The sequence below is a fragment of the Paraburkholderia sp. HC6.4b genome, assembly GCF_014200875.1.
GTDB classification, from domain to species: domain Bacteria; phylum Pseudomonadota; class Gammaproteobacteria; order Burkholderiales; family Burkholderiaceae; genus Paraburkholderia; species Paraburkholderia tuberum.
This window is the reverse complement of record NZ_JACHDC010000001.1, coordinates 460,027-517,278: the sequence shown is the minus strand read 5'-3', so window position 1 is coordinate 517,278 and position 57,252 is coordinate 460,027. Positions and strand designations below refer to the sequence as shown.

The following is a 57,252-nucleotide window of genomic DNA, read 5'->3' as shown; positions in this document are numbered from 1 at the left end:
ACCAGACGTACAAGTCGGAGTCGGGCGCGTTCGTGCGCGAACACTTCTTCAACACGCCGGAGCTGAAGGCGCTGGTCGCCGACTGGTCCGACGACGACATCTGGAATCTGAACCGCGGCGGCCATGATCCGCACAAGATCTACGCGGCGTTCACGGAAGCGACGAATTCGAAGGGCCAGCCGACCGTCATCCTCGCGAAGACGATCAAGGGCTACGGCATGGGCGAAGCCGGCCAGGCGATGAACATCACCCACCAGCAGAAGAAGATGCAGGTGGAGCAACTGAAGAAGTTCCGCGACCAGTTCCGTCTGCCGATCACGGACGAGCAGATCGTCGACGTGCCGTACCTGACGTTCGAGGAGGGCTCGAAGGAACTCGAGTACATGCGTCAGAAACGCATGGACCTGGGCGGCTATCTGCCGGCGCGTCGTCAGAAGGCCGAGTCGCTGCCGGTGCCGGAACTGTCGGCATTCGAGCCGCTGTTGAAGGGCACGGGCGAAGGCCGCGAGATCTCCACGACGATGGCGTTCGTGCGGATCCTGAACATCCTGCTGAAGGACAAGACGCTCGGCAAGCGCGTCGTGCCGATCGTGCCGGATGAATCGCGTACGTTCGGCATGGAAGGTCTGTTCCGTCAGATCGGTATCTGGAATCAGGACGGCCAGAAGTACGTGCCGGAAGATTCCGACCAGTTGATGTTCTACCGTGAGTCGGAGACCGGTCAGATCCTGCAGGAGGGCATCAACGAAGCCGGCGGCATGGCCGACTGGATCGCGGCCGCGACGTCGTACTCGACGCACGGCGAGATCATGATCCCGTTCTACATCTTCTACTCGATGTTCGGTTTCCAGCGCATCGGCGACCTCGCATGGGCCGCTGGCGACATGCGCTCGCGCGGCTTCCTGCTGGGCGGCACGGCGGGCCGCACGACGCTGAACGGCGAAGGCCTGCAACACGAAGACGGCCACTCGCTGATGTGGGCGGCTTCGGTGCCGAACTGCATCAGCTACGACCCGACGTTCGGCTACGAACTCGCGGTCATCGTGCAGGACGGTCTGCGCCGCATGGTCGCCGACCAGGAAGACGTCTACTACTACGTCACCGTGATGAACGAGAACTACGAGCACCCGGCGATCCCGCAGGGCGAGACCGTGGCGGCCGACATCATCAAGGGCATGTACTCGTTCAGCAAGACCGCAGCCGATAAAAAGGCGCCGCACGTGCAGCTGATGGGCGCGGGCACGATCTTCAACGAAGTGATCGCCGCGGCCGACCTGCTGAAAAACGACTGGGGCGTCAACGCCGACCTGTGGAGCGTGCCGAGCTTCACCGAGCTTGCGCGCGAAGGTCACGAAGTGCAGCGCTGGAACCTGTTGCACCCGACCGAAGAGAAGAAGCTGTCGCACGTCGAGAAGCTGTTGAAGGATGCGCCGGGTCCGGTCATCGCATCGACCGACTACGTGCGCGCGCTGACCGAGCAGATCCGCGCGTTCGTGCCGCAGAAGTTCGTCGTGCTGGGCACCGACGGCTACGGCCGTTCGGACACGCGCGAGAAGCTGCGTCACTTCTTCGAAGTCGATCGCTACTGGGTCACGGTCGCCGCTCTGAACGCGCTGGCGGACGAAGGCACGATCGAACGCAAGGTGGTCGCCGAGGCGCTCAAGAAGTACAACCTTGATCCCGCCAAACCCAACCCGATGACCGTCTAAGGCATCACCCGTGTGCCACGATGCACGCGCTTGCTCCTCATCGCGAGGGGCCGGCGGCGTGCGCGGCCCAGGAGACACTAACAATGAGTCAAGCGATCGAAGTCAAGGTGCCGGACATCGGCGATTACAAGGACATCCCTGTGATCGAGGTGCTGGTGAAGGCGGGTGACACCGTCGAAAAAGAGCAATCGCTCGTTACGCTGGAATCCGACAAGGCGACGATGGATGTGCCGAGCTCGGCCGACGGCGTCGTCAAGGAAGTGAAGGTCAAGGTCGGCGATGCGGTGTCCGAAGGCACGCTGATCATCGTGCTGGAAGGCGCCAACGCCGCTGCCGCTGCCGCGGCGCCCGCGCCGGCTGCCGCACCGGCTCCTGCTCCTGCGCCGGCGGCAGCTCCCGCTGCGGCGCCCGCACCCGCGGCAGCAGGCGGTGGCGTGCAGGAAATCAAGGTGCCGGATATCGGCGACTACAAAGACGTTCCCGTGATCGAGATCGCGGTGAAGGTCGGCGATCGTGTCGAGAAGGAACAGTCGCTCGTCACGCTCGAATCCGACAAGGCGACGATGGATGTGCCCAGCTCGGCCGCCGGCGTCGTCAAGGAAGTGAAGGTGAAGGTTGGCGATACCGTGTCGGAAGGCTCGGTCATCGTCGTGATCGAAGCGGAAGGCGGCGCTGCCCCGGCACCCGCGCCGGCACCGGCCGCGAAGGCGCCGACTGAAAAGCCGTTCGACGCGCCGGCCACGCCGACCCCGGCACCGGCCGCGCCGTCCGCGCTCGCGCAGGCGCCGCTGATCCCGGCTGGAGAAGGCGGCTCGCGTCATCCGAGCCATGCGTCGCCGTCGGTGCGCAAGTTCGCGCGCGAACTCGGGGTGGACGTCGGCCAGGTGAAGGGCACCGGTCCGAAGGGCCGCATTACGCAGGCCGACGTGACCGCGTTCGTGAAGGGCGTGATGACGGGCCAGCGCGCGGCGCCGGCTGGTGCGGCCGCGCCGGCCGCCGGCGGTGGCGAGCTGAATCTGCTGCCGTGGCCGAAGGTCGACTTCACGAAGTTCGGTCCGATCGATCCGAAGCCGTTGTCGCGTATCAAGAAGATCTCGGGCGCGAACCTGCATCGCAACTGGGTCATGATCCCGCACGTCACGAACAACGACGAAGCGGACATCACCGAGCTCGAAGCGCTGCGCGTCAAGCTGAACAAGGAACACGAGAAGGCGGGCGTCAAGTTCACGATGCTCGCGTTCGTGATCAAGGCCTGCGTGGCGGCCCTGAAGAAATTCCCGACCTTCAACGCGAGCCTCGACGGCGACAACCTGGTGTTCAAGCAGTACTACCACATCGGTTTTGCCGCCGACACGCCGAACGGCCTCATGGTGCCGGTGATTCGCGACGCGGACAAGAAGGGCCTCGTCGACATCGCGAAGGAAATGGCCGACCTGTCGAAGGCCGCGCGCGAGGGCAAGCTGAAGCCGGACCAGATGCAGGGCGGCTGCTTCTCGATCTCGTCGCTGGGCGGTATCGGCGGCACGCACTTCACGCCGATCATCAATGCGCCTGAAGTCGCGATTCTCGGCCTGTCGCGCAGCGCGATGAAGCCGGTGTGGGACGGCAAGCAGTTCGAGCCGCGCCTGACCATGCCGCTGTCGCTGTCGTACGACCATCGCGTGATCGACGGAGCGGAAGCCGCGCGCTTCAACGCATACCTCGGTTCGATTCTTGCCGATTTCCGGCGTGTGATTCTTTGACCGGCTGGTGAGGTCCGCCGGCGCGGGCGCGGATGGTTTCGACCGATCCGCGTCGCGCCGTCCGCGCGTTCGCGTGCGCTGTGCGCGTCGAAGGCGCCGCTCATCATCGATCAATAAGAGAAGGGGACACCATGAGTCTCGTCGAAGTAAAAGTGCCGGACATCGGTGACTTCAAGGACGTCGACGTCATCGAAGTCAACATCAAGCCGGGCGACACCATCGAAAAAGAGCAGTCGCTGCTGACGCTCGAATCCGACAAGGCGTCGATGGAAGTGCCGAGCGATACCGCCGGCACCGTCAAGGAAGTGCGTATCAAGCCGGGCGACAAGGTCTCGCAGGGCACGGTCATCGCGCTCGTCGAGGCAACGGCGGGCGGCGCGGCTGCGGCCGCTGCGGAGCCGAAAGCGCCCGAGAAGGCGGCTCCCGCGCCGGCGCCCGCCGCTGCGGCGCCGAAGGCCGCCGCACCGGCTGCGCAAGCCGGCAGCTATTCGGGCAGCGCCGACATCGAGTGCGACATGCTCGTGCTCGGTTCGGGCCCCGGCGGTTATTCGGCCGCGTTCCGCTCCGCCGACCTCGGCATGAAGACCGTGCTGGTCGAGCGTTATCCGACGCTCGGCGGCGTGTGTCTGAACGTCGGCTGCATCCCGTCGAAGGCGCTGCTGCACACCGCGCTCGTCATCGACGAAGCGGCTGATCTTGCCGCGCACGGCATCACGTTCGGCAAGCCGCAGATCGATCTCGACAAGCTGCGCGATTTCAAGTCCGGCGTGGTCAAGAAGCTGACCGGCGGTCTCGCCGGCATGGCGAAGGCGCGCAAGGTCGAAGTGGTGGTCGGTACGGGCGCGTTCGTCGATCCGAACCACATGGAAGTGCAGACCGAGGGCGGCAAGAAGGTCGTCAGGTTCAATCAGGCGATCATCGCAGCGGGCTCGGAAGCGGTGAAGCTGCCGTTCATTCCGGAAGATCCGCGGGTCGTCGATTCGACCGGCGCGCTCGAACTGCGCCAGATTCCGCAGCGCATGCTCGTGATCGGCGGCGGCATCATCGGTCTCGAAATGGCGACCGTGTACTCGACGCTCGGCGCGAACATCGACGTGGTCGAAATGCTCGACGTCCTGATGGCCGGCGCGGACCGCGATCTGGTCAAGGTCTGGGAGAAGTACAACAGCAAGCGTTTCGCGAACGTGATGCTGAAGACCAAGACCATCGCCGCCGAAGCGAAGGACGACGGCATCTACGTGTCGTTCGAGGGCGAGCAGGCGCCGGCCGAGCCGCAACGCTACGACCTCGTGCTGGTGGCCGTCGGCCGCTCGCCGAACGGCAAGCGGATCGGCGCGGAAAAGGCCGGCGTCGCGGCGACGGATCGCGGCTTCATCGAAGTCGACAGGCAACAGCGCACGAATGTGCCGCACATCTTCGCGATCGGCGACATCGTCGGTCAGCCGATGCTCGCGCACAAGGCCGTGCACGAAGGCCACGTGGCGGCGGAAGCCGCGCATGGCGAGAAGGCGTACTTCGACGCGCTGCAGATTCCGTCGGTGGCCTACACCGATCCGGAAGTGGCTTGGGCTGGCAAGACGGAAGACCAGTTGAAAGCCGAAGGCGTCAAGTTCGGCAAGGCGGTGTTTCCGTGGGCGGCATCGGGTCGCGCGATCGCCAACGGTCGCGACGAGGGCTTCACGAAGCTGCTGTTCGATGAGGAAACGCATCGCGTGATCGGCGGCGGTATCGTCGGTCTGAACGCGGGCGACCTGATCAGCGAAGTCTGTCTCGCGATCGAGATGGGCGCGGACGCAACGGATATCGGCAAGACGATCCATCCGCATCCGACGCTCGGCGAATCGATCGGCATGGCGGCCGAGTTGTATGAAGGCGTCTGTACCGATCTGCCGCCCGTCAAGAAGAAGTAACAAGTAACGCGGTGCGCCGCGCCTGCATGACGACATGCGGGCGCGGCAAAGCCGGTCGAGCCGTACGGCAAAGAAAAACGGCGCGCTCCATGGCGGAGCGCGCCGTTTCTGTTTTCGTGGCGGCCAGTGGCGGGCAAAAAAATCCCGGCTTGGCGGCCGGGCAAACGATACGTCATTGCAACGTATCGGAGCGTTCGGCTCATCAAACCGTATAAGCGGCAACGGCACGACGCTGTTGCTTGCGATAACGCCGGCGCAGCGCATAGGCTGGGCCGGCGTGAAAGACGACGCGAGGCATAAAGCCTTGCGTGTTGACGCGTGAAGCTTAGACGGCCTTCTTGGCGGCGGCGCGCGATGCTTGCGCAGCGGCTTGCGAAGCTGCCTTCGAAGCGGCCGTTGCAGCTGCGTTGAAGTTGCTTTCGGCGATTTCGACAGCCTGGCGGGTTGCCTTGTGGACCGTTTCGTACGTGGTGTTGGCGGCGGTGATAGCCGACTTCATCACGGCGACAGCGGTTTCCGAACCGGCCGGTGCGTTCTTGGCGACGTTTTCGACGAGCGCCTGAACCTTGCGGTTTTGCTCTTCGAATTGCGCTTCCGCGACGCGGGTGAATTCACCCTGCGTTGCCGAAACGATTTCGTACACATGGCGGCCATACGACAGCGCCTTTTCAGCCACCGGCTGCGCGAGGCTTGCTTGCAGTGCCAGCAGTTCCTGCGCGTCCTTCACGGACAGCGCGCGTTGGGCATTTTCCTGGCTTTCGGCGAGCGTCGACTTCACAACTTGCAGGTTCAGTTCGACCAGCTTTTCGACACCTTCAAATGCTTTGGTCGTCAGGCCGAACAGGGTTTCGAAGTTGGCTTTCTGGGCTGCGGCGAATTGCTCAGGGGTCAGCAGAGTCATGGTTTACGCTCCTGGATTGCGGCCGGTCTGTGCGGACCGCATTGGGTGGGTGGCGAGACGCAGATTCATCGTCTCCCCGGACCGCGATGTTTTGTGCATCGCAGCAATGGTTCCCATTTTAGGATGCCCACAAGGAATGTCAAGCGTTTTTTGTGCGTTGCACAATGTTAAGAAAATGCCGACAAAACAATAGGTTATACAGTAGGCATGTCATTAATATGACGCGGAACGATTGCTCGTTGCACCGTGCTGGTGCGACATAAACCAACCGTTCAGCAGGCCGTCGGGAGATTATTTTTCCGTGTGGCAGCGATTCGCCCCTGAAAGACCGATCATCATCAATTCGATGTAAACCACAAGATGACAAGGAACGTTAAAGAACGATGGCAGTCGAACGCGCGTTAGCGACTTTCGTCGGACACTTAAAAAAGTCCGTCGCACGCTCGCAACGCCTTCATGGCGCGGCGCGGTAGTTTCCGCCTGTGCTCTGACAGTATTTCCCCGAATCAAGGTTGTCTCAAAATTGCCGTTATCCTGCAATGATCTGCTCGATTGGGCCGGGCGGCGATGGCGAGGCTTGCTGGCGACGATCGTTTTTTTCGATCGAGGCGCGGCACTTATTCGTGTTTTCGCGATCGGAGCTGACAAGCCGGTTTAAGGAGCGCGTATAAGTGCTTCAAATTGCTAATTTTTCGTTGCTTTACTACACTTGCGGAAACCTCTCGCCGCTCCCTATCGAACACCCATGAAAACCGACATGTTTTCGTCGCTAAAAGTGCTCCACGGCGCGGCGCGCAGCACCGCTCTGTCGGTGGCCGTCTCGCTGGCCGTCGCAGCGGCGTTCGCTACGCCTGTCAGCACTTTTGCAGCTACGTCTGCTGCATCCGCAAAAATTTCCAAACACGCTAAAACTGCCAGGAAGCCGGCGCAGGCGGCCGCCACCGGAAAGGTGTCGAGCCATGCGGCGAAAGCCGGCAAGGGTGAGGCCGTGAAAGCCGCTGTGGCGGATGAAGATGCCCCGCACGCCGGCGTCAAACGCAAGCGCGTCACGTTCACGGCGAACGGCCGACACCGTTCGGTGGTGCGACGCGTCGCGTACGAGCCGCGCCAGCCGAGCGTCGGCCAGGCGTTTGGTCTGCACGAGACGCCGGACGCGCTGATGCTGCGCTCGAGCGTCGCCTATGTGATCGACCAGAACAGCGGCGAGACGCTGTTCGACAAGAACTCGCGCGCGGTGGTACCGATCGCATCGATCAGCAAGCTGATGACGGCGATGGTGGTGCTCGATTCGAAAGAGCCGATGACCGATCAGATCGAAGTCACCGACGAAGACCGCGACTACGAGAAGAACACCGGTTCGCGTCTGTCGGTGGGCTCGGTGCTGTCGCGCGAGGACATGCTGCACATCGCGCTGATGGCGTCGGAAAACCGCGCGGCGGCGGCGCTGTCGCGCTACTACCCGGGCGGCCGTCCGGCGTTCCTCGCGGCGATGAACGCGAAGGCCAGGCAGCTCGGCATGAACGACACGCACTTCGAGAACCCGACCGGTCTGACGAGCATGAACGTGTCGAGCGCGCGCGATCTCGTGAAGATGGTCAACGCGGCGTATCAGTACCCGTTGATCCGCAAGTTCTCGACCGATCACAGCTATGAGGTGTACACCGGCAAGCGCACGCTCGCGTACAACAGCACGAACGCGCTGGTGCGCAACCCGACGTGGGACATCGGTCTGCAGAAGACCGGCTTCATCAACGAAGCGGGCGAGTGTCTCGTGATGCAGGCGACCATCCACGGCCGGCCGATGATCCTGGTACTGCTCGATTCGTCGGGCAAGTACTCGCGTTTCGCGGACGCGACGCGTCTGCGTACGTGGCTCGACAACGGCGGCGACCAGCCGCGTATCACGAGCGCCGATGCCGGCGGTCCGGGTACCTGATGCAGCAACGCATACTCAGCCGGTGGTAGTCAGTCCGGCTGCAGCTGACGTGCAAAGAAAAAGCCTCGCGGATGCGAGGCTTTTTTCATGGCGCCGGCGGGAGGGCAAAGGGTGCACGGCGGTTGGGCGGCCGCCCCCTTTACTAATGCTGGCCGTGCGAGCCATGTGATCCGTGCCCGCCGTGCGCATGGTCCTGCTGCGGCTGCGGGCGGTAGCCGAGCGATTCCGAAATCATCAACGCGGTCTGGCTCAACTGCCCGAGCCATGAATCCTGCAAACGATCGGCCGGCGCCGACAGCGACAGTCCCGCGACCAGCTTGCCGGTATCGTCGTAGATGCCGGCGGCGATGCAGCGCACGCCCAACTCCAGTTCCTCGTTGTCGCGCGCGCAGGCCTGCTGGCGCACATGCGACAGCTCGCGCTCGAGTTTCGCGAGATCGGTGATGCTGTTCTGCGTGTGGCCCGACAGACCGGTGCGTGTTGCGTAGGCACGCACGCGGGTGGCTTCGTCGGCCGCGAGGAACAGCTTGCCGACCGAGGTCAGATGAAGCGGCGCGCGCCCGCCGATCGCCCGCACCACCTGCATGCCCGAGCGCTCCGAATACGCGCGTTCGATATAGACGATTTCGTCGCCCTGACGCACCGACAGGTTCACGGTCTGCCCGGTCTCGCGGTGCAGCTCGCGCATCGGCGTGAGCGCCGCATCGCGCACCGACAGGCGCGCCTTGACGAGATTGCCCAGTTCGAGCAGGCGCATGCCAAGACGGTAGGTGCCGGGGTCCGAACGGTCGACCAGCCGGCACATCACCATATCGTTCAGGATGCGGTGCGCGGTGGATGGATGCAGCTCCGTGCGGATGGCCAGTTCTTTCAGGCTGACCGGGTCGCTATGCGCCGCCAGTGCGTCGAGCAGGCGCATCATGCGTTCGATCACCTGGATCGAAGTTTTGGGATCCGGGTTCGTATCGCTCATATGAGAATCGGTGGATGCGTCAAACAGCGAAAACTGATTGTATCTCGTATTGTGAAAAAAGCGAACGCTTCGAGGCGCGCTTCCAATCCGGCGCGGCGTGCTTCCTATGCCTTCCGGCCGTTGGTATTGCACCGGCAAACAGCGGATAATCAGGGACGTTTCCCCGCAAGGAGGGCTCATGCGAGTCGGATTGTTCGTCACTTGCCTCGTTGACCTGATGCGTCCCGAGATCGGTTTCTCCGTCATCAAGCTGATCGAAGGCGCCGGTTTCGAGGTCGTAGTGCCGCCCGCGCAAACCTGTTGCGGGCAACCTGCATATAACTCGGGAGACCGCCGCCTCGCGCGCGACCTTGCCGAGAAAACGCTGCGCGAGTTCGAACAGTTCGACTATGTGGTGGTGCCGTCGGGCTCGTGCGGCGGCATGATCCGCGCGCACTACGGCGACCTGTTCCGCGACGATCCCGAACTGATGAACCGTTTCGGCCGCCTGCGCGGCAAGGTGTTCGAGCTGACGGATTTCCTCGTCAACGTCGCGAAGGTGCAGTTGCAACCGGGCGAGTTCGCGGGACAGGTGACTTATCACGACTCGTGTTCGGGCTTGCGCGAACTGGGCGTCAAGGAACAGCCGCGCGAACTGCTCGCGCAGGTCGGCGTCGCGGTCACCGAGATGAAAGGCTGCGAGCATTGCTGCGGCTTCGGCGGCACTTTCGCGGTCAAATACGGCGATATCTCGACCGCGATCGTCGACGAAAAGTGCGCGAACATCGCCGCGAGCGGCGCCGGTGCGGTGGTGCTCGGCGACCTCGGCTGCATGTTGAATATCGAAGGGCGGCTGCGCCGCAACGGTGACTCGACGACGCGCGTGCTGCATATCGCACAGGTGCTGGCCGGCGACGTGTAATCCCCGCGCGGCGAACACCTCCATTGTTCGCGTCACGTTTATCTTGTCTGTCACGCAATGCGTCGGGCGCGAATGCGCCGCGCCTTTCAATGCGATTTCATCAGGGCCGCCATGCAAGTCCAATCGATGCAGTTCAAGGCTCGCGCCGGTCAGAAACTCGCCGACCAGCGCCTGCAGCAGAACCTGACCAAGCTGTCCACGAAGTTCGTGTCGGCGCGCGCGAGCGCGATGACCGCGATCGATTTCCCCGCGACGCGGGCCGCGCTCAAGGAGCGCCGTGATCGCGCGCTCGAGAATCTCGACGTGTGGCTCGAAACCTTCGAGCGCGAGGCGACCCGGCGCGGCGTGACTGTGCTGTTCGCGGAGACCACGCAGGAGGCCGCGCGGCTCGTCGGCGACATTGCGCGCAAGCACGGCGTGAAGAAGGTGATCAAGACCAAGTCGATGGTCACCGAGGAAATGCGTCTGAACGAAGTGCTCGGGCAGATGGGCGTGCAGTCGATCGAAACCGACCTCGGCGAATACATCCTGCAGATCAACGACAACGAGCCGCCAAGCCACATCATCGCGCCGGTCGTTCACAAGGATAAGGACGAGATCGCCGATCTGTTCGCGAAGACGCACGGCCGGCCGCGGCTCACCGAGATTCCCGACTTGACGCGTGAGGCGCGCGAGATGCTGCGGCCGCATTTTCTGAGCGCGGACATGGGCGTGACGGGCGGCAATTTCATCATCGCGGAAACGGGCTCGGTCGCGCTCGTGACCAACGAGGGCAACGAAGGTATGTGCACGGTGATGCCGCGCGTGCATGTCGCTGTCACCGGCATCGAGAAGGTGCTGCCGACGCTCGAGGATCTCGCGACGGCTATGCGCCTGCTGCCGCGTTCGGCAACCGGCCAGGCCACCTCGAACTATTTTTCGATGCTGACCGGGCCGCGTGGCGCGGGCGATCAGGATGGGCCCGAGCATATGTACGTGGTGCTCGTCGACGGTGGCCGCACAGGGCTGATCGGCGGCGACTTCCAGGAGATGCTTCGCTGCATCCGCTGCGGCGCGTGCATGAACCATTGCCCGGTGTATCAGAAGGTCGGCGGGCACGCGTATGGCTGGGTCTATCCGGGGCCGATGGGGTCGGTGCTGACGCCGAGCTATGTCGGCATCGACAAGGCGCTCGACCTGCCGCAAGCGGCGACGTTATGCGGCGAATGCAATAGCGTGTGTCCGGTCGGTATCCCGCTGTCCGATCTGTTGCGCAAGCTGCGCGAAAAGCAGATGGAGCGACACCTGCGGCCGTGGAAGGAGCGCGCCGGGTTGGCGCTGTGGGGCTGGTTCGCGCTGCATCCCGATGCCTATGCGCTCTTTACCAAACTCGCCGTGCGCGTGCTGGAGCGCATGGGTGGGCGCAATCGGTCGATCGCCAAACTGCCGCTCGGCGGCGCGGGCTGGACCGATACGCGCGACATGCCGGCGCCGGTGGGTCGTACGTTCCGCGAGTTGTATGCCGCGCAGCGCAGCCATATTGGCTGAGCGGGCGGCATTGGGATTGGTTTGACGGCTGCGCGCTCGCGCAGCCGTCGAAATGGGCGAAGAAGCCGGCGGGATGCTTCAGCGCCGCTCCGTCTTCAATGTTCGGTCATCTGCCCCGGCTGACGCGCGGGCGCATTTCTCCCCGAATCGTTGCCTCGTCCACCGCCGTTGCCGGCTTGCGGGTGGCCCGGCGGCGGGCCGCCCGCGCCGGGGTGCGGGCCGCCATTGGCACCACCAGGGCCGTGCGGACCGCCCGCTGCGCCCTGCGGCGGCGGGCCGCCGTGCGGTTGTCCAGGACCGCCGCCATTGTTGCCATGACCGTTGCCGTGATCGCCGTGGTGCCAGTCGTTGTCGTTCGGATGACCGCGATCCGGATAGCCGCGATAGCCAGAGCCCGGCGCCGGGCCGTAGTAGCGTCCCGGACCGTAATCGCCGTAGCCGAGGTACACATTGGTTTGCGGCACGACCGCGGCACCCGGCGCGTATGCGGAATCGTCATAACCGTTGTAGCCGCTATAGGCGCCGTAGCCGTTGCCGTACATCGGCGTGCCGTCCGGATAGACCGCGCAGCCGCCGAGCAGCGCGGCGGCCACCAGGCCAGCGAGAGGTGCAATGCGTTTCATTTTGTGGGACCGATGCCAGTGCAAAGAAATGTAAGGGTAAGAATAAGACCGTGATTGTCGCCGTCCGTCGCGGCGGCTTTGTATGCATTTGTAAGCTTCACTTTTGTGTGCCAGCGATGCGCCACTCGTTCCCGAAAGAGGTGTCAATTGACTGTTTCGTATCAAGCAACGATCTATCTCGCGCGGGCCGCTTTTTCCCGATTGTGAATTCCTATAGCATTTCGTTAGGGCATAGTGCGTCATAAGCTCATGCGCCCCTAATTGAAAAACACATCATGAAAAAGACAATATCGGTGTACTGGCCCCTAGCCATCGTTGTACCGCTCGCGGTGCTCGCCTTTCTGCACGTCAACGGCCAAACCGCTTCGCGCGCTTCGCAGATGCCGCTCGACGCCAACCATCTGACCGCCGAACTCGCACGCGCGGTGTCGTACGGCATGATCGACACGGCGTGGGCATTGCCGGCCAAGCCGATGCGTGCAGCCACGGCGACGCCGCTCGCCGAGGCATCGTAAGCCGGCGCGGCGGACCGCGACGCTCCGAAGCCGCTGATCTTGCTGGCTGCGCCCCGCTCGGCGCGAATCTGTCGAGATTTGTATAATCGCGGCGCAGTCCGCTGACTGTCTGACGACCTCACGCGCGGCGCCTCGGGCGTCGAAAATCCCTGATGAAAACTGTGTCCATCTGTTTCGTTTGCCTCGGGAATATCTGCCGTTCACCGACGGCGGAGGGCGTGATGCGTCATCTGGTCGACGAGGCGAAGCTTGCGGACTGCATCCTGATCGATTCGGCCGGCACCGGCGATTGGCACATCGGCGCGGCGCCCGACGAACGCGCGCAACACGCGGCCCGCCAGCGCGGCTATGCGCTCGACGCGCTGCGCGGCCGCCAGATCACGGTCGCGGACTTCGAGCGCTTCGATCTGCTGATTGCCATGGACGACCGAAACGTCGCCGCGTTGCGTCAACTGTGCCCGCCCGCACAGCGCGACAAGATCCGTCTGCTGATGGAGTTCGTGCCTGAGTCGGATGGCCGCTGGAGCGGCGCGCGAGAGGTTGTCGATCCGTATTTCGGCGGCGCGGAAGGCTTCGAGTTGGTGCTCGATCAATGCGAAGCAGCCTGCCGCGGGCTGATCGCCGCGCTGCGCCCGCAGTTGCTCGCGTAGGCATCGGGCGAAGAACGCAGACGCACCACACGGGTGGGGGCGCGGCGTCGACGTATGGCGATCAATTAAGCGAATGACACAAAATTTACCGCCCATACTTGACTAAATTGCTCATGTATTTATACTTGACCGAACTTGTCGAGAATTGCGGTTCCCACATCATATGAGACTCACCACGAAAGGCCGTTTCGCCGTCACGGCGATGATCGACCTGGCGCTGCGCCAGGAGCAGGGCCCGGTGACGCTTGCGGGTATCAGCCAGCGCCAACACATCTCCCTGTCGTATCTCGAGCAGCTGTTTGGCAAGCTGCGCCGTCATGAAATCGTCGAATCCGTGCGCGGACCGGGCGGTGGCTACAATCTCGCGCGCCGTGCCGAAGAGGTGACGGTAGCCGACATCATCATCGCGGTCGACGAACCGCTCGACGCCACCCAGTGCGGCGGTAAGGGCACGTGCGAAGGCACCAAGCAGCACGACGGCCACTGCATGACGCATGAGCTGTGGTCGACGCTGAACCAGAAAATGGTCGAATACCTCGATTCGGTTTCGCTGAAGGATCTGGTCGATCAGCAGCGTTCGCGCGAAGGCACGCCGGCCGTGCTGCGCGACAGGCGCAACGACGCTCCGGCGGTCGAACCCGTCCGCGTGGCGCCCAAGGGTCCCAATTCCGTTTTCAACATGGCCGGTTCGTGAAGCGCGGCACGCAATAGAAAACCCTCGCCGCAGCCCCATATCGAACCCAGAAGCCAGAGCACATGACGTCCCCGGAGCAATTGATGAACAACGACTCTCTCCATCTGCCCATCTACATGGACTACAGCGCCACGACGCCGATCGATCCGCGTGTGGTGGAAAAGATGATCCCGTATCTGCGCGAGCAGTTCGGCAATCCCGCATCGCGTAGTCACGCTTATGGCTGGACCGCCGAGCGCGCAGTCGAGCAAGCGCGCGAGCAGGTGGCCGCGCTCGTGAACGCCGATCCACGCGAAATCATCTGGACCTCGGGTGCGACGGAGTCGGACAACCTCGCTCTGAAAGGTGCCGCGCACTTCTACAAGAGCAAGGGCAAACACATCATCACGGTGAAGACCGAGCACAAGGCGGTGCTGGACACCACCCGCGAGCTCGAGCGCGAAGGCTTCGAAGTCACCTATCTGGATGTCAAGGACGACGGTCTGATCGACCTCGACGCGTTCAAGGCGGCGCTGCGCCCGGACACGATTCTGGTGTCGGTGATGTCGGTCAACAACGAGATCGGCGTCATCCAGGACATCGAGGCGATTGGCGAGATCATGCGCGAGAAGGGCATCATTTTCCACGTCGACGCGGCGCAGGCCACCGGCAAGATCCAGATCGATCTGCAGAAGCTGAAGGTCGACCTGATGTCGTTCTCGGCGCACAAGACCTACGGCCCGAAGGGCATCGGCGCGCTTTACGTGCGTCGCAAGCCGCGTATCCGTATCGAGGCGCAGATGCACGGCGGCGGTCACGAGCGCGGCATGCGTTCGGGCACGCTCGCGACGCACCAGATCGTCGCCATGGGTGAAGCGTTCCGTATCGCGCGTGAAGAGATGGCGACCGAAAACGAGCGCATCCGCATGCTGCGTGACCGGCTGCTGAAAGGCCTGTCGCAAATCGAGGAAGTGTATGTGAACGGCGACATGGAAAAGCGTGTGCCGCACAACCTGAACATCAGCTTCAATTTCGTCGAAGGCGAATCGCTGATCATGGCGGTGAAGGACGTCGCGGTGTCGTCGGGCTCGGCGTGCACATCGGCGTCGCTGGAGCCGTCGTACGTGCTGCGCGCGCTTGGCCGCAACGACGAACTCGCGCACAGCTCGATCCGCTTCACGGTGGGACGCTTCACGACCGAGCAGGAAATCGACTACGTGATCAACCTGCTGAAGTCGAAGATTTCCAAGCTGCGCGATCTGTCGCCGCTGTGGGAAATGCACAAGGACGGGATCGATCTGTCGACCATCCAGTGGGCCGCGCACTGACGCGCCGGCTGGACGAAGCGGACATCGAACGTTCATCGCATTGCAGGTTGAAACGAATCAAGGAGTGTAATCATGGCTTATAGCGACAAGGTCCTCGACCACTACGAAAACCCGCGCAACGTCGGTTCCTTCGCGAAGGACGACGACACGGTCGGCACCGGCATGGTCGGTGCGCCGGCCTGCGGCGACGTGATGAAGCTGCAGATCCGCGTCGGCGCGGACGGCATCATCGAAGACGCGAAGTTCAAGACCTACGGCTGCGGCTCGGCCATCGCATCGAGCTCGCTCGTCACCGAATGGGTGAAGGGCAAGACGCTCGACCAGGCGATGTCGATCAAGAACACGCAGATCGCCGAAGAACTGGCACTGCCGCCGGTGAAGATCCACTGCTCGATCCTCGCGGAAGACGCGATCAAGGCAGCGGTCGCCGACTACAAGCAGCGCCACGGCGAAGCAGCGCTTGCCGAAGACGGCAAGGCCGCCTGAGCAACAGGGTAAGAACGGAGTAACCGGTGAGCGCGGCGCGGACACGCGCGCCGCGCGCTCTGGCAACTGAGAAACGTTATGGCAATTACGTTGACCGAAAAGGCAGCACAGCACGTCCAGAAGTATCTGACCCGCCGCGGTAAGGGCATCGGGTTGCGCGTCGGCGTGCGCACCACCGGTTGCTCGGGCCTCGCCTACAAGCTCGAGTACGTGGACGAAGTCGCGCCTGAAGATCAGGTGTTCGAGACGGGCGGCGTGAAGGTCGTCGTCGACCCGAAGAGTCTCGCGTATATCGACGGCACCGAGCTCGACTTCGCACGCGAAGGGCTGAACGAAGGCTTCAGGTTCAACAACCCGAACGTGAAAGACGAATGCGGCTGCGGCGAGTCGTTCCGCGTCTAGATTCGTTACCTTCCGCGTGCGGCGGATAAAAGGCGGCGCGGGCCGCCTTTTTAGTTTGATCCGCGCTCCACTGAACCGGTCACGCCTGACAAGGCCCGACTTCTCCATACCAGTTTTCATCAACGGACTTTAATCCGATGGCCTCGCTGAACGACAGCCACTTCGATCTGTTTGGTCTGCCGGCGCAATTCGCGCTCGACGCGAGCACGCTCGATCACGCGTACCGCACCGTGCAGGCGCAGGTGCATCCGGATCGCTTCGCGGCGGCCGGCGATGCGCAAAAGCGCATCGCGATGCAGTGGGCGACGCGCGCGAACGAGGCCTATCAGACGCTGCGCGATCCGCTCAAGCGCGCGACCTATCTGCTGTCGTTGCGCGGCATCAACGTCGGCGCGGAGAACAACACGGCGATGGAGCCCGCGTTCCTGATGCAGCAGATGGAGTGGCGCGAGAACATCGAGGACGCGGCCGCGGCGAAGAACGTCGACGCGCTCGACGCGCTGCTCATCGAGTTGCGCGACGAGGAGCGTCGGCGCTTCGACAAGCTCGGCGCATCGCTCGATCACGGCGCGAATCAGGCGGCGGGCGAGGCGGTGCGGCAGCTGATGTTCATCGAGCGCGTCGCGTCGGAAATCGATGCCCAGATCGAGCGGCTCGAAGGCTAGCGCGGTTTCGCGCGACGCGCGCAAAAGCGCGGCGCGGGCAAGCAGCAACAGTAGGCAGCGACGTAGTAAGCGACAAACAAAAAACCAGAGCGGCCGCGAGCCGCGGCATCACCCCAGCAACGCGAATATTCAGGACGGGGCACAACGTCCCCGAGAAGATCCAGATGGCCTTACTGCAAATCTCCGAACCCGGCATGGCGCCGGCGCCTCACCAGCGGCGTCTGGCGGTCGGTATCGATCTCGGCACCACCAACTCCCTCGTCGCCGCTGTGCGCAGCGGCGTGCCCGATGTGCTGCCCGACGAAGACGGGCACGTGCTGCTGCCGTCGGTGGTGCGTTACCTGGAGCAGGGCGGCCGTCGCATCGGCCGCCGGGCGAAGGCCGAAGCCGCGACCGACCCGCGCAACACGATCGTGTCGGTCAAGCGCTTCATGGGCCGCGGCAAGGCCGAGGTGGAGGGCGCCGAAAACGCGCCGTACGACTTCGTCGATGCACCCGGCATGGTGCAGATCCGCACCGTCGACGGCGTGAAGAGCCCGGTCGAGGTGTCGGCTGAAATTCTCGCGACGCTGCGCCAGCGCGCCGAAGACACGCTCGCCGACGAGCTCGTCGGCGCGGTAATCACGGTGCCCGCTTACTTCGACGAAGCGCAGCGCCAGGCGACCAAGGACGCCGCGCGCCTCGCGGGGCTGAACGTGCTGCGTCTGCTCAACGAACCGACCGCTGCGGCGATCGCCTACGGTCTCGACAACGGCGCGGAAGGTTTGTACGCGGTCTACGACCTCGGCGGCGGCACCTTCGACCTGTCGATCCTGAAGCTCACCAAGGGCGTTTTCGAAGTGCTCGCGGCGGGCGGCGATTCCGCGCTCGGCGGCGACGACTTCGACCATGCGCTATATCGCCATGTGCTCGAACAGGCCGGCATCGCGTCGCAGACGCTCGCGCCGCACGACGTGCGCCTGCTGCTCGATAGCGTGCGCGAGGCCAAGGAGGCGCTGTCGAGCGCGTCGCAAACCACCCTCAAGCTCACGCTTGCCAACGGCACCGCGCTCGATCTCACGATCGACGAAGCCACTTTCGAGACCATCACGGCCGCGCTGGTGCAACGCACGCTGGGCCCGACGAAAAAGGCGCTGCGCGACGCGAAGGTCACCACGAAGGAAATCAAGGGCGTCGTGCTGGTCGGCGGCGCGACGCGCATGCCGGTGATCCGCCGCGCGGTCGAGGCGTTCTTCGGCCAGCCGCCGCTCGTCAATCTCGATCCGGATCAGGTCGTCGCACTCGGCGCCGCGATCCAGGCCGATCTGCTCGCCGGCAACCGCGGGGCGGAAGGCGACGAATGGCTACTGCTCGACGTGATTCCGCTGTCGCTCGGCGTCGAGACGATGGGTGGCCTCACCGAAAAGATCATTCCGCGCAACTCGACGATTCCAGTCGCGCGCGCGCAGGATTTCACGACCTTCAAGGACGGCCAGACCGCGATGGCGATTCACGTCGTCCAAGGCGAGCGCGAGCTCGTCAGCGATTGCCGTTCGCTCGCGCGCTTCGAGCTGCGCGGCATTCCGCCGATGGCCGCCGGCGCCGCGCGCATTCGCGTGACCTATCAGGTCGACGCCGACGGCCTGCTGTCGGTGTTTGCGCGCGAGCTGGCGTCGGGCGTGGAGGCATCGGTCGTCGTGAAGCCTTCGTATGGCCTCGCCGACGACGACATCGCGCGCATGCTCGAAGACAGCTTTTCGACCGCTGAAATCGACATGCGCGCGCGCGCATTGCGCGAGGCGCAGGTCGAAGCGCAGCGTCTCGTCGAAGCGACCGACGCGGCGCTCGCCGCCGACGCCGAGCTGCTCGACGACAGCGAACGCGCCGAACTCGACGCGCTGCTCGCCGCGCTGCGCAACGTCGCGCCAGGCGAAGACGTCGGCGCGATCGAAGCCGCGACGAAGGCGCTCGCCGAAGGCACCGACGAATTCGCCGCGCGCCGCATGAACAAGGGAATTCGCCGCGCGCTGTCGGGCCGCAAGCTCGACGAGATCTGAACGGGCGAGCGTAGCGACAGCAACGTGCACGCGACGCGCGCTCAGGCCGCGCACGAATTGCGCCCCCCACGAACCACCGATCGCGCCCGCGCGGACTTAAAAAGTCCGCGCGGCGCCAGTAAAATGGCACGGAGCCTGCACCCGGCATTGCTGGCAGCCGCCGTGCCTCAGACCCAAACGGAAACTGTATGCCTCAAATCGTTGTGCTGCCTCACGTCGAACTGTGCCCGGAAGGCGCGGTGATCGACGCCGTTCCCGGCAAGAGCATCTGCGACAACCTGCTCGATAACGGTATCGAAATCGAGCATGCGTGCGAGAAGTCGTGCGCGTGCACGACCTGCCACGTAATCGTGCGTGAGGGTTTCGCCGCCTTGACGCCATCCGAGGAAGACGAGGACGATCTGTTGGACAAGGCATGGGGGCTGGAACCGGCTTCGCGCCTGTCGTGTCAGGCGGTCATGCCGGACGAGCAGGATCTGGTCGTCGAAATTCCGCGTTACTCGATCAATCACGCGAAGGAAAATCACTAACAGGAGGGTGCCGCCATGAAGTGGACCGATACGCAAGACATCGCGATGGCTCTGACGGACAAGCATCAGGACGTCGATCCACAGCAGGTGCGTTTCACCGACCTGCACCGCTGGGTGACCGAGCTCGAAGGCTTCGACGACGATCCGAACCGTTCGAGCGAAAAGATTCTCGAAGCGATTCAGGCGGCATGGATCGAAGACGCAGATTATTGAACGCGTGTTCGAACGGGTGCATTGAACTCCAAAGAAAAGGCGATTCCGATGGAATCGCCTTTTTTCATGGCGCGTCGACGAACGTTGGGCGCCGAGCTCAGCTCAGTCGGCGACGAGGCCGCCGTTCTGAACGCGCACGCGCTCGCCGTCGCGCAACGGCGGCGCCTCGCTATAGGTGAAGTAGCGCGTCTTGCCGTCTTCCATGTGCACGCGCACCGAATACGACGTCGTGCTGCGCAGATGTTTTTCGACCGAGTTGCCGGCGAACCCGCCGCCCAGCGCGCCGAGCAGCGTCATCGCGGTACGCCCGCCGCCGGCGCCGAATTGATTACCGACGACGCCCCCGGCCACCGCACCGCCGACCGCGCCAATGCCGGTGCCATGTCCTTCATGCCGAACCGCCGAGATCGCGACGACGGTGCCGCAGGTCGCGCAATAAGCGGCATGCGGCGCCGGCTGCTGCGCATACTGCGGCGCGGCCTGTGCCTGCTGTTGCTGCGCGTATTGCTGCAGGGTTGGAGCGGCGGCAGGGGCGGCCGGCACCGCTTGCTGAGCCTGATCTTGCCGCTGTTGCGCAGATGGCTTGACCGGCGCGGCCGAATCGACGACGCCCGGCGCTTGCGTGCTGACCTGCGCGGCCTGCGTCTGATCGTTCTGTGCGCCGTTACCCGACGCCTTCGGGAACACGCCGGTGATCGCCGCGGTAGCGACGAGACTCGCGACGAGCACCGCGCCGGCGGCCACCGCGATCAAGGGATGAAGACGACGTGGCTGCGTGGGTTGATGAGTAGGGGTGTCCATGTAGGGCCTCCGTTTCTGACAGAGCCGACTTCTTGTGAGACTGATTGTCGGGCAATTCGATCCGGGCAGCGTTTCTATTTGTAACCGCTCAGATGGCGCCCTCGGGCGTGGGTAGGCGCCCTTTACGCGGTGCGCTTTGGTGTCAACAAACTTCTAAGACCATCGAGTCCGCGGCGACTTGCGCGCGAACGAGCAGCTTTTACCGCTGGTTACAAACGATGAGAAGCAGAAAACGGTCCCGCAAAGTGAAAACGCGCGCATAAGAAAACGCCCGGCATCAACCGGGCGCTCTTCAAACCATCGCATTGCTCGCGAAGCACAACGCGCGCTCGCGCCCAGCGTCGCTCAGTCTTCGCGCCGCAGATGCGGGAACAGAATCACGTCGCGGATGCTCGGGCTATCGGTCAGCATCATGACCAGACGGTCGATGCCGATACCGCAGCCGCCCGCCGGCGGCATGCCGTACTCGAGCGCGCGGATGTAGTCGGCGTCGTAGAACATCGCTTCCTCGTCGCCGGCGTCTTTCTGGTCGACCTGCTTCTTGAAGCGCGCGGCCTGATCTTCCGGATCGTTGAGCTCCGAGAAGCCGTTGGCGATTTCGCGGCCGGTGATGAACAGCTCGAAACGCTCGGTGATGCCTGCCACCTTGTCCGACGCACGCGCGAGCGGCGACACCTCGATCGGATAGTCGATGATGTAGGTCGGCTCCCACAGTTGCGACTCGGCGGTCTCTTCGAACAGCGCCAGTTGCAGCGAGCCGATGCCCGCGTTGAGGAACTGCGGCTGCGACGCATCGACGCCGAACTTCTTCAGCTCGGCGCGCAGGAACGTGCCGTCGGCGAGCTGCTCGTTCGTGTATTGCGGCGCGTATTTCTGGATCGCCTGCGTGATCGTGAGCCGATGGAACGGCTTCGACAGATCGAGCTCGCGGCCCTGATAAGTGATGGTGGCCGTGCCGAGCGCATCGATCGCGGCCTGGCGAATCAGCTGCTCGGTGAAGTCCATCAGCCACTTGTAATCGGTGTAGGCCGCGTAGAACTCGATCATCGTGAATTCCGGGTTGTGGCGCACGGATACGCCCTCGTTGCGGAAATTACGATTGATCTCGAACACGCGCTCGAAGCCGCCCACCACCAGCCGCTTCAGGTACAGCTCCGGCGCGATGCGCAGGAACATCTGCATGTCGAGCGCATTGTGGTGCGTCGAGAACGGCTTGGCCGCCGCGCCGCCCGGAATCGGGTGCAGCATCGGTGTTTCGACTTCCATGAAGTTCGCGTCGGCCATGTACTTGCGGATCGACGAAATCGCCTTCGTGCGCGCGACGAACGTGCGGCGCGTTTCCGGCGTGACGATCAGATCGACATAGCGCTGGCGGTACTTCATTTCCTGGTCGGCGAGACCGTGGAACTTGTCCGGCAGCGGACGCAGCGACTTCGACAGCAGACGCAGCTCCGTGCAGCGCACCGATAGCTCGCCCTTGTTGGTGCGGAACAGCACGCCGCGCGCGGCGACGATGTCGCCCATGTCCCACTTCTTGAATGCGTCGTAGGTCTCCTGACCGACGTCGGCCGGTGTGATGAAGAACTGGATCTGACCCGAGCCGTCGCGCACGGTTGCGAAACTTGCCTTGCCCATCACGCGTTTCAGCATCATGCGGCCAGCGATCGCGACTTCGAGCGGATGCGCTTCGAGCGCTTCCTTGTCGGCGTGCTCGTACTGCGCCTGCAGATCTTCGGCGTGGTGCGTGGGACGGAAATCGTTCGGATAGGCGACGCCTCGCTCACGCAGTTCGCGCAGCTTTTCGCGGCGCTCGGCGATGATCTTGTTGTCGTCCGCTTCGGGCACGACAGTCGGCTGGGTCGGTTCAGTCATGATGATTTGGTATTCGGTGGCCCGCCGCGGAGTGCTCCGCTGGCGGGAAGCCAGTCAGTGTAAAAACCTCAGGCGGTACTGGAAAAACGGCGAATAAATAGCGTGGAAGCAACGCAAAAGCAGCAACGAAGAAGGTGCGGTCCCGATCGGTGAACGGGGCCGCGCCGTGCGCGCCTAGACGCCCTGTTTCAGGCTCGCGCTGATGAACGGATCGAGGTCACCGTCGAGCACGCTCTTCGTATTGCTGATTTCGACGTTGGTGCGCAGATCCTTGATGCGGCTGTTGTCGAGCACGTACGAGCGGATCTGATGGCCCCAACCCACATCGGTCTTGCCGGCTTCCAGCTTGTCCTGCTCGGCCTGACGCTTGCGGATTTCCGCTTCATACAGGCGCGATTTCAGCATCGCCATGGCTTCGGCGCGGTTGCGGTGCTGCGAGCGGTCGTTCTGGCACTGCACGACGATGCCCGACGGCATGTGCGTGATACGCACCGCGGAGTCGGTCTTGTTGATGTGCTGACCGCCCGCGCCCGAAGCACGGTACGTGTCGATGCGCAGGTCGGCCGGGTTGATGTCGACTTCGATCGAGTCGTCGATTTCCGGGTACACGAACACCGACGAGAACGACGTGTGACGACCGCCCGACGAGTCGAACGGCGACTTGCGCACGAGCCGGTGCACGCCGGTTTCGGTACGCAGGAAGCCGTACGCGTAGTCGCCTTCGATCTTGATCGTCGCGTTCTTGATGCCGGCGACGTCGCCTTCGGTCTGCTCGAGCACTTCGGTCTTGAAGCCCTTGCGCTCGCAATAACGCAGATACTGGCGCAGCAGCATCGACGCCCAGTCGCACGCCTCGGTGCCGCCGGCGCCGGCCTGGATGTCGAGAAAGGCGTTGTTGGGATCGGCCGGGTTCGCGAACATCCGGCGGAATTCCATGTCGGCGACGCGTGCCTCGATGGCCTGGGCGTCACCCTCGCAGGCGAGCAGCGTGTCGTCGTCGGCTTCTTCGCGTGCCATCTCGAACAGGTCTTGCGCGTCGCGCACGTCGTTCGCGATCGACGTGAGCTTGCCGACCGTGTCGTCGAGCAGCTTCTTTTCCTTACCGAGCGCCTGGGCGTGCTTCGAGTCGTTCCAGACGTCCGGGTCTTCGAGTTCCCGGTTGACTTCGATTAGACGCAGTGCTTTGTCGTCGTAGTCAAAGATACCCCCGTAGGTCGTCCGCGCGCTTGCGCAGGTCGGCCAGAGAGGCTTCGATCGCGTTGAGACGTTCCGCTTCCATGTCGATCTTCTATTCTGCGTAAAAAGCAGAAATTATAGCCGATCGGCACGCCGCGCCGGAGCCTCGCGGGCGATCTGGCGCGTGTTCGCGATTGATTTTGCGGAAGATTTCAGCTCACCGCGTGCTCGACGATCAGTTGCACGCGCGACACGCCGTTCCATGTATCGCTCGCGAGCCGATAGGCGACGGTGGTGCGCGCAGGCAGCGTCTCGGTGTGATTGAACCAGATCGCGTTGAAGCGCTGGCGGCCGCGCAGCAGTTGCAGCTTCAGGTGCTTGTCCTTCACCAACGCCTGCGAGGCGACCTCGAATTCGCCGGAGAACACTGGCGCCGGAAAACCCTGGCCCCAGACGGCCGCGTCGAGCATTTCGACGAATTGCGGCGTGAAGTACGCGTCTTCGAGCTCGCCGTCGGTTTCGATCGTGCGCGCGAGCGCCTGCGCGGACAGCCATTCGCGGCCGACCGCCTCGAACGCGGCGGTGAAGCGCGGCACGTCGGCGGCGGCGATCGTCAGGCCCGCGGCCATCGCGTGGCCGCCGAATTTGACGATCAGGTCCGGCTCGCGCTTCGAGATCAGATCGAGCGCGTCGCGCAGGTGGAAGCCCGCGATCGAGCGGCCCGAGCCCTTGACGAGCACGCCCGTATCGTCGGCCGGCGCGAACGTGAACGACGGGCGGTGGAACTTCTCTTTCAGCCGTCCCGCGACGATGCCGATCACGCCCTGATGCCAGCCCGGATTGAACAACGTGATCGTGGTCGCGCCGTCGGGATCGACCGTCGACAGGTCGTCCAGCGCCTGCTGCTGCATGCCCGCCTCGATTTCGCGGCGCTCGCGGTTCATCGTGTCGAGCTGCTGCGCGAGTTCCCATGCGCGGCCGACGTCGTCGGTGGTCAGGCATTCGATGCCGAGCGACATGTCCGACAGCCGTCCCGCCGCGTTCAGGCGCGGTCCCAGCGCGAAGCCGAGGTCGAAGCCGGAGGCGTTGCGCGCGTCGCGCGCGGCGGCGCGAAACAGCGCGGCGATGCCCGGCTGCATGCGGCCGCGGCGGATGCGCTGCAGACCTTGCGCGACCAGCACGCGGTTGTTGCCGTCGAGTTTGACGACATCGGCGACGGTGCCGAGTGCGACCAGATCGAGCAGGCCGTCGAGGCGCGGCTCGGGCAGCGCGTCGCCGAACGCCCCACGGCGGCGCAGTTCGGCGCGCAGCGCGAGCAGCACGTAGAACATCACGCCGACGCCGGCGAGGCACTTGCTCGGGAACGTGCAGCCCGGCTGATTCGGATTGACGATCGCCCGCGCGGCGGGCAGTTCGTCGCCGGGCAGGTGGTGGTCGGTGACGAGCACGTCGATGCCAAGGGCGTTGGCCGCTGCGACGCCGTCGACGCTCGCGATGCCGTTGTCGACGGTGATCAGCAGATCGGGCTTGCCGGCCGCGCTACGCACCGCCAGCTCGACGATGTCCGGCGTGAGCCCGTAGCCGTGCTCCATGCGGTTCGGCACCAGGTAGTCGATGCGCGCGCCGAACATGCGCAGCCCGCGCACCGCGACCGCGCAGGCGGTCGCGCCGTCGCAGTCGTAGTCCGCGACGACCAGCATGCGGCGCTGCTGCTGGAGCGCGTCGGCGAGCAGCGCGGCGGCCGCGTCGCAGCCCTTCAGTTCGGCTGGCGGCACGAGCCGCGCGAGGCCGGTTTCGACGTCCTCGGGCAGGCACACGCCGCGCGATGCGTACAGGCGCGCGAGCACCGGATGCAGGCCGCAGCGGGTCAACACTTCGGCGTCGACGGGGGAGCAGGGGCGCGTAACGATTCGGGTCATGCGGAAGGGCCGTGGATCATTCGATGAAAAGCGAGGCCAGCACGCGCCGCCGCCAGAATTTGCGCAGATCGCCGCGCGTGACCGTCAGCGTCACCGAGCCGGTGTCGCCGCACAGCGTGAGGCCGAGCTCGGCGAGTTCGCCCGACTGCAATGCCGCGAGCGCGGGCGCGAACCAGTCGGTCTGCAGCGCGGCGAATGCCTGGTTCCAGCGCGCCCAGTCCTGTTCGATGTAGGGCGCGGAGAAGGGGTCGAGTTCGACGAGCGTTGCGCCGCTGCCGTTGGCGGTACCGCGCAGCGCCGCGGCCAGTTCGCGATACGACGCCGGCGGCGCACCTGTCGCGACCCCCGCGCTGAGCGCGAGACCGCGCGTTGCGGCGGCATCGGACAGCACCTGCGCGAACGGACTGTGCACGCTCCGCGCGGCGCCTTGCGCGTGAAACCAGATCGAGTTGACGGCCGGCAGCCCGCGCGCCTCCCGCGCTTCGTTGACCGGATGCTCGAACCACGCCATCTGCACTTCGTTCTGCAGCTTCATCCACGCGCGAGAGCGTTCGCCGGAATGCGCTTCGTGCGGCAACCAGATCTCGATGTTGCGGCCGCTCGCGCGCAACGGCGACGCGCCCGCGAGCGAACCGAAAGCGTCGCTCGACAGATACCAGCGGATTGGCTTGGGCGCCTCGATGCGCACGCCGAGTTCCTCGATCAGCGGACGTGCGAGCGCGAGCAGCGTGCTCGCTTCGGCGTCCGACAGATTGAGCGACGCCGGGTCGATCAGCACCAGGTGGTCGTGCGCGATGTGCACGTGCACCGGCTGCACGCAGGCCCACGTCGCGCTGCCGGGTTCGCCGCCGTCGGCGCGCAGCATGTAGGGCGCGAGCGGGGCTTCGTCGGCGGCGGCCGAGGCGCCGTCGGGCAGCGCGCCGAATTGTCGCGCGACCCAGCGCTCGTGCGGCAGCGTGCGCTGAAAATCCTCGCCGATCACGCGTTCGATCAGCGTCGCGCGCGCGATCAGCCGGTCGAGAGCGGGGCACTGGATGTCGTGAAGCGCGGTGGAGGCGTCGGCCGCGGCAGGCAGCGCGAAGGGCAGCAGAAGATGGAGGCGGTCGGCAGGCATGATGCTGCGCATTGTAGGGCAAACGGTGCGAGTATTTCGACGAAGCGCGGCCGGTTTGTCGATGGCGCGGCCGAGGCACGTCCTTTGCGCGAGCCGGCGGCATTGTGTGGCAAACTTCGCGCTTGATCGCCGGACCCGGCAGGGTGGCGCACCGCGGCGCCGCGCCTCTATGCGCCGGCAGAGCCGCACAGCGGCCGGGCGCGCGAGGAACGATCCGCGCCGCCGCGAGCCCAACGATCACGACGTTCGGGCCGCACGGCGGACGTCGATGTCCGCCGGTCCCGACATACAGTCGAAGAACGCACAAAAGGATTCGCTTGAAATTTCCCTACGAATGGCAGATTGGCTGGCGCTACACACGCGCCGGCAAACGCACGACCGGTAACGGCTTCATTTCGTTCATCGCGCTGGTGTCGATGTCGGGCATCGCGCTTGGCGTCGCGGCGCTGATCGTCGTGTTGTCGGTGATGAACGGCTTTCAGAAAGAGGTGCGCGACCGCATGCTGTCGGTGCTCGCGCACGTCGAGATCTTTTCGCCGACCGGTTCGATGCCCGACTGGCAACTGACCGCGAAGGAGGCGCGCCAGAACAAGGAGGTGATCGGCGCGGCGCCCTACGTCGAGGCCCAGGCGCTGCTGACGCGCCAGGACGCGGTGAGCGGCGTCGCGTTGCGTGGCATCGAGCCGACGCTCGAGCCTGAAGTGTCCGACATCGGCAAGGAAATGAAAGGCGGCAAGCTGGCCGACCTCGTGCCCGGCGGCTTCGGCATCGTGCTCGGCGCCGATCTGGCGGCCAATCTCGGCGTGCAGTTGAACGACAAGATCACGCTCGTCGCGCCCGAAGGCACGATCACGCCGGCCGGCATGCTGCCGCGCCTGAAGCAGTTCACGGTGGTCGGCATCTTCGAGTCGGGCCATTACGAATACGACAGCACGCTCGCGCTGATCAACATCAAGGACGCGCAGGCGCTGTTCCGGCTGCCCGCACCGACCGGCGTGCGGTTGCGCCTCACCGACATGCAGCGCGCGCCGGAAGTCGCGCATCAGCTCGCGCGCACGCTGTCGGGCGATCTGTACATCCGCGACTGGACCCAGCAGAACAAGACCTGGTTCTCGGCGGTGCAGATCGAGAAGCGCATGATGTTCATCATCCTGACGCTGATCATTGCGGTGGCCGCGTTCAATCTGGTGTCGTCGCTGGTGATGACGGTGACCAACAAGCAGGCCGATATCGCGATCCTGCGCACGCTCGGCGCGCAGCCCGGCTCGATCATGAAGATCTTCGTCGTGCAGGGCGTGACGATCGGCTTCATCGGCACGGCGACCGGCGTCGTGCTCGGCTGTCTGATCGCGTGGAGCATTCCGTGGCTCGTGCCGATGATCGAGCATCTGCTCGGCGTGCAATTCCTGCCGCCGTCGGTGTACTTCATCAGCGAGCTGCCGTCGGAGCTGGTTCCGGCGGACGTCGCGCGCATCGGCATCATCGCGTTCGTGCTGTCGGCGCTCGCGACGCTCTATCCGAGCTGGCGCGGCGCGAAGGTCCGTCCGGCGGAGGCGCTGCGCTATGAATGACCGCCTCGTCCATCCCTCAACCGATTCATCCATGACCGCTCAGGACTCCGCGTCGCATCCGTTCGTGCTCGAAGCCACCGGCATTTCCAAAGCGTTCGTGCAGGGCGGGCTGAACGTGCAGGTGCTCAACAATGCGCAACTCGCCGTGCGGCGGGGCGAGAAGCTCGCGATCGTCGGCGCGTCGGGCTCCGGCAAGAGCACGCTGCTGCACGTGCTCGGCGGTCTCGACGATCCGAGCACGGGCCACGTGTCGGTGCTCGGCAAGCCGTTCACGAAACTCTCCGAGCGCGAGCGCAACGTCCTGCGCAATCGCGCGCTCGGTTTCGTGTATCAGTTTCACCATCTGCTGCCGGAGTTTTCCGCCCTCGATAACGTCGCGATGCCGCTGCGGATTCGTCGCGAGACGACCGAAGTCGCGCGCCGCGAGGCCATGGCGGTGCTGGAGCGCGTCGGCATGGGGCATCGCGCGAAGCATCGGCCGGGCGAGCTGTCGGGCGGCGAGCGTCAGCGTGTCGCGATCGCGCGTGCGCTCGTCACGAAGCCCGCCTGCGTGCTCGCCGACGAGCCGACCGGTAACCTTGACGGCGGCACCGCCGACACGGTCTTCAACCTGATGCTCGAACTGTCGCGCACGCTCGAGACGAGCTTCGTGATCGTCACGCACGACCCGGAGCTGGCGGGCCGCTGTGATCGCATCATGCGGTTGCGCGACGGCGTGCTGCACGAAGAGCCGCCGGTGCCGGTCTGAGTGCGGGCCGGCACGGTCCGTCCTCTTGCCAGCGAGATAACCCATGTGGATCGATACGCACTGCCATCTCGACGCTTCGGAGTTCGACGCCGACCGTGATGCGGTTGCGGCGTCCGCGCGCCATGCGGGGGTGTCGCGCATCGTGATTCCGGCGATCGGGCGACAGAACTTCGCGGCGGTGCGCGAGCTCGCGCATCGCGTCGACGGCGGCGCGTACGCGCTCGGCATTCATCCGCTCCTCACGCCGCACGCCGTCGATGCCGACCTCGACCTGTTGCGCATGGAGATCGAGGCGAGTCTCGACGATCCGCGCTTCGTCGGCATCGGCGAGATCGGGCTCGACTATTTCGTCGACGGCCTCGACGATGCGCGCCAGCAGTTTTTCTACAACGGCCAGTTGCAGCTCGCGCGCGAATTCGATTTGCCGGTCATCTGCCATGTGCGCAAATCGCAGGATCAGGTGATCAAAGGACTGCGCCGGCATCAGATTCATCGCGGCATCGCGCACGCGTTCAATGGCAGTTTCCAGCAGGCGCAGGCGTACATCGATCAGGGCATGCATCTTGGGTTCGGCGGCAACCTCACGTTCGAGCGCGCCCGGCAGATCCGGCGACTCGCCGAACAGCTGCCGTTCGATGCGCTGGTCGTCGAGACCGACGCGCCGGATATCGCGCCGTCGTGGATGTACAGGCAGCGCAATTCACCCGAGCAGATTCCGGCGATCGGCGCGAGCCTCGCGCGACTGCGCGGTGTCACTTCCGACGCAGCCGCCCTTGGCACAACGGCTAACGCGCTCGCCGCGCTGCCGCGACTCGCGCTTTCCTCTGCATAATCGATTCCGTTGATCGAAAGGGTTCGCGTCGGGCGATCCCCACGCCCGGCGGGCTCGCTGCTGCCCGTTCGCTGGCGCGGTGACGAGGCCCGGCGCCAGCGGGTACGGAGGGCGGATGCGGGCGGTCTGGTGTGGATTTGCGTTGGGGGTGGTCTGGCTGCAGCGACAGGCGGTGTTGCCGGATACAGGCACATGGTGCGCGTTGATACTGCTCGGCTGCACGGCGGCCGGCGTTGCGGTGTGGGGTTTGCGTGGCGGCGGAGCGGCTGCGGCGGCGGGTGTGACAGGTGCGGCAGGTGCGGCCGGTGCGGCGCTCCAGCGCGAACACGAGCGGGGCTTCTCGCACCAGCTCGCTAGCGGCGTATGGCGCGACGCTCGCATGCGGCGGGTGGCCGGTTGGGGCGCGGTGTGGTGCGCGGCGATCTGCGTCGGCTTCGGCTACGCGGCCGTGCGCGCGCAAACGCGGCTCGCGGTGAGCCTGCCGCACGAGTGGGAGGGGCGCGATATCGAGGTGGTCGGCACGATCAAGGGATTGCCGACGCGTGACGACAAAGGCGCGCGCTTCCTGTTCGACGTCGAGACGAACGGTGCGCGGCTCGCCGCTTTCCCGCGCGTGATCCAGCTAGCCTGGATCGCGCGCGGCGCCGCGACGCCGCGGCTCGAACCGGGCGAACGCTGGCGTCTGACCGTGCGCCTGAAGCGCCCGCACGGCAACGCGAATTTCGGCGTGCGCGATGCAGAGGCGAGTCTGCTCGCGCGCAACGTCCGCGCGACCGGCTACGTGAGCGTGCCGGACCATGCGCGGCGCCTGACCGGTCACGCGCGCGGGCTCGCCGTGCTGGTCGACCGCTGGCGCGCCGGGTTGCGTGCGCGTATCGACGCGGTGCTTGCCGATGCGCCGCATCGCGGCATCGTCGTCGCGCTCGCGATCGGCGCGCAGGACGAAGTGAGCCCCGCCGACTGGCAATTGATGCGCGGCACCGGCACGAGTCATCTGGTGGCGATTTCGGGCTTGCATCTCGGCTTGGTCGCGGGGCTGACCGGCTGGCTCGCGGCGGCAATCTGGCGACGTTCGGGGTGGCTCGGCCGCAACTGGCCGCTGCGCTTGCCCGCGCAGCTCGTCGGCGTGACGGCGGGTGCGATGTTCGCCGCACTGCATGCCGCGCTCGCGGGCTTCAACGTGCCAGCGCAACGCGCGCTGTGGATGGCCGCGCTCGTCGCGCTGGCGTTCGTCGGCGGCCGGCAGCTAGCGCGCTCCACGGTGCTCGCGTGGGCGCTCGGGCTCGTGCTGCTGGTCGATCCGTGGGCGGTCGTGTCGGCCGGATTCTGGCTGTCGTTTTGCGCGGTCGGCGCGATCCTGTTCGCGATGTCGGGGCGGCCGCGCGTGCGGGTTCCACTGGCGTCCCGTCAACATGAAGGCGAGGAGGGCAGCGCGGCGTGTCCCGTATCGATCCGGCGTCTGCGCGTGCTCGCCGAACGGTTGCGCAGCGCCGCTCACGCGCAGTTCGCGGTGACGGTCGCGCTGGCGCCGCTGACCGCCTACTGGTTCGCGCAAATTCCGCTCGCCGGTCCGCTCGCGAACGCGTTCGCGATTCCCTGGGTGAGCCTGCTCGTCACGCCGACGGTGCTCGCGGGCGTCGCATTGCCCGCGCCGCTCGATGCGTTCGCGTGGCGCGCCGCGCACACGCTGCTCGATGGTCTCGCGGCCGGCCTGCAACTGGCGTCGGGACCGCGCTGGACGCTGTGGTGGCTGCCGCAGCCGCATGCGTGGGCGCTGGCCGCGGCGGCGCTCGGTGTGCTGTGGTGTCTCGCGCCGCGCGGCTGGCCCCTGCGCTGGGCGGCGCCGCTGTCGTGGCTGCCGCTGCTGATGCCCAGCGCAAGCGGCGCACTCGCCGAGCCATCGGGCGCGTTCCGTCTGACTGCGCTCGATGTCGGGCAGGGCTCGTCGGTGCTCGTGCAGACCGCGCATCACGCCTTGCTGTTCGATGCGGGTCCCGGTCCGGAATCGAGCCACGCTGGCGAGCGCGTGGTGGTGCCGTTCCTGCGGGCGCAAGGCGTGACGACGCTCGATACGCTGATGATCAGTCACGCCGATTCGGATCATGCGGGCGGCGCCCCTGCCGTTTTCGATGCGATCGAGGTGCGTCAGCTGGTGGCTGCTCTGGCGCCGGACAATCCGCTGTGGCCGAAGGCAAAACAGCATGGCACGCAGACGCTGCCGTGCGTGGCGGGGCAGCGCTGGCAGTGGGATGGTGTTGAGTTCGCCGTGCTGTGGCCTGACGTCGGGGCACTCACGGGCAAGGCGAACGAGCATTGCTGCGTGTTGAGGGTCAGCACGTTGCCGCCCACCAACGCAAGCCAGGCGGCGGCGTTCGTCGGTGCGAACGCGCCGCGTTTCACGGCCCTGCTGACCGCCGACATCGAAGCGCCGACCGAACGCGCGCTGCTCGCGCGCGATCCCGCTATGCTGCGCGCGCAAGTGTTGATGGTGCCGCATCATGGCAGCAAAACGTCGTCGACCGAGCCGTTCCTCGACTCTATCGATCCGTCCATCGCGTTATTTCAGGTAGGCTACGAGAATCGCTTCCATCATCCGAATGCGGGCGTGTTCGCGCGCTACGCGGCGCGTCATATCGAACTCGGGCGCAGCGATCGCGATGGCGCCGTGAGGGTCGACGTCGATCCGGGCGCGCGCGGTGAGGAGGGCGCCGCGCTCACGCTCGAGCGCTATCGGGACACGCAGCGCCGCTACTGGATGGAGCCCTGAGCGCGTCGCGGCCCGATGAGCGCAACAGCGCAGACAACAGGCGCAAGCAGCGGTATAAGCAGCGGCACAGGCAAAGCACCGCCCACGCGTAAAAAACACAACGGAGATCGCCGCAGTTGAAAAACATCATCCATTTCACGCATGCGAACGGCTTTCCGGCCTCGACTTACCGGACGATCTTCGCCGAGCTCTCCGACGACTACGACGTGCGCTCGATCGAGCGGATCGGCCATGATCCGCGCTTTCCGGTCACGCAGGACTGGCCCCATCTGGTCGAGCAACTGCTTGACGACATCGCCCGCAAGTACGAGCAGCCGGTGTGGCTCGTCGGGCATTCGCTCGGCGGTTATCTGTCGCTGATGGCGGCGCTGAAAAAGTCGCAGTGGGTGAGGGGCGTCGTGATGCTCGACTCGCCGGTGATCGCCGGCTGGCGCAGCAGCATGCTGCGCGTGTCGCAATGGACCGGGCTCGACGAGCGGCTGTCGCCCGCCGCCGCGACGCGCAAGCGGCGCACGCAATGGACGAGCCGTGACGAAGCATGGCGGCACTTCCATTCGAAGCCCGCGTTCGCGCGTTGGGACGAGCGCATGCTGTCCGACTACATCGACTTCGGCATTCCGCAGAGTTCGCCCGACGGCACCCGGGTGCTCGCGTTCGATCGTCGCATCGAATACCAGATCTACCGGACGCTGCCGCATACGCTCGGCGCGCGGCTCGCGCGCGGCGCGCCGGTGCCGGTCGGGTTCATCGCCGGGACACGCTCGAAGGAAATCCGCCAGGCCGGGCTCGACGCGACGCGACGCGCGACCGGCGGCCATGTCGAGTGGATCGAGGGCAGCCATCTGTATCCGATGGAAAAGCCGATCGAAACCGCGCGCGCGGTGCAACGCATGCTGCGTGAGCTGGAGCGAACCGCCTGACGTGCTGCGCGCACGAAGCGGGCCCCAAACCGCTGCGCCGGCTGCCACGCGAGGCGGCCTCGGCACGCGTGGGTCGGCCGTTTTTTGCTGGGTCGGGACCATCCTTTACGGTATAATCCGTTTTTCCCGCGAGCATCCAGCGATGACCAAATATGTTTTCGTCACCGGCGGCGTAGTATCTTCCCTCGGCAAGGGTATTGCCGCCGCTTCCCTCGCCGCGATCCTCGAATCGCGCGGTCTTAAAGTCACCCTCCTCAAACTCGATCCCTACATCAACGTCGACCCCGGCACGATGAGCCCGTTTCAGCACGGCGAAGTGTTCGTGACGGAAGACGGAGCGGAAACCGACCTCGACCTCGGCCACTACGAGCGCTTCATCAGCACGAAGATGCGCAAGGCCAACAACTTCACCACGGGCCAGATTTACGAGTCGGTAATCCGCAAGGAACGCCGCGGCGATTATCTCGGCAAGACCGTGCAGGTCATCCCGCACATCACGAACGAAATCCAGGCATTCGTCGAGCGCGGCGCAGCGTCTGCGACGTGCGGCGAGCCGGATGTCGCGATCGTCGAAGTGGGTGGCACGGTGGGTGACATCGAATCGCTGCCGTTCCTCGAAGCCGCGCGCCAGATGAGCCTGCGCCTCGGCCGCAACAGCGCGTGCTTCGTGCACCTGACGCTGGTGCCCTGGGTCGCCACGGCCGGCGAACTCAAAACCAAGCCGACCCAGCACAGCGTGCAGAAGCTGCGCGAAATCGGTATCTTGCCGCACGTGCTGCTGTGCCGTGCCGACCGCCGCATTCCGGACGACGAGCGCGCGAAGATCTCGCTGTTCTCGAACGTGCCCGAAGACGCGGTGATTTCCGTGTGGGACGCGGACAGCATCTACAAGATTCCGCAGATGCTGCACGACCAGGGTCTCGACGCGATCATCTGCGAAGAGCTGAAGCTCACGCCGAAGGCGGCGGACCTGTCCATGTGGTCGGACCTCGTCGAGAAGCTGCAGAACCCGAAGCACGAAGTGACGATCGGCATGGTCGGCAAGTACGTCGATCTGACCGAGTCGTACAAGTCGCTGATCGAAGCGCTGCGTCATGCGTCGATGCATACGTCGACGCGCGTGAACATCGAGTACATCGACTCCGAAGAAATCGAAACGCAAGGCGTCGGGAGCCTCAAGCATCTTGACGCGGTGCTCGTGCCGGGCGGCTTCGGCCGTCGCGGCACCGAAGGCAAGATCGCCGCGATCCGTTATGCGCGCGAAGCGAACGTGCCGTATCTCGGCATCTGCCTCGGCATGCAGCTCGCCGTGATCGAATTCGCCCGCGACGTCGTCGGCCTGAAGGACGCGAACAGCACCGAATTCGATCAGGAAACGAAGAACCGCGTGGTCGCGCTGATCACCGAGTGGTACGACCGCGAAGGCCGCGTCGAGAAGCGTACCGAAGAGTCGGATCTCGGCGGCACGATGCGCCTCGGCTCGCAGCGCTGTCCGATCAAGCCCGGCACGCTCGCCGAAGAGATCTACGGCACCGATGTGAACGAACGCCACCGTCACCGTTATGAGGTGAATAACCGTTTCGTGCCCCAGCTCGAAGGCGGTGGCCTCATCATTAGCGCCCGTACCCCGAGCGAGGATTTGCCGGAAATGATGGAGCTGCCGCGCAGCATGCACCCGTGGTTCGTCGGCGTCCAGTTCCACCCTGAATTCACGTCTACGCCGCGTGACGGTCATCCGCTGTTCAAGTCGTTCGTCGAAGCGGCGCTCGCGCATCAGCAGTCGAGGGTCGAGGAGAAAGCATGAAACTGGGCGATTTCGACGTCGGGCTCGACAAGCCGTTTTTCCTGATCGCCGGTACCTGTGTCGTCGAATCCGAACAGATGACGATCGACACGGCCGGCCGCCTGAAGGAAATCTGCGCGAAGCTGAACATTCCGTTCATCTACAAATCGTCGTACGACAAGGCCAATCGCAGCAGCGGCAAGTCGTTTCGCGGTCTGGGCATGGACGAAGGTCTGCGCATCCTGTCGGAAGTGAAGCGCCAGCTCGGTCTGCCGGTGCTGACCGACGTGCACGCCGAACACGAGATCGAGCAGGTGGCGTCGGTCGTCGACGTGCTGCAAACGCCCGCGTTCCTGTGCCGTCAGACCGACTTCATCCACGCGTGCGCGCGCTCGGGCAAGCCGGTCAACATCAAGAAGGGCCAATTTCTCGCGCCGCACGACATGAAGAACGTGATCGACAAGGCGCGCGACGCCGCGCGTGAAGCGGGTCTGTCCGAAGACCGCTTCATGGCGTGCGAGCGCGGCGTGTCGTTCGGCTATAACAACCTCGTGTCGGACATGCGTTCGCTCGCGATCATGCGCGAGACCAACGCGCCGGTCGTGTTCGACGCGACGCATTCGGTGCAGTTGCCGGGCGGTCAGGGCACGAGCTCGGGCGGCCAGCGCGAATTCGTGCCGGTGCTCGCGCGCGCCGCGGTCGCGGTCGGCGTCGCCGGTCTGTTCATGGAAACGCACCCGAATCCGGCGCAAGCGAAGTCGGACGGGCCGAACGCGGTGCCGCTCAATCGCATGGCCGACCTGCTCGAGACGCTCGTCACGCTCGACCGGGCCGTCAAGCGCGGGCCGTTCCTCGAAAGCGATTTCAACTGATTCAGGTGTGCGCCGCGTGTCACGATTGCCCTCGATAATCGACCCGCGGCGTTTTCGCATAATGGTCGTCGAACGTATCGGCGCGCGAGCTGTCTGTCGGGGAGACCGGCAGGTGCGCAATGCAAGGCCACAGTAAAGAATTCAACGTCATCCTTTGAGGAAACCATGAGTGCTATCGTAGACATCATCGGTCGAGAGATTCTCGATTCGCGAGGCAACCCCACCGTCGAATGCGACGTGCTGCTCGAGTCGGGCACGATGGGGCGCGCGGCCGTGCCGTCGGGCGCGTCGACCGGCTCGCGCGAAGCGATCGAACTGCGCGACGGCGAAGCCGGCCGCTACGGCGGCAAGGGTGTACTGAAGGCCGTCGAGCACATCAACACGGAAATCTCCGAAGCGATCATGGGTCTCGACGCTTCCGAGCAGGCGTTCCTCGACAAGACGCTGCTCGAGCTCGACGGCACCGACAACAAGTCGCGCCTCGGCGCGAACGCGATGCTGGCCGTGTCGATGGCCGTCGCGAAGGCCGCGGCTGAGGAGGCCGGTCTGCCGCTGTACCGCTACTTCGGCGGCTCGGGCGCCATGCAACTGCCGGTGCCGATGATGAACATCGTCAACGGCGGCGCGCATGCGAACAACAGCCTGGACATCCAGGAATTCATGATCGTGCCGGTCAGCCAGCCGAGCTTCCGCGAAGCACTGCGCTGCGGCGCCGAAGTGTTCCACGCGCTGAAGAAGATCCTGTCGGACCGCGGCATGAGCACGGCAGTCGGCGACGAAGGCGGCTTCGCACCGAACTTCGGCAGCAACGAGGAATGCCTGTCCACTATTTTGCAAGCCATCGAGAAAGCAGGCTACCGCGCCGGTGAAGACGTGCTGCTCGCGCTCGACTGCGCAGCGAGCGAGTTCTACCACGACGGGAAGTACCAGCTCGCGGGCGAAGGCCTGCAGCTGTCGTCGACGGAATTCGCGGACTACCTCGCGAACCTCGCCGACAAGTTCCCGATCGTGTCGATCGAAGACGGCATGCACGAGGGCGACTGGGAAGGCTGGAAGACGCTGACCGACAAGCTCGGCAACAAGGTCCAGCTGGTGGGCGACGACCTGTTCGTGACGAACACGCGCATCCTGAAGGAAGGCATCGAGAAGGGCATCGCGAACTCGATCCTGATCAAGATCAACCAGATCGGCACGCTGACGGAAACCTTCGCGGCGATCGAAATGGCCAAGCGCGCGGGCTACACGGCGGTGATTTCGCACCGTTCGGGCGAAACTGAAGACTCGACGATCGCGGACATCGCCGTCGGTCTGAACGCCGGCCAGATCAAGACAGGTTCGCTGTCGCGTTCCGACCGCATCTCGAAGTACAACCAGCTGCTGCGTATCGAGGAAGATCTCGGCGATATCGCGAGCTACCCGGGCAAGTCGGCCTTCTACAATCTGCGCTAAGCGGTCTTCGCCAGATTGTTCACGCCGATCGATGAGCCGGTTATCCTTCGTTTCTGATTGACCTCGCCGCCCTGCGTATAGCGCAGGGCGGCGCGTATTTATTGTGCTTACTTCATGCGGCTTGTCACTGCTGTCCTGATCGTTCTGCTGGCGTTGATCCAGTACCCGCTCTGGTGGGGGCACGGCGGCTGGCTGCGCGTGCATGAGTTGCAGGGACAACTCGCGCAGCAACTGCAGAAGAATGCCGACGCGAAGCTGCGCAACGAGCGCATCCAGGGCGAAGTGCAGGACCTGCAGAATGGCACGGCCGCGGTCGAAGAGCGGGCGCGCTACGAAATGGGCATGGTCAAGGACGGCGAAGTGTTCGTGCAGTTCGTGTCGCCGAACCAGCCGTTGCCGTTGGCGAATACGCCGTCGGCGAACACCTCGACGCGCGGTGAGGTGTCGGCCGCGCCGCTGCATGTGGTGCCGAATCCGGAGTCGCGGGCGAAGCCGGATCGCAAGCATGGCGGGAAGGCAGCGGCTGCGAAGGAGAAGAAGCCGGTGCACTGAGGTTCGATATTTCGCATCGGCCTCGCAGGAAGGCGCAAAAAAAGCGCGGTTCATCCTGAACCGCGCTTTTTTGTTTTTATGCTGCCGTGTTCGCCCTACCAGCCCCAATACGGCCCGAACCCGACGCCGATCCCGGTTCCCCAGCCACGTCCCCAGCCGCCGCTCGAGAAGCCCGCGGAAAACCTCACGGGCGGCGAACGCGAGTAGTAGCGCGACCAGGCTTGCGCGGCGGCGTCCGCGGCCATCGTCTGATTCTGTTCGAACATGACCTGTTGCTCGATCGCGTCATAGCGCGCGCGTTCCTCCGGTGTCAGCGTCTGCGTATGACTGATGGCTTCGGCCTGATCGGGCGGCAGACGGCTCAGAATCGGCGCTGGGCCACGCGGATCGATCGAGCAGCCGGCCAGCACCGCGCTGCCCGTGAGGACGGCAAGGATCAACGAAAGCGTGTGCTTCATGGTCGAATCTCCATCGGTCCGAGGCTCGAGCAAGCGTCTTCCAACGCGCAGTGCCGCATCCTTCCAAAGTATCAACGCCGCGCTCAAAAGCAACGCGCCGCCCGAGCCGTGACGAGGCATGGGGCGGCGCGGTCAGGACTTGCGTTGAAGAGCCCGATCAGTTCACGGGCACGTACTCCGCTTCGGCGAAAGCGCGGTCTAGTGCCGTTGCGCGGCCGCCGGCGTCACACCCTGTGAGAGTCCGCCGGCCACGAAAAGTTGCGCGACGTCGACCGGGTCGAACTCGTAGCGCTGGTTACAAAACTCGCAGTGAATCTCGACGTGGCCGCGTTCCTCGATCACGCTGTCGACTTCATCGCGGCCAAGCATCTTCAGCATCGCGCCGACTTTTTCGCGCGAGCACGTGCATTCGAAGCGCGCGGTAACCGGCTCGAAATGCTGGACGTTTTCCTGCCAGAACAGGCGTCGGAACACCGTCTCAGGTTCTTCCTTCAGCAGCTCGTCGTGCGACAGCGTGCCGCCGAGCGTGCACACGCGTTCCCACGTATCCGCGTCGAGCTCGCCCGGATGCGGGACGATGCCGCCGTCGCCCGGCAGTTTCTGCAGCAGCATGCCGACCGCGCGCTCGGTGTTCGCCGCGAGCCACATGCGCGTGTCGAGCTGCTCGGAGTGATGCATATAGTGCTCGAGCACCTCGGCGATCGACTTCAGCGCTCCGTCCACGCCCGACAGCGGCACGATACTCTGGTACGGCTGCTGGCCGGGCTGCTTGGCGGTCGGGTCGAGCGTGATCACGCAGCGGCCGTAGCCGCTCGCGTTCACCAGATCGATGAGCGAGGTCGTGTCGTCGATCGTATGGGCGGCTTCGCCGGACAGCTTCGCGGTGGCGCGCATCGTCAGGTTCGAGCTGCACTGCACGACCAGCATCTTGACCGGGCCATCGCCGAAAATCTGCATGACGAGCGTGCCGTCGAACTTCAGGTTCGCCGACAGCAGCGCGCACGCGGCCATCATTTCGCCCAGAATCGTTCGCACGGGCGCCGGATAATCGCGGCGCGTCAGCACGTCCTGCCAGGTATTGCGCAGGGAAACGATCTCGCCGCGCACCGGCGCCGCGCTGAACATGAATTTTTGCAACTGGTCGCTCACAACTTTTCCTCGCTAGAATGACGCGGCATGACGCCGCGCCTTTGCGCACCGTGCGCCGGCCGTCTAGCCGATGCGTACGAGCTGCGCCTTGAAATACTCGCGGCGCCCGGCATAGCTTGCCGCGCCGCGCTGCATGTTGGCGATATCCGCTTCCGTCAGTTCGCGCACCGCCTTCGCGGGCGCGCCGAGGATCAGCGTATTGTCGGGAAACACCTTGCCCTCGGTGACGATGGCGCCCGCTCCGACCAGACAGTTGCGGCCGATCACCGCGCCATTCAAGACCACCGCCTGAATTCCGATCAACGCGCCTTCCTTGATCGTGCAGCCGTGCAGCATCGCCTGATGGCCGATCGTCACGTTCGACTCGACCGTCAGCGGATAGCCGGGGTCGGTGTGCAGCACCGCGCTTTCCTGCACGTTGCTGCCGGCGCCGATCGTGATCGGCTCGTTGTCGCCGCGCAGTGTCGCGCCGAACCACACGCTCGCGTTCTCCTCGAGCGTTACGTTGCCGATGATGTTCGCCGAATCCGCGACGAACACGCTTTCATGAATGATCGGGGCGGCTTCGCCCAGCTTGTAAATCGTCACAACGTCTCCTGGTTGGTCAGAGCCGGGCCTTCGGTGACTCCGATCCTGTTCACGATGATGGTCTGATCGGTTGCCACGCATGGGCGGGGCGGCGCGCAGCCGGCGCGGCGCGAGGTTGGCGGTCTTGCGTCGCCAACTGACGGGCGTGCCCGAAAGCGCGCCGGTTGGTCGAATCGGGTATTGTAAACGGTTGTGTGCATGAGCCGCTTGGCCGCTCGCGCGCGGCTCAGCCGCCGTCTGTCCGCCGTCTTTACCGCCTCCAACGCCGATCCGTTTGTCATGACGTCCGCCGCTTCGCCCGTTTCTGTCGCTTCTCGCGCATCGAATTCTCACGACGAGCCGCCGTGTGCGCGCCGCGCCGCGCTCGCGGCGTTGCGCGAGCGGGATCCGGCCGCGAAGGCCGGGGCGGCCCGCGAGTTGTACGCTGCGGTACTCGACGGTCGCGCGCTCTGTGACTCCGGCCTCGATCTCGCCGAGCCCGCTGGCCTGCCGGGCCGCCCCGAACGGCCCGAACTGGTCGAACCGCGCCAACTCGGTCGACGCAGCATGCAGTCGCCGCAGGGCCGCGCGGTGCTGCTCCACGCGCTCGCGCACATCGAGTTCAATGCGATCAATCTGGCGCTCGACGCCATCTGGCGTTTCCCCGGCATGCCCGCCGGGTTCTATACCGACTGGCTCAAAGTCGCCGCCGAAGAGGCGTATCACTACTCGCTGCTCGCCGCGCGTCTCGCCGAATATGGCCACGCGTACGGCGACTTCCCGGCGCACGGCGGCCTATGGGATATGTGCGAGCGCACCCGTGGTGACGTGCTCGCGCGCATGGCGCTCGTGCCGCGTACGCTCGAAGCGCGCGGCCTCGACGCGTCGCCGCCGATCCGCGCGCGTCTGCAGCAGGCCGGCGATCACGCGTCGGCGGCGATTCTCGACGTGATCCTGCGCGATGAAATCGGCCACGTGCTGATCGGCAACCGCTGGTTCCGTCACCTGTGCGACGCGGACGGCCTCGATCCGCACCACACCTATCTGCGTCTCGCCGACCAGTATCACGCGCCGAAACTGCGTGGCCCGTTCAATTTCGAAGCGCGCCGCGACGCTGGTTTCGACGACGCCGAACTCGCCGCGCTCGCGAGTCAGGATGCGCAGCAAGCCATGCAGGCAACGGACGATCGAGCATCGCGTCAATAAACCGTTACCACTTCTTGCGCCGCTGTTCCTATAATCGAACGACCATTCTTTTTTTACGGGTGCGCCGTTCATGAATACATCCCGCTCTGAGTTCGTTGCCGCGCGCGGCGTCCGGCTGCACGTGCGGCGCTGGGGCCATCCCGATGCGCGGATACTGTTCATGCTGCACGGCTGGATGGACGTCGGCGCGTCGTTCCAGTTCGTCGTCGATGCGCTCGGTGGCGACTGGCAGGTGATCGCGCCCGACATGCGCGGCTTCGGTCTGTCCGACTGGCCGGTCGCCGAGCGCGGCGGCGGCAGCTACTGGGTGCAGGACTATCTCGGCGATCTCGACGCGCTGATCGACCGCTACGCGCCCGACGGCCAGGTGAACCTCGTCGGTCACAGCATGGGCGCGAACGTCGTGTGCCTGTATGCGGGCGTGCGGCCGCAGCGGGTGCGGCGTGTGGTCGATCTGGAAGGCTTCGGGCTTGCGCGATCGCATCCGGCGCAGGCGCCGAAGCGCCTGCTCAATTGGCTCGACGAATTGCGCGATCCACCCCAGCTCAAGCGCTACGCGTCGCTCGACGAGGTCGCCGCCCGCCTGATCAAAACCAATCCGCGCCTCGTGCCGCGGCGTGCGCAATTTCTCGCGCAGCACTGGTCGAAGCCGGATGGCGAAGGGCGCTTCATGCTGCTCGCCGATCCAGCGCACAAGGTCCGCGGCCCGACGCTGTATCGCCTCGACGAGGTGATGGCGGTGTGGCGTAAGGTCAGCGCGAAGGTGCTGCACGTCGAGGCCGCCGGCTCGCCGACGCTCGCGCAGATCGCCGGCGACATTCCGCTCGATGAATTCAAGGCGCGTTTCCAGGCGTTTCCCGATTGGCGCGAGAAGATCATCGACGGCGCGGGGCACATGGTGCATCACGACCAGCCGGAGCAGATCGCCGCGTTGATCGAGGGGTTCTGCGCCTGACACCGCGCCTGAAGCTACGTTTGAAACGGCGCTCGGGCGCCCGGAGGTCGCGGGATCGGCGCTGACTGGTCTTGACCTCGCGGCACGCCGGCAACCGGCACTGGCGTCGCGAGATACCCCCGCGGCCCCTTACTGCATTGCAGTAAAATGATCGCAGAACCCTTCCAGGACCACGATGAACGCCGATCTTCACTGCCACTCCACCGTTTCCGACGGCCAGTTCGCGCCGGCCGACGTCGCGCGCCGCGCGCACGCTAACGGCGTGACGCTGTGGGCGCTCACCGATCACGACGAAGTGGGCGGCCAGCACGAGGCGCGCACCGCGGCCGAGGCTCTCGGCATGGATTACCTGAGCGGCGTCGAGATTTCGGTCACGTGGGCGGGGCGCACCGTGCACATCGTCGGACTCGGCATCGATCCGGGCAGCCAGATCCTGATCGACGGTCTCGCCCGCACGCGCGACGGCCGCGCCGCGCGCGCCGAAGCAATCGGCGAGCAACTGGCCACGCTCGGCATTCCAGACGCGTACGAGGGCGCGCTGCATTACGTATCGAATCCCGACATGATGTCGCGCACGCATTTCGCGCGCTTCCTGGTCGAGCACGGCCACTGCGCAAACACCCAGGAAGTGTTCGACCGCTATCTCGGCGACGGCAAGCCGGCTTACGTCGCGCACCGCTGGGCCAGGCTCGCCGACGCACTCGGCTGGATCCAGGCCGCGGGCGGCGTCGCGATCGTCGCGCATCCCGGTCGTTACGCATATTCGCAACTCGAATTCGACGCGTTCTTTGGCGAATTCATCGACCTCGGCGGCGAGGCGATCGAGGTCGTGACCGGCAGCCACACGCCCGACCAGTACCGCGAATATGCGGACGTCGCGCGTCGCTATGGCTTCGAGGCCTCGCGCGGTTCGGACTTCCATGCGCCTGGCGAAGGCCGCATCGAACTCGGTGCACTGCCGCCGCTACCCGCCGATCTGAAGCCCGTTTGGGAACGCTGGCTGTGACCGCGCGCCGTGCCGGAGCGGCACGGCGCGCGCGCGGGCCGGCTGGATGCGGCACGCGCTCTGCTCGCCGCAGCCCATCCGCCGCAGTTCGTCTGCCGCCATCGTGAGTCTCCATGTCCCAATACTTTCGGCTTCACCCCGACAATCCGCAACCGCGTCTCGTCAAGCAGGCCGTGCAGATCATCAACGGCGGCGGCGTGGTCGCCTTGCCGACCGATTCGACCTACGCGCTCGCCTGCCGTCTCGACGACAAGGATGCGGTCGAACGCCTGCGGCGCATCCGCGGACTCGACGAAAAGCAACTACTGTCGCTGCTCGTGCGTGATCTGTCGGAGCTCGCCAATTTTGCTATGGTGGACAACTGGCAGTACAGGCTGCTTAAGTCGGTGACCCCGGGTCCGTACGTGTTCGTGCTGCAGGCCACCAAGGAAGTGCCGCGGCGCGTGTCGCATCCGTCGCGCAAGACGATCGGCCTGCGCGTGCCGGATCACGCGATCACGCTCGCGATTCTCGAGGAGCTTGGCCAGCCGCTGCTCGGCTCGACACTGATCATGCCCGGCGAAACCGAGCCGCTGAACGACCCCGAGGAAATCCGCGCGCGGCTCGAAAAGCAGCTCGATCTGGTGATCGACGGCGGCGCGTGCGTGTGCGAGCCGTCCACCGTGATCGATCTGACCGGCTCGGAGCCGGTGCTGGTGCGGGCAGGGCGCGGCTCGCTCGCGCCGTTCGGTCTCGAGGAAACGGCGTGAGCGTCGTGAGCGAAAGCGGACAGACACGCGCGAGCGCATTGTTACAATAGCGAGCTATGGATTCTTCCCTGATACAGACGATTGCGGTGTACGCGCTGCCGGTGATCTTCGCGATTACGCTGCACGAGGCTGCGCACGGCTACGTCGCGCGCTGGCTCGGCGACAACACCGCGTACGTGCTCGGCCGCGTGTCGCTGAACCCGATGCGGCACATCGATCCGCTCGGCACGATCGCCATTCCGCTGCTGCTGTACTTCGCGACGAGCGGCGCGTTCGTGTTCGGCTATGCGAAGCCGGTGCCGGTCGCGTTCGGCAATCTGCGCAACCCGCGCTGGGGCAGCCTATGGGTCGCGGCGGCCGGGCCCATGTGCAATTTCATCCAGGCGCTGTTCTGGGGCGTGTTCGGCGTTGCGCTCGCGGGGCTCAATGTCAACGAACCGTTTTTCACGCGCATGGCGGGCGCGGGCGTCGGCGTCAATCTCGTGCTCGGCGTGCTGAACCTGTTTCCGCTGCCGCCGCTCGATGGCGGCCGCGTGGTGATGGCCCTGTTGCCGCCGAAGCAATCGATCGCGTTGTCGCGGCTCGAGCCGTACGGCTTTTTCATCGTGATGGCGCTGGTGATGACGGGTACGCTCACGCGTTTCTGGTTGAGGCCACTCGTGACGCTCGGGTATAGCGCGATCACCGCAATTCTGACTCCACTTGTTTCGCTTTTCTAAATAACCATGTTCCCAGACCGTATCTTCTCCGGCATGCGGCCCACCGGGTCGTTGCACCTCGGCCACTATCACGGCGTGCTGAAAAACTGGGTGCGGCTGCAGTCCGAATACCCGTGCTTCTTCTGCGTGGTCGACTGGCACGCACTGACGACGCACTACGAAACGCCCGAAGTGATCGAAAAGAACGTGTGGGACGTGCTGATCGACTGGCTCGCTTCCGGCATCGATCCGGCGCAGGCGACGCTGTTCATCCAGAGCAAGGTGCCCGAGCATGCCGAGCTGGCGCTGCTGCTCGGCATGAGCACGCCCCTCGGCTGGCTCGAACGCGTGCCGACCTACAAGGAGCAGATGGAAAAGCTGAAGGACAAGGACCTGTCCACCTACGGCTTCCTCGGCTATCCGGTGCTGATGGCGGCGGACATTCTGCTGTATCGCGGCTCGCTCGTGCCGGTCGGTGAAGACCAGGTGCCGCACGTCGAGATGACGCGCGAAATCGCCCGTCGTTTCAACTACCTGTACGGCCGTGAGCCGGGCTTCGAGGAGAAGGCGAACGAAGCCGCGAAGAAGCTCGGCGGCAAGCGCTCGAAGCTGTATCACGAGTTGCGCAACGCGTATCAGCAGGAAGGCGACGACGAAGCGCTCGAACGCGCGCGGGCGATGCTGCAGGAATCGCAAAGCCTGTCGATGAGCGATCGCGAGCGCCTGTTCGGCTATCTCGAAGGTTCGCGCAAGATCATCCTCGTCGAGCCGCAGGCGATGCTGACGGAGGCGTCGCGCATGCCGGGTCTCGACGGCCAGAAGATGTCGAAGTCGTACGGCAACACGATCGGCCTGCGCGAAGACGCGGAAACCATCACGAAGAAGGTCCGCACGATGCCGACCGACCCCGCGCGCGTGCGCCGCACCGATCCGGGCGACCCCGACAAGTGTCCGGTGTGGCAGTTGCATCAGGTCTATACCGACGAAGCGACCCACGAGTGGGTGCAGAAGGGCTGCCGCTCGGCAGGCATCGGTTGCCTCGATTGCAAGCAGCCGGTCGTCGAAGGGATTCTGCGCGAGCAGCAGCCGATGCTCGAGCGCGCGCAGAAGTACATGGACGACCCGTCGCTGTTGCGCGCGATCGTCGCCGATGGCTGCGACAAGGCACGCCGGTTCGCGACCGAAACGATGCGCGACGTCCGTGAGGCGATGGGGCTGTCGTACAGCTGATGCGCACCCGACGCGCCGCGGTGCAGCGATGAGCACGCCCGTTACCAGTGGCTTGCATGGCCTCGGTGAACCGTCGCGCTGGGTGCGTCACTGGGCGCACCTGATCGCGCCGGGCGGCGCGGTGCTCGACGTCGCGTCGGGGGCCGGGCGGCATGCGCGCTTTTTTGCGTCGCTCGGCCATCCGGTCACCGCGATCGATCGCGACGCGGTTGCTCTCGACCTGCTGCGCGACGCGCCGCTCGTCACACTTCTCGTGGCCGATCTCGAAGGCGCGACGTGGCCACTACCGGCCGATGCGGCGTTCGCCGCCGTCGTGGTCACCAACTACCTGCACCGGCCGCTTTTTCCGCAGTTGCTGCGCGCGCTCGCGCCCGGTGGCGTACTGGTTTACGAGACCTTCGCGCAAGGAAACGAAAGCGTCGGCAAACCCTCCAATCCGGCGTTTTTGCTCGCGCCTGGCGAGCTCCTCGACACCGTGCGGGGCCACCTGCGGGTGATCGCATTTCAGGACGGATTTCTCGCCGAGCCGCGTCCGGCCTACGTTCAGCGCATCTGCGCGGTTCGGGAAACGGCCAGGGCGCATGATCCCGCACGGGCAACAGCGCCACCTTGTTACGAGTTGGCTGGCTAATCCGCTACAATCGCGGTTTACCTGATCATATTCATGGCGTTTCATGACTAACGGCAACCACAGCGGTCACCAGGACGGCGTTCAGATCCGCGGCAGCATTCCTGCCATCATCACTCCGATGCTCGAAGACGGCAGCCTCGATCTGCCGGCGTTTCGCAAACTGATCGACTGGCACGTCGAGGAAGGCACGAATGCGCTCGTCGTGGTCGGCACGAGCGGCGAGTCGGCCACGCTGTCGGTCGAAGAACACGTGCTCATGGTCAAGACCGCGGTCGAGCACACCGCTGGACGCATTCCTGTCATCGCGGGCGCGGGTGCCAATTCCACCGCCGAGGCGATCGAACTCACGCAACACGCGAAGGACGTCGGCGCGGATGCCACGCTGCAGGTCGTGCCGTACTACAACAAGCCGACCCAGGAAGGCATCTACCGCCATTTCGCGAAGATCGCCGAAACCGTCGATCTGCCAGTGATTCTGTACAACGTGCCGGGCCGCACCGTCGCCGACATGAGCAACGAGACCATCCTGCGCTGCGCACAGGTGCCGGGCATCGTCGGCGTGAAGGAGGCCACGGGCAACATCGACCGCGCCGCGCATCTGATCAAGTCGGCGCCGGCGCATTTCGGCATCTATAGCGGCGACGACCCCACCGCGATCGCGCTGATGCTGCTCGGCGGTCACGGCAATATTTCGGTCACCGCGAACGTCGCGCCGCGCGCAATGAGCGAACTGTGCAAGGCCGCGCTCGCCGCGGACGTGAAGACCGCGCGCGACATTCATCTGAAACTCCTGTCACTGCACAAGTACCTGTTTGCCGAAGCGAATCCGATTCCGGCGAAGTGGGCGCTGCAGCAACTGGGGCGTGTGCAGGGCGGCATCCGCCTGCCGCTCACGCCGCTCGACGCGCAATACCACGAAGTGGTGCGCGGCGCGCTGCGCGAAGCGGGCCTGCTCGGCTGAACGGGCGACCGTCCCGCCGCCCACGCAAGACCGCCACCGGCATTTCATTAACCGACGTCGCTTCAGCCCACGTTCCCGGCAGATCGAACGAGGCATCGCGTTCCAGCATCACGAAGGACCTCATGAAACGTTCCGCACTTTCCCTCCACGCAACCCGCATGGCGGCGCTGGCGCTTGCCCTGTCGACGCTCGCCGGCTGTGACACGCTGAACGACTGGTTCGCTTCCGACCGCGTCAACTACAAGGCGACCTCGAGCGCGCCGCCGCTCGCCGTGCCGAGCGATCTGAGCACGTCGCCGAACGACCAGCGCTATGTGGCACCGCCGGCCAATCTGGCGCTTGGTGGCACGCCGACGCGCGCTGTCACGGCGGCCGGCAACGCGACCGAAGGTCAGCCGAACGCGCAGGATCCGCTCGGCATGCATATCGAGCGCGACGGCGACCGTCGCTGGCTGGTGGTAGACGGCCGTTCCCCGGAACAGCTCTGGCCGCAGCTGCAGGAGTTCTGGCAGGAAAACGGCTTCGTGCTGAAGACCGATGCGCCGGCCACCGGCATCATGACAACCGACTGGGCGGAAAACCGCGCGAACATTCCGGACGACTGGTTCCGCCGCACGATCGGCAAGGTCATCGACTTCGCCTATTCGTCGGGCACCCGCGACAGTTTCCGCACGCTGGTATCGCGCGGTCCGGACAGCGCGACCGATATCTCGATCACGCACAGCGCGATGGAAGAGGTGATGACCGGGCAGGACAAGACGTCTTCGCGCTGGGAAGAGCGTCCGCGTGATCCGGCGCTCGAGGCGCTGTTTCTCGCCAAGCTGATGCAGAAGTTCGGCCTGACTGAAGCACAATCGAAGCAGCTGCTGACCGACGCGCGCACCGCCGCCGCGCCGACCACGATCGAGCAGAACGCGGGTGCGTCGACGCTCGATCTGCAGGAGTCGTTCGACCGTGCCTGGCTGCGTGTGGGCCTCGCGCTCGATCGCACTAACTTTACGGTCGACAACCGCGATCGCGAGAAGGGCATCTACTACGTGCGCTACGCGGATTCGATGCAGGAACTGAAGAAGGAAGGCCTGTTCGGCAAACTGTTCTACAGCGGCAATTCGACGCGCAAGCCGGGCCAGGAATTCCTCGTCAACGTGCGCGCGAAGGGCGACGCAGTGACGCAGGTCGCGGTCGTCGACGCGAATGGGCAGATCGACACGTCGTCGGACGCGCAGCGCATCGTGTCGCTGCTGCACGCGCAACTGAACTAAGGCGGGTCGTGCGCTTCGCAAGTCTCGGCAGCGGCAGTGAAGGCAATGCGCTGCTGGTGGAGGCGCGCAGCGGTGCGGTCACCACGCGTGTCCTGCTCGATTGCGGTTTTTCCGCGCGCGAAGTCGAGCGGCGTCTGACGCGGCTCGGCGCGAGTGCCGAGCACCTCGACGCGATCCTGATTACGCATGAACATAGCGATCACATCGGCAGCGCATTGACGCTGGCGCGCAAGTGGTCGATTCCGCTGTACATGAGCTGGGGCACCGCGCGCGCGGTGGGCGCCGACGAAGCCGATGTTGACCTGCAGGTGCTGTGGGGCGACGAGGCGGTATCGATCGGAGAGCTCAGCGTTCTCCCTTATACCGTTCCGCACGACGCCCGCGAACCGCTCCAATACGTGTTCTCGAACGGCGCGAGCCGGCTTGGCGTGCTCACCGACGTGGGCACGTCCACGCCGCATATCAGCGCGGTGCTGAGTGGCTGCGACGCGCTCGTGCTCGAATGCAATCATGACGTGCAGATGCTCGCGGGCAGTCGTTATCCGCCGTCGCTGAAGGCGCGTATCGGCGGCAATCACGGGCATCTGAACAATCACGCGGCGGCTGAAATCCTGGCGTCGCTCGACCGCTCGCGCTTGCGGCATCTGGTCGCGGCGCATCTGAGCCAGCAGAACAATCTGCCGGAACTTGCGCAGGCGGCGCTGGCGGGCGTGCTTGACGCGGCTCCCACGGAGGTGGTGGTTGCGTCGCAGAGCGAAGGTTTCGCGTGGTTGACGGTGTGACTGTGGCGCCCGGTTGGCGTCCAGTCGCGCTGCACGCCATGCACTGGGTGGTCAGGTAATGAAAAGGCCCATAACGAGCAATCGTTATGGGCTTCTAATTTGAGCGTCGAGTGCGGCGTGGGGCACGCCGCACGACCGGGCAGGGCAAACTTAATTGCGGTTGCCGCCAAAAATGCCGAGCAGCGCAAGCAGATTGACGAACACGTTGTACAGATCCAGGTAGATCGCCAGCGTCGCCGTGATGTAATTCGTCTCGCCGCCGTTCACGACGCGCTGCACGTCGAACATGATGTAGGCGGAAAAGATCACGATTGCCATGACTGAAACCGTCAGCATCAGCGCCGGCAGTTGCAGGAACACGTTCGCGACCGAAGCCAGCAGGATCACGATCACGCCCATGAAGAGCCACTTGCCGAGGCCTGAGAAGTCACGTTTGCTGACCGTGGCGATGGTCGCCATGGCCGCGAAGATCACACCGGTGCCACCAAAAGCGAGCATGATCAGCGACGGGCCGTTCGAGAAGCCGAGCACGAACGCGAGAATGCGCGACAGCATCAGCCCCATGAAGAACGTGAAGCCGAGCAGTACGAAGACGCCGACGGCGCTGTCCTTGGTGCGCTGGATCGCGAACATGAAGCCGAAGGCGATCGCGAAGAATGCCAGCATGCTCATGGCGGGGCTGGTGGCGGCGAACAGTGAGAAGCCGGTGGCAAGACCCACCCACGCGCCGAGCACGGTCGGAATCATGGACAGCGCGAGCAGCCAGTAGGTATTCCGTAGCACGCGGTTGCGTGTTTCGACCGTGCTGACCGCGCCGTTGCGGCCAAACATATACGGATGTTCGTTCATGATCTCTCCTTACCTCGGAAGCGTGTTTCGTGATGGTGATACGGCAATTTGCGAAGCGCCGGCGGGCGCACCGTTCATCCGTAAGATTAGCGCGGCAGCACGGAGTTTCAATACCTCCAGTCGCCCACATCGCCTACGCTACCAGTATTTCGCGCCCTTTGCTTTGATCCTTTCAGTGCTGTAAGGGTTCAATCGCAATGATGCACGGGAACATGCTACAATAGCGGATTCATTTGAATCTGTAACTTCTTAATTTTTTGGAGTTTTTATGGCGATCGAGCGCACCCTGTCGATTATCAAACCGGACGCAGTGGCCAAGAACGTGATCGGCCAGATCTATACCCGTTTTGAAAACGCTGGTCTGAAGATCGTGGCATCGCGCATGGTTCATCTGTCGCGTGCTGACGCCGAGAAGTTCTACGCCGTGCACGCAGCACGTCCGTTCTTCAAGGACCTCGTTGAATTCATGATCTCGGGTCCGGTGGTCGTGCAGGCGCTGGAAGGCGAAAACGCGATCCTGAAACACCGGGATCTGATGGGTGCGACTGACCCGAAGAAGGCAGAAAAGGGCTCGATCCGTGCCGACTTCGCGGACAGCATCGACGCCAACGCGGTGCACGGCTCGGACGCACCGGAAACGGCCGCGATTGAAATCGCATTCTTCTTCCCCCAAGTCAACGTCTACTCGCGTTGAGCGCCTCGCGCTGAGGTCAGGCGGTGGCCTCGGTCGTAAGCCGTGTCCGCCTGGCGCGTTTCGTGCAGCCGAGTTGTTTTATCGCATGAATCGCGCGCGTTGCACGGCAAAGTAGTAAGGTAAAAGCAGCAGGAATGGGCGCGAACGGGCACGGCGTTCATGCAGCTTGTTGCATGAACGTAGTCTCGCAATGAAATGGCAGGATTCGATATGACGAGCAGTCCCTCCGTCAACCTTCTCGACCTCGACGCCCAAGGGCTCGTCGCCTATTGCGACAGCCTGGGCGAGAAACCGTTTCGCGCCAAGCAATTGCAGCGCTGGATTCATCAATACAACGCTGCCGACTTCGACGGCATGACCGATCTCGCGAAGTCCTTGCGCGAAAAGCTCAAAGGGCGCGCCGCGATCACGATGCCGGGCGTCGTCAGCGACCACGTTTCGTCGGACGGCACACGCAAGTGGCTGATCGACGTCGGAAACGGCAACGCCGTTGAAACCGTCTACATCCCCGAAGAAACGCGCGGCACGCTGTGTGTGTCGTCACAGGCTGGGTGTGCGGTCAACTGCCGGTTCTGTTCGACCGGCAAGCAGGGGTTCTCCCGCAATCTCACCACCGGCGAAATCATCGGCCAGTTGCGCATGGCTGAGTTTGCGCTGCGCGCGTCGCGTGGTGATGCTGGCGGCCGCGCGATGGGCGGCGACGGCAAGGGCGAGCGCGTCGTCACGAACGTCGTGATGATGGGGATGGGCGAGCCGCTGCTCAATTACGACGCGGTCGTGCCGGCCATGCGCCTGATGCTCGACGACAATGCGTACGGCCTGTCGCGCCGGCGCGTCACGTTGTCCACTTCGGGTGTCGTACCGATGATGGACCGGCTCGGCGCGGATCTGCCCGTGGCGCTCGCGGTGTCGCTGCATGCCTCGAACGACGCGCTGCGCGACGTGCTGGTGCCGCTCAACAAAAAGTATCCGCTGCGCGAGCTGATGGCGGCGTGCGAGCGCTATCTGAAAGTCGCGCCGCGAGATTTCATTACGTTCGAATACTGCATGCTCGATGGCGTGAACGACAGCGAGGCGCACGCGCGCGAGTTGCTCGCCGTCACGCGTAACGTGCCGTGCAAGTTCAATCTGATTCCGTTCAATCCGTTCCCCGAATCGGGCCTTATCCGTTCGAAGCCGGAACAGATCAAGCGGTTTGCGCAGGTGTTGATGGACGCTGGCGTGGTCACCACTGTGCGCAAGACCCGCGGCGACGATATCGATGCTGCCTGCGGTCAGCTGGCCGGCGCGGTCAAAGACCGCACGCGTCTTGCTGAGCGCACCGGGAAGGCGGCGAAGGTGATCGAGGTTCGCGCCGTGTAATCGCGAGGGGCGGCAGGGCGTCGGCGTTCGGCGGAAAATACCGCGAGCGCAAAAATGCTCCCATGCCACCGGCGATTAAAAGAAAGTTTGCAGAATCGATCGGGAGCGGTACACAAAGCCGCACATTTTGTTATAAACGGTCTGCGATTTGGACGTGACGCTCGAGCCCGTCCGGTCGCACGATTAAAAGAATCGACGCGAAAGGATTTGGGATGAGTGAGCCGCAGCACCCGCAGCCGCACGAGATAGACACGAGCGATGGCCATCCGGCACCCGTTGCAAGGGCGGTGGTCCAGCCTGTCGTGCAGCCGGCCCTTGATTCGTTGGCAGCGGTTGGCGCGCGCTTGACCCAGTTGCGCGAGTCGAAAGGCTGGACTATCGAGGACGTGTCGGCGCGGCTGAAGGTGTCGGTCGTCAAGCTGAGCGCGCTCGAGGCGGGTGACGTCAGCCATCTGCCGGACACGACGTTCGCACTCGGCGTCGTGCGCAGCTACGCGAAAATGCTGGGCGCCGATCCGGCGCCTTTTACGGCGGCGCTGCGTCGCGAGAAGGGCGTGCCGGCACCGAATCTGTCGATGCCGGCGTCATCGGGCAAGGATCTGCCGCGCGGTAAGGTTTCGCTGTCGCTCGGCGACAGCGGGCATAAGAGCCGTTCGTGGCTGTGGGGCATTGCGGCGATCGTCGTCGCGGTCATCGCACTCGGGATGTGGCGCACTAACGGCGGTGATTCGTCCGCGTGGCTCGCGCGCCTGAAGGCAAGCGCGAATAGTTCGACTATCAGCGACACGGCGGCTTCGGGCGCGGTCGCTCAGGGTCCGGCGACGGCGGCGGAAGGGGCATCGGCGCCCGACGCGGCGGCCACGGCTGACAACGCGGCGAGCGTGGATAATGCGGTGTCTGCGTCGGCAACGCCGATGCCGGCTCCGCTTGCCACTGGCACCGCGCCGGGCTCGGCCCCGGCAGCGAATCCAGCGGCAACGCCGGCACCGACGGGCGCGGCACTGAAGGCCGGCTCGCAGGCTCAGGCACGGGCCGCCATGGAGAGCGCAAATGCACCGGTGGTCGTGGCGAACGCGTCGGCACCGGCGGTCACGCCAACGCTCGGCGAGGCGGTCGTCGCGCTGCGCGTGACGCAGGACAGCTGGTTCAGCGTGCGTGACAAGAACGGCAAGGAACTGTTCTCCGGCCTCGTGCATGCCGGCGATCCGAAGCAAGTGACGGGTGTCGGTCCGTTCAAGGTCACGGTCGGCAACAAGGCGGGTCTCGAGTCGGTGACGCTCGACGGCCAGCCGGTCGATCCGTCGAAATATGCGACAGCCAAGGGCAACGTGGCGCGCTTTGCGCTGCCTTGACAGATACGGTACGCGCCGCGGTCAACCGGTCCGCGGCGCTTTTTCAATTCAGGCGCTGCGTTTTTGCATAGCGCGTGCGGCGTAAATGGGTTTTTCGATGCAAACCGAAGCTCAATCCCAATCCTGTAGCAAGATCGTTTCAGACGAGCCGGTGTTCGGCGGCCCCGCGATGCGGCGCAAGTCGCATGCGGTCAACGTCCGCTGGGGCGGCCAGCTCGTGACCATCGGCGGCGATGCGCCGGTGCGCGTGCAGTCGATGACCAACACCGACACCGCCGACGCGATCGGTACCGCTATCCAGATCAAGGAACTGGCGCAAGCCGGGTCCGAACTGGTGCGTATCACCGTGAATACGCCGGAAGCGGCGGCGGCCGTGCCGGCGATCCGCGAGCAACTCGACCGCATGGGCGTGATGGTGCCGCTCGTCGGCGACTTCCATTACAACGGCCACCTGCTGCTGCGCGACTATCCGGGCTGCGCGGAATCGCTGTCGAAGTACCGGATCAATCCGGGCAACGTTGGGCACGGCGCGAAGCGCGACACGCAGTTCGCGCAGATGATCGAGACGGCGGTCAAATACGACAAGCCGGTGCGCATCGGCGTGAACTGGGGCAGCCTCGACCAGGACCTGCTTGCGAAGATGATGGACGAAAACGGCTCGCGCGCCACTCCGTGGGAAGCGCAAAGCGTGATGTACGAAGCGCTGATCCAGTCGGCGATCGGCTCGGCGGAACGTGCGGTCGAACTCGGCCTCGGGCGCGACCAGATCATCCTGTCGTGCAAGGTTAGCGGCGTGCAGGATCTGATTGCCGTGTACCGCGAACTCGCGCGCCGTTGCGATTTCGCGCTGCATCTTGGCCTGACCGAAGCGGGCATGGGCTCGAAGGGCATCGTCGCGTCGACCGCGGCGCTGTCGGTTCTGCTGCAGCAGGGCATCGGCGATACGATCCGTATTTCGCTGACGCCGGAACCGGGCGCGTCGCGCACAGGCGAAGTGATCGTCGGTCAGGAGATTCTGCAGACCATGGGCCTGCGCTCGTTCACGCCGATGGTGATCGCGTGCCCCGGCTGCGGGCGCACCACGAGCACGCTGTTCCAGGAACTCGCGTCGCAGATCCAGACCTACCTGCGTCAGCAGATGCCGGTGTGGCGCGACCAGTATCCCGGCGTCGAGCAGATGCACGTCGCGGTGATGGGCTGCATCGTCAATGGTCCGGGCGAATCGAAGCAGGCGAATATCGGCATCAGCCTGCCGGGCTCGGGCGAGAATCCGGCCGCGCCGGTGTTCATCGACGGCGAAAAGGTGAAGACGCTGCGCGGCGAGAACATCGCGCAAGAATTCCAGCAAATCGTGAGCGACTACGTCGAGCGCCGCTATGGCCGCGCCGACGCGCTCAACTAAAAACCGGCTATCGAAACACAGATGACTGAACAGAAGAAAAAGCTCGAGAAGCTGTCTGGCGTGAAGGGCATGAACGACATCCTTCCGCAGGAAGCCGGGCTCTGGGAATTTTTCGAAACCACCGTCAAGTCGATGCTGCGTTCGTACGGATACCAGAATATCCGCACGCCGATCGTCGAGCATACGCAGCTGTTCACACGCGGTATCGGCGAAGTGACCGACATCGTCGAAAAAGAGATGTACAGCTTCACCGACGCATTGAACGGCGAAAACCTGACGATGCGCCCGGAAAACACGGCGGCCGTGGTGCGCGCGTCGATCGAACACAACATGCTGTACGATGGCCCGAAGCGTCTGTGGTATATCGGTCCGATGTTCCGTCACGAGCGTCCGCAGCGCGGCCGTTATCGCCAGTTCCACCAGGTCGGTGTCGAGGCGCTCGGTTTCGCGGGTCCGGATGCGGACGCGGAAATCATCATGATGTGCCAGCGTCTGTGGGACGACCTCGGCCTGACTGGCATCAAGCTCGAAATCAACTCGTTGGGCCTCGCTGAAGAGCGCGCCGCGCATCGTGTCGAACTGATCGCGTATCTCGAAAAGCACATGGACGCGCTCGACGAAGAGGCGAAGCGCCGTCTCTATACGAACCCGCTGCGCGTGCTCGATACGAAGAATCCTGCGCTGCAGGAAGTCGCGCGGAACGCGCCGAAGCTGATCGATTTTCTTGGGGAAGAATCGCGCGCGCACTTCGAAGCTCTGCAGCGTCTGCTGAAGGCGAACAACCTTCCGTTCACGATCAATCCGCGTCTCGTGCGCGGTCTCGATTACTACAATCTGACCGTGTTCGAGTGGGTGACCGACAAACTCGGCGCGCAAGGCACGGTCGCGGCGGGCGGCCGCTACGATCCGCTGATCGAACAGCTCGGCGGCAAGCCGACGGCTGCGTGCGGCTGGGCGATGGGCGTCGAGCGGATTCTCGAGCTGCTGAAGGAAGAACAGCTCGTGCCGGAAGACGAAGGTTGCGACGTGTACGTGGTCCATCAGGGCGACACCGCGCGCGAGCAGGCGTTCATCATCGCCGAGCGTCTGCGCGATACCGGTCTCGACGTGATCCTGCATTGCAGCGCGGACGGTCAGTCGGCAAGCTTCAAGTCGCAGATGAAGCGCGCCGACGCGAGCGGTGCCGCGTTCGCGGTCGTGCTTGGCGAAGATGAGATCGCCAACGGCACGGTCGGCGTGAAACCGCTGCGCGATACGCAAGCCCACGGCGGTAAGAACGAGCAACAGAACGTGCCCGCCGAAGACTTGACCGAATATCTAATCAATGCGATGGTTGCATCCGCCGAAGACGGCGACGACTGATCGCGATGTCGTTGGGCCGGCTGGCTCGACACGCACATGTAGCAAGAATGAGGAAATCGCCGGGCAATGAGTTACCACGACGAACAAGAATCGATTGAAAGTCTGAAGGCATGGTGGACGCAATGGGGCAATGCGACCACGTGGATCGTGCTGGTGGTGTTGCTGGCAGGCGCGAGCTGGAACGGTTGGAATTTCTGGCAGCGTCGTCAGGCCGCGGAAGCCGCGGTGCTGTATGACCAGGTTCAGCAAGCCGCGGCATCGGGCGATAAGGCGCAGATTGCGCGCGTCGCCGCCGACATGGAAGACAAGTTCGGCCGTACTGCCTACGCGCAGATGACCGCGCTCGGCGCCGCCAAGGCGCTGTACGCCGCTGGCGACGAAGCCGGCGCGAAAGCGCAGCTGCAATGGACGATCGATCACGCGAAGGACGACGAGTTCAAGCAGATCGCGAAGCTGCGCATGGCATCGCTGCTGCTCGACG

The 57,252-nt window shown here is 64.7% G+C and carries 54 protein-coding genes (2 of these 54 cut by a window edge); 42 read left to right on the top strand and 12 right to left on the bottom strand.

The features are described 5' to 3' along the window. The 4 genes from aceE to HDG34_RS02220 form a co-directional block, all read left to right on the top strand. Positions 1-1,709, top strand: the 3' portion of a protein-coding gene (gene aceE, locus HDG34_RS02235) for a pyruvate dehydrogenase (acetyl-transferring), homodimeric type (protein ID WP_184056410.1). Its footprint begins 988 nt before the window's first position; 1,709 of the gene's 2,697 nt are visible here — the last part of the coding sequence; its start codon lies off the left edge, out of view; its stop codon occupies positions 1,707-1,709. 83 nt (positions 1,710-1,792) lie between these two features. Continuing rightward, on the top strand, positions 1,793-3,451 hold the full coding sequence (aceF, locus tag HDG34_RS02230; protein WP_184057350.1) for a dihydrolipoyllysine-residue acetyltransferase: 1,659 nt from the start codon (positions 1,793-1,795) through the stop codon (positions 3,449-3,451). Between the two features lie 131 nt (positions 3,452-3,582). After that, positions 3,583-5,361, top strand: a complete 1,779-nt coding sequence (lpdA, locus tag HDG34_RS02225; RefSeq protein WP_184057347.1) for a dihydrolipoyl dehydrogenase — start codon at positions 3,583-3,585, stop codon at positions 5,359-5,361. Between the two features lie 34 nt (positions 5,362-5,395). After that, positions 5,396-5,683, top strand: a complete 288-nt coding sequence (locus HDG34_RS02220) for a hypothetical protein (protein WP_184057345.1) — start codon at positions 5,396-5,398, stop codon at positions 5,681-5,683. Positions 5,684-5,686: 3 nt separating this feature from the next. Here HDG34_RS02220 and HDG34_RS02215 read toward each other — a convergent pair whose 3' ends face one another. Then, the gene (locus HDG34_RS02215) at positions 5,687-6,262 is read right to left on the bottom strand and encodes a phasin family protein (RefSeq protein ID WP_013089827.1); all 576 of its coding nucleotides are present in this window, start codon (positions 6,260-6,262) and stop codon (positions 5,687-5,689) included. Positions 6,263-7,007: 745 nt separating this feature from the next. On the opposite strand from HDG34_RS02215, the gene pbpG reads away from it, so the two are divergent. Next, entirely contained in the window at positions 7,008-8,198 is a 1,191-nt protein-coding gene (pbpG, locus tag HDG34_RS02210) for a D-alanyl-D-alanine endopeptidase (RefSeq protein WP_184057343.1), read from the top strand. Positions 8,199-8,340: 142 nt separating this feature from the next. Here the strand turns inward: pbpG and HDG34_RS02205 are convergent, their stop codons facing one another. Further along, positions 8,341-9,171, bottom strand: coding sequence for an IclR family transcriptional regulator (locus HDG34_RS02205; RefSeq protein WP_090800805.1), 831 nt, complete (start codon positions 9,169-9,171; stop codon positions 8,341-8,343). A 178-nt stretch (positions 9,172-9,349) separates the two neighbouring features. Between HDG34_RS02205 and HDG34_RS02200 the strand changes: the two genes are divergently transcribed. After that, complete coding sequence (locus HDG34_RS02200) at positions 9,350-10,072, top strand: (Fe-S)-binding protein (protein ID WP_184057341.1); 723 nt, start codon at positions 9,350-9,352, stop codon at positions 10,070-10,072. A 111-nt stretch (positions 10,073-10,183) separates the two neighbouring features. Continuing rightward, entirely contained in the window at positions 10,184-11,599 is a 1,416-nt protein-coding gene (locus HDG34_RS02195; RefSeq protein WP_184057339.1) for a lactate utilization protein B, read from the top strand. 95 nt (positions 11,600-11,694) lie between these two features. Here the strand turns inward: HDG34_RS02195 and HDG34_RS02190 are convergent, their stop codons facing one another. Then, positions 11,695-12,222, bottom strand: coding sequence for a hypothetical protein (locus HDG34_RS02190; RefSeq protein WP_184057336.1), 528 nt, complete (start codon positions 12,220-12,222; stop codon positions 11,695-11,697). A gap of 275 nt (positions 12,223-12,497) precedes the next feature. Here HDG34_RS02190 and HDG34_RS02185 point away from each other — a divergent pair, with 275 nt between their 5' ends. The 10 genes from HDG34_RS02185 (at position 12,498) to iscX (ending at position 19,720) form a co-directional block, all read left to right on the top strand. Further along, positions 12,498-12,737 carry a hypothetical protein gene (locus tag HDG34_RS02185; RefSeq protein ID WP_184057334.1) on the top strand — a complete coding sequence of 80 codons (240 nt, stop codon included), beginning with the start codon at positions 12,498-12,500 and terminating at the stop codon, positions 12,735-12,737. Positions 12,738-12,889: 152 nt separating this feature from the next. Continuing rightward, the gene (locus HDG34_RS02180; protein ID WP_018417523.1) at positions 12,890-13,387 is read left to right on the top strand and encodes a low molecular weight protein-tyrosine-phosphatase; all 498 of its coding nucleotides are present in this window, start codon (positions 12,890-12,892) and stop codon (positions 13,385-13,387) included. 163 nt (positions 13,388-13,550) lie between these two features. Then, complete coding sequence (gene iscR, locus HDG34_RS02175; protein ID WP_018417524.1) at positions 13,551-14,081, top strand: Fe-S cluster assembly transcriptional regulator IscR; 531 nt, start codon at positions 13,551-13,553, stop codon at positions 14,079-14,081. An 83-nt stretch (positions 14,082-14,164) separates the two neighbouring features. Continuing rightward, positions 14,165-15,388 carry an IscS subfamily cysteine desulfurase gene (locus HDG34_RS02170; protein ID WP_184057332.1) on the top strand — a complete coding sequence of 408 codons (1,224 nt, stop codon included), beginning with the start codon at positions 14,165-14,167 and terminating at the stop codon, positions 15,386-15,388. A 72-nt stretch (positions 15,389-15,460) separates the two neighbouring features. Then, on the top strand, positions 15,461-15,874 hold the full coding sequence (gene iscU / locus HDG34_RS02165; RefSeq protein ID WP_090800797.1) for a Fe-S cluster assembly scaffold IscU: 414 nt from the start codon (positions 15,461-15,463) through the stop codon (positions 15,872-15,874). 78 nt (positions 15,875-15,952) lie between these two features. Beyond that, positions 15,953-16,276 carry an iron-sulfur cluster assembly protein IscA gene (iscA, locus tag HDG34_RS02160; RefSeq protein ID WP_090800794.1) on the top strand — a complete coding sequence of 108 codons (324 nt, stop codon included), beginning with the start codon at positions 15,953-15,955 and terminating at the stop codon, positions 16,274-16,276. 137 nt (positions 16,277-16,413) lie between these two features. Further along, positions 16,414-16,941, top strand: a complete 528-nt coding sequence (gene hscB, locus HDG34_RS02155; protein WP_090800792.1) for a Fe-S protein assembly co-chaperone HscB — start codon at positions 16,414-16,416, stop codon at positions 16,939-16,941. A gap of 164 nt (positions 16,942-17,105) precedes the next feature. Next, positions 17,106-18,977: a Fe-S protein assembly chaperone HscA gene (gene hscA, locus HDG34_RS02150; RefSeq protein WP_184057330.1), complete on the top strand. Its 1,872-nt coding sequence runs from the start codon at positions 17,106-17,108 to the stop codon at positions 18,975-18,977. A gap of 188 nt (positions 18,978-19,165) precedes the next feature. Beyond that, positions 19,166-19,507 (top strand): ISC system 2Fe-2S type ferredoxin, encoded by a 342-nt coding sequence (gene fdx / locus HDG34_RS02145; RefSeq protein WP_090800789.1) that lies wholly within the window; start codon positions 19,166-19,168, stop codon positions 19,505-19,507. A gap of 15 nt (positions 19,508-19,522) precedes the next feature. After that, a complete protein-coding gene (gene iscX / locus HDG34_RS02140) occupies positions 19,523-19,720 on the top strand; it encodes a Fe-S cluster assembly protein IscX (RefSeq protein WP_027198111.1) in 198 nt (65 codons plus the stop codon). 102 nt (positions 19,721-19,822) lie between these two features. Here iscX and HDG34_RS02135 read toward each other — a convergent pair whose 3' ends face one another. From HDG34_RS02135 to HDG34_RS02115, 5 genes are all read right to left on the bottom strand, one after another. Next, on the bottom strand, positions 19,823-20,521 hold the full coding sequence (locus HDG34_RS02135; protein WP_184057328.1) for a glycine zipper 2TM domain-containing protein: 699 nt from the start codon (positions 20,519-20,521) through the stop codon (positions 19,823-19,825). Between the two features lie 345 nt (positions 20,522-20,866). Next, positions 20,867-22,393 (bottom strand): lysine--tRNA ligase, encoded by a 1,527-nt coding sequence (gene lysS, locus HDG34_RS02130; protein WP_184057326.1) that lies wholly within the window; start codon positions 22,391-22,393, stop codon positions 20,867-20,869. Positions 22,394-22,567: 174 nt separating this feature from the next. Continuing rightward, positions 22,568-23,672, bottom strand: a protein-coding gene (gene prfB, locus HDG34_RS02125) for a peptide chain release factor 2 (protein WP_184057324.1) whose coding sequence is annotated in 2 segments (ribosomal slippage) — positions 22,568-23,590 and positions 23,592-23,672 — 1,104 coding nt in all. Because the reading frame shifts where the segments join, the coding sequence is not laid out codon by codon here. Positions 23,673-23,781: 109 nt separating this feature from the next. Beyond that, the gene (recJ, locus tag HDG34_RS02120) at positions 23,782-25,488 is read right to left on the bottom strand and encodes a single-stranded-DNA-specific exonuclease RecJ (protein WP_184057322.1); all 1,707 of its coding nucleotides are present in this window, start codon (positions 25,486-25,488) and stop codon (positions 23,782-23,784) included. Positions 25,489-25,504: 16 nt separating this feature from the next. Beyond that, the gene (locus HDG34_RS02115) at positions 25,505-26,614 is read right to left on the bottom strand and encodes a regulator (RefSeq protein ID WP_184057320.1); all 1,110 of its coding nucleotides are present in this window, start codon (positions 26,612-26,614) and stop codon (positions 25,505-25,507) included. 305 nt (positions 26,615-26,919) lie between these two features. On the opposite strand from HDG34_RS02115, the gene HDG34_RS02110 reads away from it, so the two are divergent. From HDG34_RS02110 to ftsB, 9 genes are all read left to right on the top strand, one after another. Next, entirely contained in the window at positions 26,920-28,173 is a 1,254-nt protein-coding gene (locus HDG34_RS02110) for a lipoprotein-releasing ABC transporter permease subunit (protein ID WP_184048864.1), read from the top strand. A gap of 31 nt (positions 28,174-28,204) precedes the next feature. Then, a complete protein-coding gene (lolD, locus tag HDG34_RS02105) occupies positions 28,205-28,921 on the top strand; it encodes a lipoprotein-releasing ABC transporter ATP-binding protein LolD (protein WP_409259237.1) in 717 nt (238 codons plus the stop codon). Between the two features lie 43 nt (positions 28,922-28,964). Then, on the top strand, positions 28,965-29,753 hold the full coding sequence (locus tag HDG34_RS02100; RefSeq protein WP_184057318.1) for a TatD family hydrolase: 789 nt from the start codon (positions 28,965-28,967) through the stop codon (positions 29,751-29,753). 115 nt (positions 29,754-29,868) lie between these two features. Further along, entirely contained in the window at positions 29,869-32,520 is a 2,652-nt protein-coding gene (locus tag HDG34_RS02095; RefSeq protein ID WP_184057316.1) for a DNA internalization-related competence protein ComEC/Rec2, read from the top strand. Positions 32,521-32,636: 116 nt separating this feature from the next. Beyond that, the gene (locus tag HDG34_RS02090; RefSeq protein ID WP_184057314.1) at positions 32,637-33,440 is read left to right on the top strand and encodes an alpha/beta fold hydrolase; all 804 of its coding nucleotides are present in this window, start codon (positions 32,637-32,639) and stop codon (positions 33,438-33,440) included. A gap of 142 nt (positions 33,441-33,582) precedes the next feature. Continuing rightward, a complete protein-coding gene (locus HDG34_RS02085) occupies positions 33,583-35,244 on the top strand; it encodes a CTP synthase (RefSeq protein ID WP_184057312.1) in 1,662 nt (553 codons plus the stop codon). Further along, positions 35,241-36,095 carry a 3-deoxy-8-phosphooctulonate synthase gene (gene kdsA / locus HDG34_RS02080; protein WP_090800765.1) on the top strand — a complete coding sequence of 285 codons (855 nt, stop codon included), beginning with the start codon at positions 35,241-35,243 and terminating at the stop codon, positions 36,093-36,095. The genes HDG34_RS02085 and kdsA overlap by 4 nt, the downstream gene beginning before the upstream one ends. Positions 36,096-36,260: 165 nt before the next feature. Beyond that, positions 36,261-37,544, top strand: a complete 1,284-nt coding sequence (gene eno / locus HDG34_RS02075; protein WP_018417543.1) for a phosphopyruvate hydratase — start codon at positions 36,261-36,263, stop codon at positions 37,542-37,544. Positions 37,545-37,658: 114 nt separating this feature from the next. Beyond that, positions 37,659-38,096, top strand: coding sequence for a cell division protein FtsB (gene ftsB, locus HDG34_RS02070; RefSeq protein WP_090800763.1), 438 nt, complete (start codon positions 37,659-37,661; stop codon positions 38,094-38,096). Positions 38,097-38,191: 95 nt separating this feature from the next. On the opposite strand, the gene HDG34_RS02065 is transcribed toward ftsB, so the two are convergent. The 3 genes from HDG34_RS02065 to HDG34_RS02055 form a co-directional block, all read right to left on the bottom strand. Then, complete coding sequence (locus HDG34_RS02065; protein ID WP_090800761.1) at positions 38,192-38,554, bottom strand: hypothetical protein; 363 nt, start codon at positions 38,552-38,554, stop codon at positions 38,192-38,194. 198 nt (positions 38,555-38,752) lie between these two features. Next, positions 38,753-39,703, bottom strand: coding sequence for an Hsp33 family molecular chaperone HslO (gene hslO / locus HDG34_RS02060; protein ID WP_090800759.1), 951 nt, complete (start codon positions 39,701-39,703; stop codon positions 38,753-38,755). Positions 39,704-39,766: 63 nt separating this feature from the next. Then, positions 39,767-40,291, bottom strand: a complete 525-nt coding sequence (locus HDG34_RS02055; RefSeq protein WP_184004143.1) for a gamma carbonic anhydrase family protein — start codon at positions 40,289-40,291, stop codon at positions 39,767-39,769. Positions 40,292-40,570: 279 nt separating this feature from the next. On the opposite strand from HDG34_RS02055, the gene HDG34_RS02050 reads away from it, so the two are divergent. The 10 genes from HDG34_RS02050 to HDG34_RS02005 all read left to right on the top strand — a co-directional run bounded on the left by HDG34_RS02050 (position 40,571) and on the right by HDG34_RS02005 (position 49,750). Continuing rightward, positions 40,571-41,476 (top strand): ferritin-like domain-containing protein, encoded by a 906-nt coding sequence (locus HDG34_RS02050; RefSeq protein ID WP_184057405.1) that lies wholly within the window; start codon positions 40,571-40,573, stop codon positions 41,474-41,476. A 70-nt stretch (positions 41,477-41,546) separates the two neighbouring features. Beyond that, on the top strand, positions 41,547-42,431 hold the full coding sequence (locus tag HDG34_RS02045) for an alpha/beta fold hydrolase (protein WP_184057309.1): 885 nt from the start codon (positions 41,547-41,549) through the stop codon (positions 42,429-42,431). Between the two features lie 175 nt (positions 42,432-42,606). Next, positions 42,607-43,437: a 3',5'-nucleoside bisphosphate phosphatase gene (locus tag HDG34_RS02040; protein ID WP_184057307.1), complete on the top strand. Its 831-nt coding sequence runs from the start codon at positions 42,607-42,609 to the stop codon at positions 43,435-43,437. A 113-nt stretch (positions 43,438-43,550) separates the two neighbouring features. Then, positions 43,551-44,186 carry an L-threonylcarbamoyladenylate synthase gene (locus tag HDG34_RS02035; protein ID WP_090800752.1) on the top strand — a complete coding sequence of 212 codons (636 nt, stop codon included), beginning with the start codon at positions 43,551-43,553 and terminating at the stop codon, positions 44,184-44,186. 56 nt (positions 44,187-44,242) lie between these two features. Further along, on the top strand, positions 44,243-44,905 hold the full coding sequence (locus tag HDG34_RS02030) for a site-2 protease family protein (protein ID WP_090800750.1): 663 nt from the start codon (positions 44,243-44,245) through the stop codon (positions 44,903-44,905). A 6-nt stretch (positions 44,906-44,911) separates the two neighbouring features. Further along, complete coding sequence (locus HDG34_RS02025; protein WP_129959391.1) at positions 44,912-46,114, top strand: tryptophan--tRNA ligase; 1,203 nt, start codon at positions 44,912-44,914, stop codon at positions 46,112-46,114. 28 nt (positions 46,115-46,142) lie between these two features. After that, complete coding sequence (locus HDG34_RS02020) at positions 46,143-46,745, top strand: bifunctional 2-polyprenyl-6-hydroxyphenol methylase/3-demethylubiquinol 3-O-methyltransferase UbiG (RefSeq protein ID WP_184057305.1); 603 nt, start codon at positions 46,143-46,145, stop codon at positions 46,743-46,745. Between the two features lie 43 nt (positions 46,746-46,788). Beyond that, on the top strand, positions 46,789-47,706 hold the full coding sequence (dapA, locus tag HDG34_RS02015; protein WP_184004131.1) for a 4-hydroxy-tetrahydrodipicolinate synthase: 918 nt from the start codon (positions 46,789-46,791) through the stop codon (positions 47,704-47,706). Positions 47,707-47,828: 122 nt separating this feature from the next. Next, complete coding sequence (gene bamC / locus HDG34_RS02010) at positions 47,829-48,968, top strand: outer membrane protein assembly factor BamC (RefSeq protein WP_184022417.1); 1,140 nt, start codon at positions 47,829-47,831, stop codon at positions 48,966-48,968. An 8-nt stretch (positions 48,969-48,976) separates the two neighbouring features. Further along, entirely contained in the window at positions 48,977-49,750 is a 774-nt protein-coding gene (locus HDG34_RS02005; RefSeq protein ID WP_090800741.1) for an MBL fold metallo-hydrolase, read from the top strand. Positions 49,751-49,900: 150 nt separating this feature from the next. On the opposite strand, the gene HDG34_RS02000 is transcribed toward HDG34_RS02005, so the two are convergent. Then, on the bottom strand, positions 49,901-50,599 hold the full coding sequence (locus tag HDG34_RS02000; protein ID WP_018417558.1) for a Bax inhibitor-1/YccA family protein: 699 nt from the start codon (positions 50,597-50,599) through the stop codon (positions 49,901-49,903). Positions 50,600-50,867: 268 nt separating this feature from the next. On the opposite strand from HDG34_RS02000, the gene ndk reads away from it, so the two are divergent. The 6 genes from ndk to HDG34_RS01970 form a co-directional block, all read left to right on the top strand. Next, positions 50,868-51,293: a nucleoside-diphosphate kinase gene (gene ndk / locus HDG34_RS01995; RefSeq protein WP_184057303.1), complete on the top strand. Its 426-nt coding sequence runs from the start codon at positions 50,868-50,870 to the stop codon at positions 51,291-51,293. A gap of 210 nt (positions 51,294-51,503) precedes the next feature. Continuing rightward, a complete protein-coding gene (gene rlmN / locus HDG34_RS01990) occupies positions 51,504-52,655 on the top strand; it encodes a 23S rRNA (adenine(2503)-C(2))-methyltransferase RlmN (protein WP_184057301.1) in 1,152 nt (383 codons plus the stop codon). 212 nt (positions 52,656-52,867) lie between these two features. Beyond that, entirely contained in the window at positions 52,868-54,007 is a 1,140-nt protein-coding gene (locus HDG34_RS01985; RefSeq protein ID WP_184057299.1) for a RodZ domain-containing protein, read from the top strand. An 85-nt stretch (positions 54,008-54,092) separates the two neighbouring features. After that, positions 54,093-55,409, top strand: a complete 1,317-nt coding sequence (gene ispG / locus HDG34_RS01980) for a flavodoxin-dependent (E)-4-hydroxy-3-methylbut-2-enyl-diphosphate synthase (RefSeq protein WP_184057297.1) — start codon at positions 54,093-54,095, stop codon at positions 55,407-55,409. Positions 55,410-55,430: 21 nt separating this feature from the next. Beyond that, positions 55,431-56,771: a histidine--tRNA ligase gene (gene hisS, locus HDG34_RS01975; RefSeq protein WP_184057295.1), complete on the top strand. Its 1,341-nt coding sequence runs from the start codon at positions 55,431-55,433 to the stop codon at positions 56,769-56,771. Between the two features lie 66 nt (positions 56,772-56,837). Next, on the top strand, positions 56,838-57,252 hold the 5' portion of the coding sequence (locus tag HDG34_RS01970; protein WP_090800729.1) for a tetratricopeptide repeat protein. Its footprint extends 215 nt past the window's final position; the window shows 415 of its 630 coding nt (coding positions 1-415); its start codon is at positions 56,838-56,840; its stop codon lies off the right edge, out of view.

Coding starts and splice junctions, on each gene's coding strand:
- hscA (WP_184057330.1), top strand. CDS start 17,106: ATGGCCTTACTGCAAATCTCCGAACCCGGCATGGCGCCGGCGCCTCAC.
- HDG34_RS02135 (WP_184057328.1), bottom strand. CDS start 20,521: ATGGACACCCCTACTCATCAACCCACGCAGCCACGTCGTCTTCATCCC.
- HDG34_RS01985 (WP_184057299.1), top strand. CDS start 52,868: ATGAGTGAGCCGCAGCACCCGCAGCCGCACGAGATAGACACGAGCGAT.
- pbpG (WP_184057343.1), top strand. CDS start 7,008: ATGAAAACCGACATGTTTTCGTCGCTAAAAGTGCTCCACGGCGCGGCG.
- HDG34_RS02040 (WP_184057307.1), top strand. CDS start 42,607: ATGAACGCCGATCTTCACTGCCACTCCACCGTTTCCGACGGCCAGTTC.
- hisS (WP_184057295.1), top strand. CDS start 55,431: ATGACTGAACAGAAGAAAAAGCTCGAGAAGCTGTCTGGCGTGAAGGGC.
- HDG34_RS02045 (WP_184057309.1), top strand. CDS start 41,547: ATGAATACATCCCGCTCTGAGTTCGTTGCCGCGCGCGGCGTCCGGCTG.
- HDG34_RS02085 (WP_184057312.1), top strand. CDS start 33,583: ATGACCAAATATGTTTTCGTCACCGGCGGCGTAGTATCTTCCCTCGGC.
- HDG34_RS02115 (WP_184057320.1), bottom strand. CDS start 26,614: ATGCGCAGCATCATGCCTGCCGACCGCCTCCATCTTCTGCTGCCCTTC.
- eno (WP_018417543.1), top strand. CDS start 36,261: ATGAGTGCTATCGTAGACATCATCGGTCGAGAGATTCTCGATTCGCGA.
- recJ (WP_184057322.1), bottom strand. CDS start 25,488: ATGACCCGAATCGTTACGCGCCCCTGCTCCCCCGTCGACGCCGAAGTG.
- hscB (WP_090800792.1), top strand. CDS start 16,414: ATGGCCTCGCTGAACGACAGCCACTTCGATCTGTTTGGTCTGCCGGCG.
- lpdA (WP_184057347.1), top strand. CDS start 3,583: ATGAGTCTCGTCGAAGTAAAAGTGCCGGACATCGGTGACTTCAAGGAC.
- lysS (WP_184057326.1), bottom strand. CDS start 22,393: ATGACTGAACCGACCCAGCCGACTGTCGTGCCCGAAGCGGACGACAAC.
- HDG34_RS02170 (WP_184057332.1), top strand. CDS start 14,165: ATGAACAACGACTCTCTCCATCTGCCCATCTACATGGACTACAGCGCC.
- lolD (WP_409259237.1), top strand. CDS start 28,205: ATGACCGCTCAGGACTCCGCGTCGCATCCGTTCGTGCTCGAAGCCACC.
- HDG34_RS02050 (WP_184057405.1), top strand. CDS start 40,571: ATGACGTCCGCCGCTTCGCCCGTTTCTGTCGCTTCTCGCGCATCGAAT.
- HDG34_RS02185 (WP_184057334.1), top strand. CDS start 12,498: ATGAAAAAGACAATATCGGTGTACTGGCCCCTAGCCATCGTTGTACCG.
- rlmN (WP_184057301.1), top strand. CDS start 51,504: ATGACGAGCAGTCCCTCCGTCAACCTTCTCGACCTCGACGCCCAAGGG.
- HDG34_RS02190 (WP_184057336.1), bottom strand. CDS start 12,222: ATGAAACGCATTGCACCTCTCGCTGGCCTGGTGGCCGCCGCGCTGCTC.
- iscX (WP_027198111.1), top strand. CDS start 19,523: ATGAAGTGGACCGATACGCAAGACATCGCGATGGCTCTGACGGACAAG.
- dapA (WP_184004131.1), top strand. CDS start 46,789: ATGACTAACGGCAACCACAGCGGTCACCAGGACGGCGTTCAGATCCGC.
- HDG34_RS02100 (WP_184057318.1), top strand. CDS start 28,965: ATGTGGATCGATACGCACTGCCATCTCGACGCTTCGGAGTTCGACGCC.
- HDG34_RS02205 (WP_090800805.1), bottom strand. CDS start 9,171: ATGAGCGATACGAACCCGGATCCCAAAACTTCGATCCAGGTGATCGAA.
- iscR (WP_018417524.1), top strand. CDS start 13,551: ATGAGACTCACCACGAAAGGCCGTTTCGCCGTCACGGCGATGATCGAC.
- HDG34_RS02065 (WP_090800761.1), bottom strand. CDS start 38,554: ATGAAGCACACGCTTTCGTTGATCCTTGCCGTCCTCACGGGCAGCGCG.
- aceF (WP_184057350.1), top strand. CDS start 1,793: ATGAGTCAAGCGATCGAAGTCAAGGTGCCGGACATCGGCGATTACAAG.
- HDG34_RS02215 (WP_013089827.1), bottom strand. CDS start 6,262: ATGACTCTGCTGACCCCTGAGCAATTCGCCGCAGCCCAGAAAGCCAAC.
- ndk (WP_184057303.1), top strand. CDS start 50,868: ATGGCGATCGAGCGCACCCTGTCGATTATCAAACCGGACGCAGTGGCC.
- HDG34_RS02195 (WP_184057339.1), top strand. CDS start 10,184: ATGCAAGTCCAATCGATGCAGTTCAAGGCTCGCGCCGGTCAGAAACTC.
- ftsB (WP_090800763.1), top strand. CDS start 37,659: ATGCGGCTTGTCACTGCTGTCCTGATCGTTCTGCTGGCGTTGATCCAG.
- ispG (WP_184057297.1), top strand. CDS start 54,093: ATGGGTTTTTCGATGCAAACCGAAGCTCAATCCCAATCCTGTAGCAAG.
- HDG34_RS02000 (WP_018417558.1), bottom strand. CDS start 50,599: ATGAACGAACATCCGTATATGTTTGGCCGCAACGGCGCGGTCAGCACG.
- kdsA (WP_090800765.1), top strand. CDS start 35,241: ATGAAACTGGGCGATTTCGACGTCGGGCTCGACAAGCCGTTTTTCCTG.
- HDG34_RS02030 (WP_090800750.1), top strand. CDS start 44,243: ATGGATTCTTCCCTGATACAGACGATTGCGGTGTACGCGCTGCCGGTG.
- iscU (WP_090800797.1), top strand. CDS start 15,461: ATGGCTTATAGCGACAAGGTCCTCGACCACTACGAAAACCCGCGCAAC.
- bamC (WP_184022417.1), top strand. CDS start 47,829: ATGAAACGTTCCGCACTTTCCCTCCACGCAACCCGCATGGCGGCGCTG.
- HDG34_RS02220 (WP_184057345.1), top strand. CDS start 5,396: ATGCGGGCGCGGCAAAGCCGGTCGAGCCGTACGGCAAAGAAAAACGGC.
- HDG34_RS02035 (WP_090800752.1), top strand. CDS start 43,551: ATGTCCCAATACTTTCGGCTTCACCCCGACAATCCGCAACCGCGTCTC.
- HDG34_RS02200 (WP_184057341.1), top strand. CDS start 9,350: ATGCGAGTCGGATTGTTCGTCACTTGCCTCGTTGACCTGATGCGTCCC.
- HDG34_RS02180 (WP_018417523.1), top strand. CDS start 12,890: ATGAAAACTGTGTCCATCTGTTTCGTTTGCCTCGGGAATATCTGCCGT.
- fdx (WP_090800789.1), top strand. CDS start 19,166: ATGCCTCAAATCGTTGTGCTGCCTCACGTCGAACTGTGCCCGGAAGGC.
- HDG34_RS02020 (WP_184057305.1), top strand. CDS start 46,143: ATGAGCACGCCCGTTACCAGTGGCTTGCATGGCCTCGGTGAACCGTCG.
- HDG34_RS02025 (WP_129959391.1), top strand. CDS start 44,912: ATGTTCCCAGACCGTATCTTCTCCGGCATGCGGCCCACCGGGTCGTTG.
- iscA (WP_090800794.1), top strand. CDS start 15,953: ATGGCAATTACGTTGACCGAAAAGGCAGCACAGCACGTCCAGAAGTAT.
- HDG34_RS02095 (WP_184057316.1), top strand. CDS start 29,869: ATGCGGGCGGTCTGGTGTGGATTTGCGTTGGGGGTGGTCTGGCTGCAG.